We start from the raw sequence: 57,671 nt of genomic DNA, 5'->3' as shown, positions 1-57,671 counted from the left end.
CTATTTTAAGGGTGGGTCAGTTGGCATCCGATGAGGTTCACCGTGTACGGTTGGAAAAGGGTATTCCAACGGTGGATTTAGAAGACTACTCGGCCATAATAGCAGGGGGTAGTCCATTTGACATAAGCACGCCAGAGCCTCTCAAAAGCCCAATCCAAAAAAATATTGAAGCCTTCTTCAATAGCCTATTCGATAAAGTCGTTGCCTGCGATTTTCCATTTTTGGGAGCTTGTTCGGGCAATGGGGCATTAGGCAGCTATTGCGGGGCATCGATTTCAACTACCTATGCAGAACCTATTGGGAGTGTTATGCTTCAAATCACGGGAGAAGGGGCAAAAGACCCCCTTTTAATGGATTTACCCCGAACTTTTTCTGCTCTGGTCGGTCACAAGGAAGCCTGTGACGATTTGCCTCCTGGTGCCGTTCTTTTAGCCACCTCAACATCCTGTCCGGTTCAAATGTTTCGCGTTAAACAACATATCTATGCAACACAGTTCCATCCTGAGGCCGATGCGGATGAGTTTATAGTGCGGGTACATACTTATAAGGATTATGGTTATTTTCCTCCGGAAGAAGCCGAATCCTTAATTGCCTCTATACGTAATTTGAAAGCCCCAATTCCCAAGGAAATCCTGAAGCGTTTTGTGGCGCAATATAAAAACCATGACTAAAACCAAGGAAATTCAATCAATTATTATAGCCAGAAAAAAACAATGTACATGATTAATAAATAGAAGTATATGGGTTACTTCAATAGTACCCATCAAAATCGATATTAGTCAAAAAAGTATGTTTTCCCTTTGAAGTGACATTCCGTAAGGCATAGCGTCCTTTTAATTTGTATTTTCAATCCATCTAAAAACGAAAAATCATGAGTTGGAAAAATCTGTTTAATGCCAAAGAGTGCCAGGAAACTATTGATAGAATCAATGCATTGACCCCTGAGACCCACAACCTTTGGGGAAAAATGAATGTCGCCCAAATGTTGGCCCATTGCAATGTAACCTATGAACTGGTCTATACGGATAAACATCCGAAACCAAAGGGTTTTCAAAAGTTTATGATCAAACTATTCGCCAAAAATGTGGTGGTAGGTCCAAAACCCTATAAAAGGAACACGCGAACAGCCCCCATGTTCCTGATTACTGATGAGCGCGAATTTGAAAAGGAAAAACAACGTTTGATCGGGTATTTACAAAAGACCCAGAAATTGGGCGAAGAACATTTTAACGGTAAAGAATCCCATGCCTTTGGCGCATTATCGACGAAGGAATGGAATACCCTATTTTCTAAACATCTCAATCATCATTTGCAGCAGTTCGGCGTTTGAACTGAGGATTAAAATATCCAACTAGATAATTTTAAAGGTGCAATTCCCGCAAAAATCAAAAATCCAAAATATACCAATAATGAAACGGATATTCCTGATGGTATACCTGATGTTGATCACTTCGACAATGACAGCACAAAAATTAGTGGTCAGTGAAAACCAACGGTTCTTAATGACCGAAGATGGTCGTCCATTTTTTTGGATGGCAGATACCGCTTGGGAACTTTTTCATAGATGCGACCGTGAACAGGCCGACTTTTATTTGGAGAAAAGGGCGGCTCAAGGGTTTAATGTCATTCAAGCTGTTGCCCTGGCCGAAATTGATGGACTTTTTACACCAAACCCCTATGGGGATTTGCCTTTAATAAACGCGGATCCCGATCGTCCGAACCCATCCTATTTTGAACATGTAGACTATATTATAAAAAAAGCGGATAGCCTTGATTTATATATCGCCCTATTACCGACTTGGGGTGACAAGGTGTTTAAAAACAGCTGGGGTATAGGTCCGGAAATTTTTACCACCGAAAACGCTCGAAGATTTGGGAATTGGATAGGCCATCGCTATAAAGACTACGACAATATCATTTGGGTCATCGGTGGGGATCGGAACCCGAGGCCCAATTCTGATGATGTTGAAATTTGGAATGAAATGGCCGAAGGCATAGCTGAGAAAGCGGGTGGATATGAGGGAACATTAATGGGCTATCATCCACAACCAAAGGAAAAAGGTGGGTCTTCTACCTGGTTCCATAACGAACCATGGTTAGATTTTAACATGCACCAGACCGGACATTGTGCCGATCGCGGAACGTACAAGCACATTACCCATGATTATGGTCTGAAACCAACAAAACCAGTCATCGATGCGGAACCGCTCTATGAAGACCATCCCAATTGTTTCAATGCCAAGGAATTGGGTTATAGTCTCCCAGAAGATATTCGAAGAATAATGTATTGGAATGTATTCGCAGGGGCTTTTGGCCAGACCTATGGGTGCCATGATGTATGGCAAATGTATTCCTTGGACAAGGAAGGAATCAATGGCCCGCTTAGGCCATGGACTTTAGCCCTTGACCTGCCCATGGCCAACCAGGTCAAACATCTTAAAAACCTATTCTTATCAAGGCCTTATATTACAAGGATTCCCGATCAATCAATGGTACTCGGGAAACAGGAAGAAAATAATGACTATGTTTCCGTAACTAGGGACGCCCTCGGCACCTATGCCCTATTTTATTTTCCAACCGGTAAAACCACAACCGTGGATATGTCCGCGCTAAAAGGCAGTGAATTTTTAAGCTGGTGGTACGACCCCAGGACTGGAAATGCCTATAAGGCAAGTCCTATTAAAAGTTCATCTACTCTGGTCATTGAACCGCCAACTTCAGGAAAAGGTCAGGATTGGATTTTGGTCATTGATGGCATGAACCAAAATTTTGGTGTCCCAGGAAAATCATTGTCGATCGATTGATTGAAAATTTTGAAAGTCCCTATCTTCGAAATAAGGGTATATAGCATTAAGTAACCATATTCGTCAAAGGAGCTGCATATCATTGACAAAATCTCAACGTAGAAATAATAATTTATAGAATCTAAAAAAGTAAGGAAATAAATTTTTATTTAAAATATTAATCGTAATATTGCAATGAACTAATATAATTGAAACATGGGACTTACCAAAACCGAAATGTTCACCGACCTACAAAACGAAATCGCGCTGTTCTCCAAAGCCTTTGGGCACCCTGCAAGAGTGGCCATTTTACAACATCTTTTTAAAATAGACGGATGTATTTGTGGAGATCTGGTAGATGAAATCGGACTAGCGCAACCCACTATATCCCAACATCTTAAAGAATTAAAACACATAGGATTGATTAAAGGCAATGTCGAGGGCACCAGCGTTTGTTATTGTATCAATGATGAAAATTGGACCTCTATGAAAAAGGTGATGCTCAAGTTTCTGGACCAGGATATTACAAAGGAAAACTGCTGCTGATTTTATACGCAAACTACGTATTATCCTCATATACATATTATAATCATGAAAAATGAACAAGAATTAAAAAACATCGTTAAAGAACGTTATACCAAAATCGCCGAGCAAGGTAAAGTTGAAAACGCCTCCTCATGCTGTGGTGCAACTACGCCCTCGACTAAAGTATATAATATTATGATGGACGACTACTCTGAAACCAATGGGTATGCCGAAGATGCCGATTTGGGATTGGGCTGTGGCCTTCCTACCCAATATGCGAAAATAAAAGAAGGGAATACCGTAATCGATTTAGGTTCAGGTGCCGGAAATGATTGCTTCGTTGCCCGACATGAAACTGGTGCCCAAGGCAAGGTTATAGGTATCGACTTTACACCCATCATGATTGAAAAAGCCCGTGCCAACGCCGACAAGTTGGGGTATAACAATGTAGAATTTAGAGAAGGGGATATAGATAAGATGCCGGTAGGTGATTCGAGCGCCGATGTTATCGTCAGTAATTGTGTACTGAACCTAGTCCCCAATAAGAAAAAAGTGTTCGGTGAAATGTTCAGGGTATTGAAATCTGGCGGACATTTTAGTGTTTCTGATATTGTTTTGGTAGGTGAACTTCCGGAAGCGTTAAAAACTGATGCCGAAATGTATGCAGGATGTGTTGCCGGAGCCATTCAAAAAGAGGAGTACCTGCAATTGATGTTGGATCAAGGTTTTGAGAATATAAAAATCCAAAAAGAAAAACCAATTGTTCTTCCTGATGATATCCTTGGTAAATACCTTTCTAGAGCGGAGATCAAGAATTTTAATATGGGAAGAACAGGAATATTCAGTATCACAGTTTATGCCGAAAAACCTGGTAAATTAGAAAAAAAAGCGAATAAAAAAGGTTCTGAAATTCAATCGAAAGCCCCTTGTACCTCAAATAATGGCTGTTGTTAACGTAAATAATGATAAAAATGACCAAAACTCCTGCACTCTTTGAAGAAATCGATAAACTCATTTCTACTTTTAACGTTGAAACTATTCCAAACGAGCGTAAGCAAACTTTACAACCCTTTATAGATTTTGTGCAATCAAAGGTAAATGATGATGAAAAAATCCGTATCAACTTTATCTGTACCCACAATTCAAGAAGGAGTCACCTATCACAGGTTTGGGCTCAGACCCTTGCCTACCATTTTAATATGAGAAATGTTTCTTGTTATTCGGGAGGCACAGAAGCTACTGCCCTTTTTCCGATGGTAGCCAAGACATTAGTAAACTCGGGTTTCAAAGTTCGAAAACTTTCAGAAGGCAATAACCCGATTTATAGCATAAAATATGCGGCCAATGAACATCCGATCATCGGGTTCTCAAAAAAGTTGGATAATGAATTTAACCCGCAATCGAAATTTGCGGCTATTATGACCTGTTCGCAAGCCGATGGCGGTTGTCCTTTTATCGCAGGAGCGGAAAAACGCATTCCAATAACCTTCGAAGACCCAAAAGCTTTTGATGGCACACCCCAACAAGCCGTAAAGTACAACGAAAGAAGCCTGCAAATCGCTACCGAACTGTTTTATGTATTCTCTCAAATTAAATCCTAGGTATGCCCTCAACTAAAAAATTAAGTTTTCTTGACAGTTATTTGACCCTGTGGATATTTTTGGCCATGGTTTTGGGCGTAGGTATTGGTTATTTTATTCCATCGTTCCCAACACTAATCAATTCATTCAGTAGCGGAACTACCAACATCCCCATAGCAATCGGGTTGATTTTAATGATGTATCCCCCTTTGGCAAAAGTCAATTATGCCTTGTTACCAAAAGTTTTTCGAAACACAAAGATATTATCGATCTCACTAATTCTAAATTGGATAATCGGCCCTGTTTTAATGTTTGTCCTGGCCATCACCTTTTTAAGGGATTACCCCGAATATATGGTCGGACTCATATTGATCGGTTTGGCTCGTTGTATAGCCATGGTACTTGTATGGAATGATCTTGCCGAAGGCAGCAGTGAATATGGAGCGGGATTAGTAGCCTTAAATAGCATTTTCCAAGTATTCGCATACAGTTTTTATGCGTGGATCTTTATAACCATACTACCTCCCTATTTCGGTTTTGAAGGGGCAATCGTCGACATTTCTATTGGGACCATTGCCGAAAGTGTGGCTATCTATTTAGGAATTCCGTTTGTTTTGGGAATCTTAAGTCGATTGATCTTAGTGAAATTAAAAGGCGAAACATGGTATGCGAACGTTTTTATTCCAGCTATTTCGCCATTGACCTTAATCGCACTGTTATTTACAATTGTGGTCATGTTCTCATTAAAAGGGGAATTGATCGTTCAAATTCCCATGGACGTTTTGATCATCGCCGTACCCCTACTGATTTATTTTACTTTGATGTTTATTATCGGTTTTTTCTTTACAAAGGCGACGGGTGCGGAATATGACAAAACAGCCTCGGTGGCCTTCACGGCTGCTGGTAATAATTTTGAATTGGCCATCGCAGTTGCCATTGCCGTTTTTGGTTTAAATTCAGGTCAGGCTTTCGCAGGTGTCATTGGGCCTTTGGTTGAAGTTCCGGCTTTAATTTTGTTAGTTCGGGTTTCGTTTTGGCTACGGAAAAGGTATTTCCAAAAAATCAGCGCATAATATCATACTTGCCTACAATTGAAGCGGCAAAATTATTTACTGGAAATAAATAAGGACTATTAAGACTAAGGACAGATAACGGAATAAAACTGTCCAAACACAATAGATATAATCCAATACAAAAGGGCAGCATAAAGTGCTGCCCTTTGCTTTTAAAATGAACATCGTCTTAACTTAATTCTTGTTGAACCAAATAGTAAAAAGCCGGCCTACTCTTCATTCGTATTCCTGACATCTTTTCAGCTACCTTGTGAATAGCTGCCATCGCCTTATCCCTATCGGTTATTCCAAGTTTCTTTTCCACAAAATTCCGGCGTACAGTCTCTAATTCAGAAGCATCCTGCCCAGAAACAAGGGCAGCATCCTTGTTGTCCACCATAGTACGTAAACGATTCACCAAGGTATCTAAAAGCTCTTGGTCGATTTTTGAAACACCACACTCCTTCAATTGATTCTCGGCAGTTTCCTTAAGTTTAGCCAGTTTTTCCGTTAAATCACTCATGATAATAGATTTTTAAGGTTAAAATTAGATTTGTTTTGATAACAGCAGTAAGTTATAGATTTCTTGAATAAAAAGATAAAAAGATCAAGGGAAATAAACCATATTATTTTTGCACGTACATTCGGTATTCCTGAAAAACACTATATTTAAGAGATTTATTAACGATTGTTCATAACCGTGAAACCTTCTGAAAAAACTTACTAGTTTTATTCTAAAAAATGCAACTAAAATGAGACACACCAAGATAATGATGCTACAGTTTATCCTTTTGTTTTTCATCCTATATGGCAATACCGCCCATTCACAATCGACCCATGAATTTTTTGATAACGAAGGGATGTCTAAGGAAAGACTTGCACGCTATGATGTCTTTTTACAAAATGAGGTAGATGAAGGACGTATTTCCGGGGCCGTGACGCTGATTTCCCGTAATAACAAGATTGTACATCAGGCGACCTATGGTTATAGCGATCTCTCATCAAGAAAAACCATGCAACACGATGGCATTTTCCATCTGATGTCAATGACCAAGCCAATTATTACCGCCGCCTTTATGATGCTCTATGAGGAAGGCCATTTTTTCTTGACCGATCCCGTTTCAACCTATTTGCCCCAATTCAAGAATATGAAGGTGGCCTTAGACGTAGAGGCAGGAAAAGAGGGGGCCACTATGGATACAAATAAGGAAATTACCATAGCCCATCTATTATCCCATACGGCCGGATTCTCACACGGACTTGGGGGAACCGCTTTGGACAATGATATTTCGAAAGCCCTCTATCAAGAAACCCATGCTAATTTGGAAAGCAGGGTAAATGCCCTTGCGAGACTACCCCTGATCGGTCAGCCAGGCGAACAATGGTATTATAGCGCCTCACCTGATGTATTGGCCATGCTTATTGAGAAATTCTCAGGAAAAACAGTGGCCGACTTTCTTCAAGAACGGATATTCGACCCTTTGGAGATGAAGGATACCGGGTACAATATCCCGATAGAAAAGCAGATGCGATGGGTACCCGTCCATAATTTCGACAGGGAAGGAAATTTGATAACCTCCGAACGACAACTGCCCATTATGGGTAATACCATTTTCGGGGGCACACATGGTTTGTTCTCCACAGCCACTGATTACATGAAATTTTGCCAAATGATGATTCATAAAGGAAAGTTCAAGGGTCGCAATTTATTGAGTCCAAAAACAGTAGAATTAATGACGATGAACCAAATAGGAAACCTACGACAAGGTCCTGGACAAGGATTTGGTTTTGGCTTTGGGGTGACCACAGATGTGGCTGATTCCAAAATTATAGGTTCTGAGGGGCAATATTACTGGGGTGGGGCCTATTGTACCTATTTCTTCATTGACCCCAAGGAACAACTGATTTCAATACTTATGCTTCAATTACAACCTTATAGCAACTATTATAGTCAACAAATGAGACAATTTGTCTATCAATCCATTACCGATTGATTAATTGATCTGCCTGTAAGAAAACCACTGGATTTCACCAACTAAACCATAAACTAGATGAACCCTTACATATTTGAATTTATAGGAACCGCTATGTTGATTTTACTAGGAAACGGCGTGGTTGCCAATGTTGTCCTGAAAAACACCAAAGGATCTAACGCCGGATGGACTGGGATTTCCTTGGCCTGGGGCATTGCGGTTTTTTGTGGTGTCTTTATCAGTGCGGATGTTTCAGGGGCACATCTGAACCCGGCAGTCACAATTGGCTTCGCACTTGCCGGAAAATTTAGTTGGACATTGGTACCTGGATATTTCATTTCCCAAGTACTCGGTGCCATGATGGGTAACCTCTTGGTTTGGTTGACCTATAAAAAACAGTACGATAACACGACCGACCCTTCCGCCATTTTGGCTACCTTCTCCACTTCACCTGCCGTGCGTAACCCTTTATGGAATTTTGTAACCGAAGTAATAGGTACGTTTACCCTTGTTTTTGGGGTGTTCTTCATTGCAGGTGGAAACTTTGCCAATGAACCTATATCCTTGGGATCCTTGGATGCCCTTCCGGTTGCCCTCTTGGTGATGGGAATTGGCTTTTCGCTTGGGGGACCAACGGGCTATGCTATAAACCCTGCCCGTGATTTGGGGCCAAGGATAATGCACATGTTGCTTCCTCTAAAAAATAAGGGAAAAAGTGATTGGGAATATGCCTGGATTCCAATCTTAGGACCCTTGTTGGGAGGTAGTATCGCTGCATTCGTATTCATGGGTATTGGGTTTTGATTTTTTAAAATAATGTTGATTTGTAAGTAAAGATGTATTGAACTTTTAAAAGAATAGAAGTATCTTTCAGCTTCAAATTTTAAGAATGAGGTTTTTGGTCCTACTCCCATTCATTTTTGTTGTACTTAAAGGAAATTCCCAAAGCCCTGAACGTTTCGCAAATGAAGTGGCCGAGATTCAAAAGAAGTACGATACCCTAAGGGAAGCTGTAAATGAAACCATAGTTTTCGTTGGGAGCTCAAGTATTAGAACATGGGAAGGGTTGGAAGAAAATTTCCCTGACCATGAAATCATAAATTCTGGATTTGGCGGGTCCCACGCTTCGGATCTCTTGGCATATTGCGATGAACTGATCCTAAAATATAACCCTAGCAAGGTATTTATCTATGAAGGGGACAATGACCTTGCAGAAGGAAAAAAACCTAAAGAAATCATTAACACGATTATGGAAATCAACCATAGGATACATGCCAAAAACAAGGATACACAAATCATCCTGATTTCTGTAAAACCTAGTATAGCCCGGTGGCCGTTAAAAAGAAAATACAAGCGCCTGAATCGCAAATTTCATAGATTGTCCCAACAGGATGACCGCTTATATTTTGCGAATATATGGAACCCTATGCTCCTTGGGCGAAAACTTAATCCAGATTTATATCTTGAAGACGGATTGCATATAAACATCAAAGGTTACGAAATTTGGCATACCGTTTTAAAACCTTTTGTCGATCATTAAATAAACCACAATTATACTGACATTATGATTAAATCTATTGTAACCAGAGCTACTACCTTACTTTTTATTGGGGCACTGATAGTGGCCTGCCAAGAAGTAAAGAAGAAACGCATTGATTTCCCGCCAACGGATTTGGCCAAGGAAAATCTGATTCCCAAACCCTTGAAGGTTATCCCCACGAATAAAGCATTCGGACTTGATAGATATACCGCCATTTACACCACCCTTAATTCGGAAGGGTATTCTGAGGTAGGACAATTTTTGGCAGACAAGATCAAAGCTAAACTGGATCTGGTTATTCCGGTAAATGAAAATAGCACTGAACTGGTAGAACGCATAATCTATATCAATAAATCGGACAGTCTGGAACTGGATTCGCCCGAGGCCTATCAGCTCTATATTACCCAGGATTCTGTTATTCTGAACTCCAATACTGCCGAGGGTGCTTTCCGTGGTATACAGACGTTACGTCAACTAATACCTGAGGAAAGTAATGATACCTTGGCCGAGCAACGCATATGGCCCATCGCATCCGGTAAGATCATTGATAATCCGAATTTTGGATTTCGTGGCGCTATGCTCGATGTGGCGCGCCATTTCTTCAGCGTAGAGGATGTAAAGAAATACATCGACCTCTTAGCGTACTATAAAATCAATGTGTTGCATTTACATTTGACCGATGACCAAGGTTGGAGGATCGAAATAAAGTCCTGGCCCAAGTTAACCGAAGTGGGCGGTAGTACCGAGGTCGGTGGTGAAGCCGGGGGATTCTATACGCAAGAAGATTACAAAGAAATAATAGCTTATGCCGCTAAACACTATATGACGGTGATACCCGAAGTAGATATGCCCGGACACACCAATGCCGCATCGGTATCCTATCCTTTTCTAAATGGAAATGGCAAGACGCCAAAACTATACGAAGGTACCCAAGTAGGGTTCAGCACTTTTGATACACGGAAAGATACGGTCTATGCCTTTATTGACGATGTAGTACGGGAAATTTCGGAAATTACACCAGGCCCTTATTTCCATATTGGGGGTGATGAAAGCCATGTTACTAAAAAGAACGATTATATCTATTTCGTTGAAAAAGTAGAGAAAATTGTACAGAAACATGGTAAGAAGATGATCGGGTGGGATGAAATTGCCACAGCCAAAGTAGACTCTAGCTCAATCTCACAATATTGGTCAAGCGGAGACAATGCCCAAAAAGCTGTAGCGAGAGGCATGAAGGTCATACTTTCTCCTGCTAAAAGAACCTATTTAGACATGAAATATGACACCCTTACAAAACTAGGTCTGACTTGGGCAGCCTATATCCCAGTTGATTCGGCATATGTCTGGACACCAGAAGAATACGAAGGCATTCCTATGGAAAATATTCTAGGTATAGAGGCACCTTTATGGTCAGAAACCATTAGCAATATCGATGAATTGGAACATCTGGCTTTTCCACGTGTTATAGGTTATTCCGAACTGAGCTGGACCATCAAGGAAAATCGGGATTGGGAAAACTACAAGGTACGGTTGGCCAATCAGGCACCTTTTTTAGATCGGATGAATGTCAAATACTACCCATCGCCATTGATCGATTGGAAAAAGAGCAAATATTCCTATAAGGAGATTAAAAAAGACTAAAGAACACCAGTCAGTCATTGAATCAAAATAACCACTCTAAGATGAAAAAAATCGTATTTCTGGTCTTCACATTAATAGGATGCACAACTTTTGCCCAAAATGCAAATGACACCATTCCTAAAGCGGAGATTTCAAAAACAATGCAAAGTGTCAACATTAATGGTAGAACGATCTATTTGACCGCGGAAGCAGGTACTTTCGAAGTTCGCGATGAAAACAATGACCCTATTGCTTTAATGGGACATACCTATTACACCAAGGGAGAGGATAAACGCTCAGCGGGATCTCGTAACAGGCCTATTGTTTTTGCTTATAATGGCGGTCCTGGTTCTTCCTCTTTTTGGTTGCATATGGGCGTCCTTGGACCAAAACGAATCGTTGTCAATGATCCTGTGGCAACCCCTGCGGCACCCTATAGAATAATGAACAATAACTATTCTATTTTGGATGTTGCCGATTTGGTTATGATAGATCCTGTAGGTACCGGACTTAGTATTCCCGTCGGCAAAGCTAAATTCAATGATTTTTGGGGAGTCGACCAAGATATAAGAAGTCTATCCTTGTTCATTACCCAATTTCTAATTGCTCATGACCGCATGAACAGTCCTAAATATCTGTTAGGGGAAAGTTATGGCACTTTTAGGAATGCAGGTGTTATGAATAAGCTATTGAACCAGGGTATAGCCATGAACGGTGTAATTATGGTCTCGGCGGTTTTCGATCTGAGAACGTTGTTGTTCCCTCCAAATGATGACCTACCTTATATCGTACATTTCCCTACCTATGCCGCAACTGCCTGGTATCATGATATGGTTGAGGACAAGCCTGAGGATGTCTATGCATATTTGGATGAAATTCGCAGTTTCACCGAGAATGAATATACCCCAGCCTTGTTCAAAGGAGATCGATTGGGTGATAGTGAAAAACAAGAAGTAGCTAACAAACTGGGAGCGTATACCGGAACTTCACCAGCTTACTGGGTAAAGGCTGATCTAAGAGTTACCGCAAGTGAGTTTTTTGCCGAATTTTTAAGGGATAAGGGTGAAATCGTCGGTCGTTTGGATTCTAGGTTCACCGGAATAAACCAAGATTTATTGGCTCAAGAAGGTAGTCATGACCCACAAAGTTCAGCAATTTCACCGGCCTATATTACAGGTTTTCTGGATTATCTCCACAGGACACTTAGAGTAAATAAAAAGCTTACGTATACTATTACAGCGGGTCGCCGTGAAGGCTTTAAATGGGATTGGTCACATGAAGGCAATAATCGATGGGGTACACAAGCGGCGATTAATACGGGGATAGACATGGCCGAAGCACTTTCAAGAGATCCCAATATGAAAGTCTTGGTGTTAAATGGCATTTATGATCTCGCCACGGTTTTCTACGGCGTTGAACATAGTATAAACCACCTTGGACTAACGAAGGATATCAAGAATAATATCATTATGAAATATTACGAAGCAGGACACATGATGTACACCCATGAACCATCCTTGGTAAAATTCAAGAACGATGTATCCGAATTCATAAGGACCACTTCGCAATAAAAATGCTTTTTTAATTTCTGGGTTGGGCATAAAAAAGTAATGGAAATTAGGGATAATTCATGACCAGTGGACAAAAAATTGAACCGTTTAAAATCATTGGAATAGCGGTCCAAAACACGAACTAAGGTAAATCCGTAAAAGATCTAGGTGATTTGTGGGGTCGGTTTTATTCAGAGGCTATTGCGTCCAAAATTCCAAATAAAATCGATGAAACCATTTATGCCATTTATACGGATTATGAATCGGACTATACCGGCAGGTATACAGCCATAATCGGAGTACGGGTAAATGAACTTAACGAAATTCCTATCGGTATGGTAGGGTGTGCTTTTGGAGGGGGTACCTATTAAAGATTCATCGCTGAAGGTGAAATGCCACATGCTATGGTGAAACAATGGCGATATATATAGAAAAATGACAAAAAACTCAATAGAAAGTATACAGCTGATTTTGAGGTATATAATCAGGATTCGGAAGTCGTTGAAATCCTAATTGCCATTTATTAAAATAGGATTATTCCTCTTCCAATGCATCCTCGGAATCCTTGACAAATTCAGTAATACCGTTATCTTGAAGAATATTGTACCATTGAATGACTTTCTTGATATCACTGGCATATACACGGTCTTCATCATAATTCGGCAAAACCTCAAAAAAATATTCCTCCAATTTTAGTTTGTCCTCTTTATGGCCTACGGAGGTCTTACCACCTTTCTCCTTGACCTGAATCTTTTGGAATACTTCCCCTAAAGGCATTTCCTCTTCTAAGGTGTAAATCGCGATTTCGGATAAAACACTTACATTGCTCTGTGCGCTAACAGTGGTGCGTTTTTTATCTAGTAGTGATTCCGCCACAAAACCTGAACGGGTTTGTGTCAATAATCTATAAAGACCAGGTTTACCTCCAATCGACAATATTTTCTCTAAACTCATTCCTTAAAATTTTTCAGTTGCAAAGATGCTATATTTCCCCTAATAACAGCGTTAAATTATCGGGCTTTTTTCATGTTTGGAAATCGCATGCGATAGTCCACACTTATCTTACCTTTCGAAATATTCGACAGTCTACCTTTTAATAATCGCCTTTTTAATGATGATAGCTTATCGGTAAACAAAATGCCTTCAATATGATCATATTCGTGCTGAATGATTCGGGCTAAGATACCATCATAGGTTTCGGTATGTTCTTTAAAGCACTCGTCCATAAAAGTGATGGTTACCGTATCTTTTCTGAAAACATCCTCACGAATATCCGGAATGCTTAGGCAACCTTCATTAAAAGCCCAATCCTTACCGGTCTCCTCTACTATTTTAGCATTTATAAATACTTGCTTGAATTCCTTCAGGGTATTTTGTTCCGCTTCAGTAAGTTCGTCATCTTCGGCAAATGGAGTGGCATCGACTATAAAAAGCCGCAGTGGCAATCCAATTTGGGGTGCTGCCAAACCAACCCCACTAGCATTATACATGCTTTCCCACATATTTTCGATCAATTCATCAAGCTTGGGAAAATCCTTTTCGATCTCTTTTCCAACTTTACGTAACACTGGGTCGCCATAAGCAACTATAGGTAATACCATCTATCTTCTATTTAAATAAGCCTGTAAAATCAGGGTTGCACTTATTTCATCCAACAACGCCTTATTTTTACGCTGCTTTTTCTTGATTCCCCCATCGATCATGGATTGAAATGCCATTTTAGAGGTGAACCGCTCATCCTGTCTTTCAATGGGAACTTCAGGGAAGGTCCTAGCCAAATGTTTCATGAATGGAATAATCAATTCCTCAGCCTGAGAAGGTGTATAATCCATTTGCTTGGGTTCCCCAATAACAAACCGTTCAACATTTTCCTCTGATACGTACTTCCTTAAAAATGAAATAAGGTCAACGGTCTTTACCGTTGTCAACCCGGAAGCAATGAGCTGCAATTCGTCTGTAACCGCAATCCCAGTTCGTACTTTTCCATAATCCAATGCGACAATTCTACCCAATTCCAATTTTTTGGCAAAAATAAAGCATAAATTGTTATAAGTATAAAAACACGGGATCAATTCAGGTTTCAGCCCTTATATTTGTCAAAATCTTAAGAAGAAAAATGACTGAACTTAGACAGATTATAGAAAAGGCATGGGACAATAGGGAACTATTGAAAGAGCAAAAAACGCAAAATGCCATCCGTGAAGTAATTGATTTACTGGATGCCGGAAAACTTCGTTGTGCCGAACCTACTGAAAAGGGATGGCAAATCAATGAATGGGTAAAAAAAGGGGTTGTACTTTATTTTCCCATTCAAAAAATGGAATCCATTGAAGTAGGCATCTTTGAGTATCACGATAAAATTCCTTTAAAAAGGGGATATAAAGAGAAAGGGATACGTGTGGTTCCCCATGCCGTGGCACGACATGGGTCCTATATCTCCCCAGGGACTATCCTTATGCCAAGCTATGTGAATATAGGGGCCTATGTAGACGAAGGTACCATGGTCGATACCTGGGCCACTGTTGGCAGTTGTGCCCAAATCGGCAAGAATGTCCATTTGAGTGGTGGTGTTGGTATAGGAGGCGTACTTGAACCACTACAGGCAGCACCGGTCATTATTGAGGACGGAGCCTTTATTGGTTCCCGATGTATTGTTGTCGAAGGAGTTCGGGTCGAAAAGGAAGCGGTTTTAGGTGCAAATGTTGTATTGACCATGAGTACCAAGATCATAGATGTAACCGGTGATGAACCTGTAGAAACAAAAGGTTTTGTTCCTGCCCGATCTGTAGTTATCCCAGGGAGTTATACCAAAAAATTCGCCGCAGGGGATTTTCAGGTACCTTGCGCATTGATTATTGGTAAAAGAAAGGAAAGTACCAACAAAAAGACATCATTGAACGATGCGTTGCGTGAATATGATGTAGCCGTTTAAAAATATTCAAATAGTCAATAGATTATTAAACCCTGCTTTTGAGTAGGGTTTTTGCATTTCAACTTGTTTATAATTTAAATTGGGGAATGGATAATGGATATATGATTGATTATCCTCTGTTATTTTAGAAGTAATCTTATATTCGATTCGAAATTTGTAGGAATTTTAAGTACAATACATACTTTTTTCGTTTTTTTTCTGTTACATAAAAACACCAATTGGTCTAACCATCCAATGAATTATAACCTATGCCACAAGCCAAAGAAAAAATAACCGCCCTAATTATTACCTTCAATGAAAAAGGATATATCGAAAAATGTATCGAGTCCGTTTCCTTTGCAGATGAGATTATTGTGGTTGATTCTTACAGCACGGATGGTACCTATGAATATCTTGTAAACCATCCTAAGGTAAAGGTCATTCAAAATCCGTTCAAAAACTTTACGGCCCAAAAATCATTTACCTTAAAACAAGCCACACATGATTGGGTATTGTTTTTGGATGCCGATGAGGTAGTCCCAGAAAATCTTCGGAAAGAAATAATAGACACGATAAATAATAATCCAAAACATGTAGCTTATTGGTTCTACAGAAAATTCATGTTCCAAAAAGAGCGCCTTCGTTTTAGTGGGTGGCAAACCGACAAAAATTACAGGTTATTTCGAAAAAGTAAAGTGAGCTTTTCTGATAAGCGTATTGTACACGAAACTTTGGATATAAACGGTACGACCGGAAAGTTCAAGAACAAGCTTACCCATTTTTGTTACAAGGATTATAGTATGTACAAGAACAAGATGGTGTTATACGGTAGGTTAAAAGCCAAAGAGGCCTTCAACAATAACAAAAGGTTCAGTTATGCCCTGCTTCTCATAAAACCCATGTGGAAATTCTTTTGCGGCTATATCATTAGACTTGGTTTCCTTGATGGTAGAAAAGGTATGGTCATCTGTCATCTTGACGCCCTGTGCGATGTGGAACGCTATCGCGAACTCCAACGGCTGGAGCGGGAAGAACAGTGGTCCGCTGTTTTCAAAACCATGCCCTAAGACCCCATTTCTTAGTCCATTTATACCGCTATACCTTGAAGCGATTTTAATCCATATTTTTTATAAGCTATAAATTGGTAGGTTTGCAGTGTTGTATTTCCAAATACTACGTTCAACCTTATTTATTTTATAAATGGCTTACGATATAACACTTGAAGGTGAAAATTTAATTGAGGCGGAAAAACTACTATCCGATGTTATAACACTATTCGAATCATGTAATGTTACATACTGGTTAGAGGGCGGCACGCTTTTGGGATTGCGTCGTGAAGGAAGATTATTGCCTTGGGACAATGATTTGGATATCTCGATCCATGAAAATGAAAGAGGTAAATTGGATAATCTTTTGGTAACACTTAAAAAAAAGGGCTTTAGGGTACGTACAAGAACCTTTGACAAAGATTCGGACGGCTTTAAGAAAGGGGAGCTGAGAATGATCAAAATACGTACCAAGCGTTTTTTTGGTTTAATAAAAGGTAACGTTTGCCTTGATGTTTTTATAAAATACACCAAGAACAAAAAGACATATTGGGAAATTGCGAATAAAGTAAAGAATGTTCCCTCTGAATATTATAATAGTTTCAAGACTTTGGATTTTAAAGGAAAACCCTATGCCATTCCTAAATTGACCGATGAATATCTTACTTATCGTTATGGTGACTGGCAAACACCTGTCAAAGACTGGGATACGGCCAAGGATGACCGAGCCTTGACCTAAGTTTTCTTTGAATTTAGTTTTAATGCGTCTTTCAAGATAGTACTGCTTACATTCTCAGTATACGGAAAATATTCCATGGCACAGCTCACTTTAGGGTATCTGCCACGCCAATCATCACCCACCGAAATAGCATCGATTTTATAGGTATCGACTATTTTTTGTTTGTCCTTATCCTCCTGGGCTATAACCTCATCAACGAACCCTATGGACTGTACCACTTTTATTCTTTCGTGAAAAGGAATAACAGGTCTTGTGCCTTTCTCCTTTTCGATAAGCTCATCCGTGGAAACCCCAACAATAAGATAGTCACAAAGTTCCTTAGATTTTATAAGGATGTTCAGATGACCATAATGGAAAATATCGAAACAACCTGAAGTATACATTCTATTGTACTTTGCGCGATGGTTCGGCTTTGCTATGATTTTAAATCCATCTATGTCAATCGTCCATTTTTTTCCAGGAACATGGGTGTATAGATAATCTATGATTTTTGGGATTTCGTTCTCATTGTCCATGGTTGTCGAAACTAAAACTATCCCTTTGGCCGAATGTTCTGAAACTCTCCAGTTCTTAAACTCGGTCTGTAGTTTATTCAAATCTAAATCAACCATATACTTTAAAATAAATTGACTGCAAAACTACAAAATCAAAATTCAAATGCGGGAATTGAATATTAAGGATCTTTTGTCCTACGCCAGTACTATGTCATTTATAAATAAAACAAGTAACTTTGCATATACGAAGGCGGTTCAAATAAAAATGGCCTATTACAACACCAACTTATGAAAATTGTTATCCTTGCAGCAGGTATAGGTTCCCGATTGGGCAACCCCTTTCCCAAACCTTTGACCCCTTTGAACAATGGCAAGAGTATCATGGGTATGCAAATAGATAATTTGTCCCAACATTTTAATATTGATGACATAAGCATTGTTGTAGGTTTTAAAAAAGATTTGATTATGGAACGTTTTCCTGAGGTCACGTACATCTACAATCCATTCTTTGATCGAACCAATACTTCAAAAAGTCTTTTACAGGCCCTTAAAAAGAATAAGGACAAATCGGTGCTTTGGTTAAATGGGGATGTTGTTTTTGATGTTGGATTATTGCAAGAATTAAATCCTTATATCAAAAATCAACAATCATTTGTAGCGGTAAACACGAGTAAGGTCGACGAAGAAGAAGTGAAATATACGTTGAAAAACAATTATATCGACCAACTTTCCAAATCGGTGATAAACGGTTTAGGTGAGGCCGTCGGAATAAATTTTATCGCTAAAAAAGACATTAAAAACTTCATTACAAGATTGGAGGAATGTGATGATAATGATTATTTTGAACGTGGTTTGGAGTTGGCGATTGCAAAAGACAATTTACAGATCAGTGCTGTGGACATTTCCGCCTTTGATTGTATGGAGGTAGATTTCAAAGAGGATTTGGAGAATGCAAATAACCTCTTCCGTTAATGAAAGTCATTCTTTTTTGTCAAAATGCCTATGCGTTTGGGATCATGGCGCCTATTCAGGACGTTTTGAAAGCGGCTTCCCATGATTATCTCTGGTATATTCCCAAAAAACTATTTTTTGATTTTCCGTTCAAAACGGAAAAATTCACTACCAGTATCCTGGATTTACAATTGTTTAGCAGTGACGCTATTTTCGTTCCGGGCAATGAGGTGCCCTATTACCTTAGAGGCCTCAAAGTCCAAATTTTTCATGGCTTGGCCGGGGAAAAAAAAGGGCATTTCCATATTCGAAACTACTTTGACCTTTATTTGACCCAAGGACCTTATTTCACGAGAAAGTTCGATACTCTGAGAGCGAAATACAAGAATTTCGATGTCATCGAGACGGGCTGGCCTAAATTGGACGTATATGGAAAAAACCGTAACGCATACGAAGCGGACAAGGAAAAAATACTGCAGCACTATGGCACGGACAAAATCGTGCTCTTCGCGCCTACATTTTCCCCGAGCCTTACATCAGCACCCTATTTGCTCAAGGAAATTGAAGAACTTGCCCTTAAAACGGGTTTCGTGGTCTTTATAAAATTCCATGATCTTATGGATCAGGAATGGATCGACGCCTATAAAGACCTGGATAAAAGAGTTCCAAATGTCATCTTCCAAGAAGAAAAGAACATTATCAAGTTTTTACTCCAGGCAGATGTCCTGATCAGCGATACCTCATCTGTGATTTATGAGTTTCTCCTTTTGGACAAACCTGCAATCTCTTATAAGAACATCGCCGATAACATTCAGTGGGACGATTCAAGATCCTATACCAACCTCACGGATAAAGTACTCGATAATCTAGAAAATGATCCTTTTAAATCACAGCGGGATATAATCAACCAGGAGTTCCATCCGTATAAGGACGGTAATTCCGCTCTTCGTATGGTAAAGGCCGTGGAAGCATACATTCAAAAAAATGGAGTACCGGAAAGCAGGGATTTGTCCTTGGCCCGAAAGTTGAAAATAAACAACATGTTCGGTAAACCCATTACTGACCTTTGGGACGGCAACAAAAAGCAAAAGATCACCGCATTACTGATTACTTTCAACGAATTGAATAATATTGAAGCGGTATTGGAGAATATCAGCTTTGCAGATGAAATAGTGGTGGTTGACTCCAATAGTACGGATGGTACCATTAAAAAAATCAAGGAACACCCTCATGTTAAACTTATTCAACGTCCATTTGTAAATTACACCGACCAGAAATCCTTTGCCATGGCACAAGCGACGAACGACTGGATATTGTTTATGGATGCCGATGAGCGATTGACCGATTCCTTAAAAAATGAAATCTTGAAAACGGTGAATTCCGACAACATAGAGCCAGTGGCATATCTATTTCTGAGAACCTTTATGTTCAAGGATAAGGTGTTACGGTTCAGCGGATGGCAAAGCGACAAGAATTACCGCCTCTTCAGAAAGAGTAAGGTTAAATTCGATAAAGAGCGCATCGTTCATGAAACATTATTGATAGATGGTAAATCAAGTGTTTTAGAGAACAAATTGATTCATTACTCTTATAGTAATTACGACGACTATAAAGGTAAGATGGTTAAATATGGTCAAATGAAGGCCTTGGAGGAATACAAAAAAGATAAGAAGGCCCATTTTTATCATTTTATTTTCAGACCCCTCTATAAGTTTTTAAACCATTATATTTTACGTTTGGGGTTCTTGGATGGGCAAAAAGGGATTATCATTTGTTATTTGAATGCCCTAGGGGTTTATTCCAGATACAAGGAGTTGAAGCGTCTAAGAAGTTTGGACAAGCATTCGAAAATATGAAAGATTTCTCAGCTGAAATAAATAAATGCATTGAAGTAATGGCTAAAGGTGGGTTGATCCTCTACCCTACCGATACGGTTTGGGGCATTGGCTGCGATGCCACGAACGAAGCCGCCGTCAAAAAAGTGTATGAATTAAAACAGCGTGAAGATTCAAAAGCACTGATCTGCCTGGTGGCTAATGATGCCATGTTGGAAAGACACGTAGCACAGGTACCTGAGCTTGCCTATGATATTTTAGATCTGGCAACCAAACCGACGACCATCATTTACGATAACCCCATCGGGTTGGCCAAAAATGCCATTGCCCATGATAATACCATGGCGATAAGGGTCGCCTCTGATAAGTTTTGTAGCTATTTGATAAACAAATATAAAAAGCCCATTATCTCAACTTCTGCAAATTTAGCGGGTAAGCCGACACCCACTCATTTTGGGAAAATAGAAGATCCTATTTTAAAAGGTGTGGACTATATCGTAAATTTGCACCACGATAAACAGAACGGACCACCCTCATCAATAATTAAATTAGGAAATGATGGTACAGTAAAAATTATCCGGGAGTAAGTTATAAACAGTATTCGCTATCCTATCGAGCGGAGTCGAGATGCCTTCATAAAATGCCACAGCAAAACCACAAGCAAGCACTCCAAGATCCGATTTTCAAAGTCCTTTCCGAAGCAGCTGAGCAGCTTGGGGTCGAAAGCTATGTAATCGGAGGTTTTGTACGCGACTATTTATTGAAAAGAGGCATCCCAAAGGATATCGATATAGTTGCAGTAGGTAGCGGTATTGAATTGGCCAAGGTAGTAGCCTCTAAGTTTCCCGGAGATCCTAAAATATCAATTTTCAAAAACTTTGGTACAGCCATGATAAAACATGGGGATATAGAGTTGGAGTTTGTAGGAGCCCGTAAGGAAAGCTATGATCGCAATAGTCGTAAGCCCTTTGTTGAGGATGGTACCTTACAAGAAGACCAAGAGCGCCGGGATTTCACAATAAATGCCTTGGCATTATCATTGAACAAATCAAATTTTGGGGATTTGTTGGACCCTTTTAATGGGATTTCGGATTTGAAAAATAAGATTATCAAAACGCCCTTAGCGCCCGATATCACTTATTCTGATGACCCTTTACGTATGATGCGTGCCATTCGTTTCGCCTCTCAATTGGAATTCACTATTGAGTTGAAATCACTACTGGCCATCACTGAAAATAAGGAACGAATTAATATCGTTTCCAAAGAACGTATTGTGGAAGAGCTCCACAAGATATTGGCAAGCAAAGAACCATCCATAGGTTTTTCCCTACTGCATAAAACAGGACTCCTGCAATATATACTTCCTGAACTTACCGCCTTGGAAGGCATTGAAGAAATAGAAGGCCAACGCCATAAGGACAACTTTTGGCACACACTTGAAGTCGTCGATAATATTGCTAAAACAACGGATGATCTATGGTTGCGCTGGGCTGCCTTATTACATGATATTGGCAAGGCACCAACAAAAAGATTCCATAAAAAAATCGGATGGACCTTTCATGGCCATGAATTTGTCGGTTCAAAAATGGTTTATAAACTCTTTAGAAGATTACGAATGCCTTTGAACGACAAAATGAAATTTGTCCAGAAAATGGTATTGATGAGTTCCAGACCTATTGTACTTTCGGAAGATTTTGTTACAGATTCGGCGGTTAGAAGGTTGGTTTTCGATGCCGGTGACCAAGTTGATGACCTCATGACCTTGTGTGAGGCTGATATTACTACGAAGAATCCCAAAAAACAAAAGCAGTACAAAAACAACTTTAAATTGGTACGTCAAAAAATCATTGAAGTCGAGGAACGTGACCATATCCGAAATTTTCAACCCCCGATTTCCGGTGAGGAAATTATGAAGACTTTCAATCTTCAGCCATCAAAGGAAATTGGAATCATAAAGGCAGCCATCAAAGAAGCCATTCTGGAAGGTGAAATCCCCAATGAATATGGTGCAGCCAAATCGTACATGTTAAAAAAAGGTGCTGAATTGGGCCTAGTATCTCAATAATAGGTATGCAGCGTTTAATTTGTTGTTTAGGCAAATAAATTAACAATGTTATCGATAAACAACATTTCTTGGGACTTTCACTTATACTTCAAAATAGTATTACCTATGAAAGAAAGGGTGAAAATAAACTGCCCAATGATTGTAGCAATGGCATGCCTTGTTTTAAAACAAACCACCAGAGCAATAGAAAATCGGGATTTATACACATTAAATGAAATACACAAACCTTAAATAAGGGCTTTATTAGCTCCTTTTTTTATGGTTTTATTCTTCTACATCCATTTGAATATTGGAAAAGAGTAGTAATTTTGCACGCATAATAAGACTACCATAGATGTTCAAAAATTTCCATACGATTGCCAAAACTTCCTTGGTTTTGGTTTACTTGGTGATTATTGCAGGAGCTGTTGTACGAATGACCGGAAGTGGCATGGGGTGCCCCGATTGGCCCAAGTGTTTTGGCCACCTTATTCCCCCTACCGACGAATCCGAGCTACAATGGAAACCTGATCACGTATATCAAAAAGGACAGGTCATCATCCTGAATGAATCACTTCAAGTGGCCAAAGATGATTTTGTAAGTGGGAATCAACTTGAACTCGAACATTGGGCACCCTATACAAAACACGATTATGCCGAATTTAACCCTTGGCATACCTGGATCGAGTTCATAAACCGACTCTTTGGTGCCTTGGCTGGTCTCGGCACATTGGTGCTAGCTATTGTTTCTATTGGGTATTGGAAAAAAAAGAAAAGTATCACACTATTGTCCTGGTTGGTAGTATTCGGCATGGGCTTTCAAGCCTGGCTCGGTGCTACTGTAGTCTATTCCGTATTGGATCCCTTTAGGATTACCTTGCACATGGTTATGGCATTATTGATCGTCGCCTTACTGCTTTACTTGGTTTTCATTTCCAAGAAAAAAAGAAAAAACTACAGATATAATGCTAAAACCGTTGTTTTTCTGTCCATTGTTTTTGGCCTGACTCTGGTCCAAATTGTTTTAGGTACACAGGTAAGACAGTTTGTCGATGAACAGATCACCGAGGTGGGCGAAATTGCTAAAAATCTTTGGTTACACCAACCCTCAATGTCCTTTTACATCCATCGGTCATTTTCTATAATCGTCGTCCTTTTCAATCTTTATTTAGCATATAGGATTTATAAATTGAATTTGGGACTCACTAAAATAAATTGGGTTCTACTCATTCTCCTAATTGAAATCATAACAGGCATGGCGATGTTCTACTGGGATTTCCCATTTATGAGCCAAACTATGCATTTGGTGTTGGCTTCACTACTCTTTGGTGTACAGTTCTATTTGGTGTTGGAATCTTACAATGCAGGTAGAAGTCATAAATCTTTGTAACTTTGCTTTCTCGCAAAAATAGAGTTAATGATATATAAGATCCGGATCATCTTGGATGCCGATGAGGATATCTTTCGGGATGTGGAAATTGAGGCGCATAATTCAATGGAGGAATTTCATAATACCATAGCCCAGTCCTTTGGTTTTTTGGGTAATGAAATGGCCTCATTTTACACCTGTGATGATGATTGGAAACAAGATGAGGAAATCGCCTTATTTGATATGGGCGAAAATGATTCTGATGTTCGAATGATGAATGAGACCAGCCTAGAGGATGTGCTTTCCAAGAAAACACCTAAACTTATTTATGTTTATGATTTTTTGAATATGTGGACGTTCTTTGTCGAATTGGCCGATATTGTATCGGAAGAACCCGGACGATCATACCCTAATGTACTTTTTAGTTTTGGGGAATTGCCAGAATTCCCCCCAGAACGTAAATTCGAAGCTGAAAATTCATCTTTGGATATTGATGACACTTTTGAAAACTACGACGATTTGGATTTTGATGAAAACTGGAACTGAAAATTAATTGGCAGGGGGCAGAAAAAATACGATGAAGAAAGCCCAATGTTTTTCGACCTGTTGAATTCATTGAATTTTTACTTTTACTCTTTTACTCTTTAGCTTTTTTACTTTTACAATTAACCCATGATTCCCACCTTTGCAGGAATGAAAAAAAAAGAACAAAATTAATGATCAATCTGTACCCCACCCATATCGAAAGTATATCGTTGCACCGTGTTGGCAATAAGAACAAAAACGAAGGCATATTCCTATCGACAGAACCATTTGGTCTTAATGACGAAACTACTGGACTGCTAAAAGAATATTTTCTTAAACCCTTTAGGGAAAAAGAAGAGAATTATTTCAAACTCACCCATGAGGTAGATGTAGAATTCAATGAAATCCATAAAATAGCTACCGATATATTCAAGGATCCCGATTGTATTCATGACCGATCAAAAAAAATAGCGACCCACCTTTTTGAACAATCCAACCATCCGCATATTAAAAGTGGGGAGGTTTATGTCGCCTATTTAACCGGCATTTTATTGAACAATGAAAAAGTAGACGCCATCGGTATTTTCAAGAGTGAAGTAAAACATGATTTTCTTCAGTTCGAGGAAAAAGGCAACAATTTGGACTTAGTGATCCAACAAGGTATCAACATCAACAAACTCGACAAAGGCTGTCTTATCTTCAATAGCAACCAAGAAGAAGGGTATAAAGTACTTTCTGTTGATAGCAATCGCTATGATGCTAAATATTGGCTAGAGAATTTCCTAGGTGTAGATGCTTTGGCCGATGAGAATTTCTACACCAAGAATTACCTGAAATTCTGTCAAAATTTTGCGAAAGATGTAGTTTTACCAGCGGAAGACAAACAACAGGAGGTTTTATTCATGAACAAGGCGGTAAACCATTTTGCCAAAAATGACGCTTTTGAAGAAAGTAATTTCTTGAACGAGGTCATGGAAAATCCTGAGTTAATCCCTGAATTTAAACACTACAAGGTTGAAAAAGGACCCAAATACAGCATTGAGGATGTCTCTTCTTTTGAAATTGCCAACAAAGCGGTCTCCGATGCCCGGAAAAAGATAAAAAATGTCATCAACCTAGATACCAACATCCAAATTAAATTAAACTTTATCAATTCGGATTCTGCTGAAAAATTCGTTGAAAAAGGATGGGACGAGGAAAAACAGATGTACTATTATCTGGTATATTTCAATAAAGAACAAAAAAGTTAGGTTGCCGATGATAGATTGAGAGTCTCGGGCACAAAATAACTATTCCCATATATTTATCTATATAGTTGGGAGTATCGCATATTGATCAACGCTTAAAACAGGGGATCTATCAACTGCAACTGCCGACTTAAAAACTAAATCTTGATCTTGTGCTCGATGATCTGTTTCATACTTACCCCTTGATAATTACGCTTAACAAAATCTAAGGCAAGGTCTAAGATTTCTCCCATCGTCTTGCATTTTTTGAATTGTACATCCTTGGTCAGCTCAAATATTTCGGATTTTAGTCGTTTCACATTTTCAGGTAATGATATATTATCTTTTTTACAGATTTTATCCAATAATTTTATGCGATCCCCAGAACTTAAGATCCGTTTTGCAATAATCGATCTTTCCTCTAATTTGTATTGGTCTATGGAATCTTTCATCAATTTCTTACGCACCAACTCCACCATTAAAAAATTCTCCTTGAAGAATTGTGGACGGTATACCTTCAATTTTCCTTCGAAACACTGTTGGTCAAAATCTATAGCCCTGATTTTATAAACCACATGGTCAAAATCGTGGGTAGCTACAATAACATAGTTGTAAGAGCGCATATCGCCCAATAAACGGATCATGCAGCGTTCATTGAATTTAACAAACTCCTTTGCCAATTGGGCTTTCTCGGTTTCAGAACACTTTGGCAACATCTCCTTGATGAAAAAGTCCCCTGGAATTCCTGCAATATGCTCTTCGATCAACGTATCCTTATACACCAAAAAATTCAGATTGTAGGGTGAAAGAATATGCTCTAACTCCAATCCGTAGATCCGGGAGGCGTCGGTTTTCTTTACATAGAAATACGTAAAATTATCATTTAGGATATTCCTGACCTTTATCCGAAAGGGTTTGGAATTCCCGAAAGTGCAATAATCAACGGCATCTACATTTAAATATTGATCTATATGGGCACTCCCATCGGAATGCAAGAGAGAGTAGACCCGTTTAAGACTGGTATCTATCTCTTTCCGGTCAAATTCATTATAATAAACCCTTACCCAAAGGGTATCCTCTTCATTGGAATCATAGACCACCACAGAACCAATAAAGCGCAATAAATCTTCATAAAAAATAGGAAGTTCTATTTTTCTGCTATACTGATCCAAATAAGCATCTAACGCATCACAAACCGGATAGGCCGGTTTTTTCTTTGACATAAGTTTCTCTTCCAACATGCCTCTGTTTTTTATTAAGTGGTTACCCCTGTAACAAATTTAAGGTTTATGCGTCAAGTTAGTATAAACCTCCTAAAAATATCGCCTATTTTGGAAAAGATACTCACGGTAAACAACCTCACTAAAAAATTCGGTTACCTCACCGCTGTCAAAGACCTTTCCTTCTCTATCGAAAAGGGTAATGTTTATGGTATTTTAGGACCTAACGGCAGTGGAAAATCGACTACTTTGGGTATTGTCCTCAATGTCGTGAACCGCTCAAGTGGGGAATTTTCATGGTTTAATGGTAATACCTCAACCCATGAGGCATTGAAGAAAGTTGGTGCAATCATCGAGCGTCCTAATTTTTATCCGTATATGACCGCCATTCAGAACTTGAAATTGGTCTGCAAAATCAAGGAGGTGTCTGATGATAAAATCGAGGAAAAACTGGCATTGGTTGGATTGCTAGATCGCAAAAACAGTAAATTCAGGACCTATTCCTTAGGAATGAAACAACGGTTGGCCATTGCATCTGCCTTATTGAACGACCCGGAAATATTGATTCTCGATGAACCTACCAACGGCCTGGATCCCCAAGGCATTCATCAAATTAGGGAAATCATAAAAAAAGTAGCCTCCCAGGGCACCACGATCTTATTGGCTTCCCACCTTTTGGACGAGGTGGAAAAAGTCTGTAGCCATGTAGTTATTCTAAGAAAAGGACAAAAATTATATTCGGGACGTGTCGACGGCTTGATGGCAAGTCATGGTTTTTTTGAATTAAAATCGGGAAACACCGATTCGTTGTTGGCTTTTTTAAAGAGCAACCCAAGTTTCAGTAAGGTAACTACCAATGGAAATGGACTCATCACCGCTTTCCTTAGTGAAGAAATGAACTCGGAAGTTTTAAATAGAACTCTGATGGAAAAGGGAATAGTTCTTTCACATTTAGTGAAGCGTAAGGAAAGTCTCGAGGAGCAATTCTTGGCATTGACTAAAAATGAAGCCAAATAAATTAAAATAGGTATGTTACGATTATTACATATAGAATTCATAAAACTTTGGAATAACAGGGTGAGCAGAATATTGATTATTTCATATTTTGTGCTGCTTACTTCCATTGCCTTAGTTGCTGCTATTAAGTTCGATATTGGTCCGATAAAATTTCATTTGGCAGAACAGGGTATTTTCAATTTTCCCTATATATGGCATTTTAACACGTTCGTTACGGCTTTCTTTAAATTGTTCTTGGCAATTGTCATTGTTTCCATGATGGCCAATGAATACAGTAATAAAACCATAAAACAGAACCTGATCGACGGGCTTTCAAAGAAAGAGTTCGTTCTTTCCAAATTTTTGACCGTGATATCGTTTTCGCTTATATCTACACTCTTTGTTTTTGTGGTCTCCATGGTCTTAGGACTAATTTATTCAGATTATAATGAGTTGAGTATCATCTTTTCAGACTTGGAATTTCTACTGGCGTTTTTTGTAAAACTGATGGGGTTTTTCTCCTTCTGCCTTTTTCTTGGCATTTTGGTGAAACGTTCGGCTTTCGCCTTGGGTTTTCTGATCTTATGGCAAGTCTTCGAAGGCTTTGTACGCGGTATGTTACGGTGGAAGGTTTTTGATGGGGACACCACCGATCTGGTCATGGGATTTTTCCCCCTCAATGCCATGTGGAAATTGATCGACGAACCATTTAGCCGCTTAGGTGCCGTTCAATCTGTTGCAGATCAAATCGGTGAGAAATTTGAAATGGACTATGGGGTACACTGGTACGAGATTTTGATCGTATTGGGCTGGACGTTCCTATTTGTATATTTCTCATACGTCTTGTTGAAAAGGAGAGATCTTTAGACTTGCCCTATAAATACAGCATAACCATAGGAATAATTCTTTCAGCCTATTAAGGTCCGTTGGGTTTCTTAATCGTGGTTGAATGTCTTTGATCTTTGAATAGTGGATGCTGATTGCCCATAGGGATAACAATAGGATTATTTTAAGATAACCTTACTCGATTTAATCGCCGTCCTTTTGTATTTTTAAAAAATGAAATTTAAGGTCGTATCCGAATTTAAGCCAACAGGCGATCAACCAGAAGCAATAAGGCAGTTGGTCAAGGGGATCAATACCCAGGAACCCTATCAAACGCTTTTGGGGGTAACGGGTTCTGGTAAAACGTTTACCGTTGCCAATGTAATTGAGGAAGTGCAACGCCCCACATTGGTCCTTGCCCATAACAAGACATTGGCCGCCCAATTATATTCCGAATTCAAGCAGTTTTTTCCTGAAAATGCTATAGAATATTTTGTTTCCTATTATGACTACTACCAACCTGAGGCTTATATTCCCACCTCAGGACTTTATATTGAAAAGGATTTGTCTATTAACGAGGACATTGAGAAACTTAGATTGAGTGCCACATCTTCCCTGCTTTCAGGCAGAAGGGATGTTCTTGTTGTGGCATCGGTATCTTGTTTATATGGGATTGGGAATCCGGTTGAATTCCAAAAGAATGTAATCAGTATTCAAAAAGATCAAGTTATCGCACGTACCAAGTTGTTGCACCTGTTGGTACAAAGCCTTTATTCAAGGACCTCGGCCGATTTTAGAAATGGGAATTTCAGGGTCAAAGGCGACGTTGTCGATATTTTTCCCAGTTATGCAGACCACGCCTTCAGGATCCATTTCTTTGGCGATGAGATTGAAGAGATAGAGGCTTTTGATCCATTCAACAACAACGTTATAGAAGCCTATGAAAATTTGAATATCTATCCGGCAAATATGTTCGTTACCTCGCCCGATATTCTTCAAAACGCTATTCATCAGATTCAAGATGATTTGGTACATCAAATCGAATACTTCAAGGAAATAGGAAAACCACTGGAAGCAAAAAGGTTGGAAGAACGTACCAATTTTGATCTGGAAATGATTCGGGAATTGGGGTATTGCTCCGGCATTGAAAACTACTCACGTTATTTGGATGGCCGTGAACCCGGAACCCGACCCTTTTGTCTCTTGGATTATTTTCCACAAGACTATCTCATGGTCATCGATGAAAGCCATGTCACCATTCCGCAAGTACATGCCATGTACGGTGGAGATAGGTCACGAAAAGAAAATTTGGTAGATTACGGTTTTCGTTTGCCAGCAGCCATGGACAATAGACCCTTAAAATTTGAGGAGTTCGAAGCACTTCAAAATCAGGTGATCTACGTCAGCGCTACCCCTGCCGATTACGAACTACAGCTTTGTCAAGGTGTTTATGTGGAACAGGTAATAAGACCCACTGGATTGTTAGACCCTGTTATAGAAGTAAAACCTAGTTTAAACCAAATCGACGACTTGATCGAGGAAATTCAACTAAGGGTTGAAAGGGACGAAAGAACCCTGGTCACGACCCTCACCAAACGAATGGCAGAGGAATTGACCAAATATTTATCGCGAATCAGTGTTCGCTGCAGGTATATTCATAGCGATGTGGATACCTTGGAACGTGTTGAGATCATGCAAGACCTTCGTAAGGGCATTTTCGATGTGCTCATTGGGGTTAATTTGCTGCGAGAGGGCCTCGACTTACCCGAAGTTTCATTAGTGGCCATTTTGGATGCCGATAAGGAAGGTTTTCTACGTAGCAACCGATCGTTGACCCAGACCGTTGGGAGAGCGGCAAGGCATTTACAAGGCAAGGCCATTATGTATGCCGATAAGATAACTGCCAGTATGCAGAGGACCATAGATGAAACCAATTACCGCCGGGAAAAACAAATTGCTTATAATACGGCCAACAACATTACCCCAAAGGCCTTGAACAAAAGTCTGGATAGCGCTTTGGCGAAGAATTCCGTCTCTACCTACCATTTTGAAAAAGAAGAATTAAGGGCTGCCGAACCGGATCTGGATTACTTGACCAAAGAACAAATTGAAAAATTGATTCGTGACAAGAGAAAGGCCATGGAAAAGGCCGCCAAGGAGTTGGACTTTATGCATGCCGCCAAATTGCGTGATGAGATTAAAATGTTACAAAAGCAAGACTAATTCCCCCTATCAATGGAATCCCAAAAATCTATGAATCTTATAAGTAGGTTAAAACACAATACAAACCCAAGAACGCACTTTTCTTTTTATATAGTGCTGCCGCTGCTGATGTGTTTACTTACAAGTCCAACAATATGGTCCCAACAGCTTACCAAAGATCAAATATCCGGATTGGCACGTAAAAAATTACCTGCCGCGGTTTTTGGTTTAAAAGAGTTTCTAGGACTAGCGAATGATGGCCATTTTCCGAAACAGGCCAAAAATAATGCCCATTGGTGCGATAGTGTTTTCAGGAACTTGGATTTTCGGACAGAAGTTTTGCACACAGAAGGAATACCCCTTTTATTCGCGGAAAGAAGGTATCACAAAAAGGCTAAAACCATACTCTTTTACCTCCAGATCGATGGCCAGCCGGTGGATAGTTCGCAATGGGACCAGATCAACCCATATAATGCAGTCCTAAAAGAAAAAAAGGGTGGGAGTTGGCTACCGATTGATTTTAAAAGGTTACAAAATGAATATAATCCGGAATGGCGGATTTTTGCCCGTTCCGCTTCCGATTCCAAAGGGCCGGCAATGGCTTTCATTACGGCTCTTGAAATTCTAAATGAACTTAAAACCAAGCCTCGGTTTAACGTTAAAGTCATCATGGACTTTCAAGAAGAAATGGGCTCTCCTTTTCTTGCGAAAACGGTAGCTAACAACAAGGAATTGTTGGAAGCCGATATGCTTCTTATTATGGACGGTACCCGCCACGTGTCGAACCTTCCAACCCTTACATACGGGGCTAGGGGAATAGCAACGGCCCAACTTCGGATTTTTGGGGCAAAACAAGACCTTCATAGTGGTCAATATGGAAATTTTGCACCAAATCCTGTTTTTAACGCCGCAAAACTTTTGGGAAGCCTAAAAGATAAAAATGGAAAGGTCATGATTCCTGGTTTTTATGATGGCATTGAGATAAGTGACTCCAAAAAATCATTGATCAATACGGTACCGGAAAATATTGACAGTATAAAACAACGATTGGGAATCGCGAACATTGATGCTATTGGGAATACGTATCAGGAAGCACTACAATTTCCCTCATTGAATATCAGGGGATTACGAGCAGGTTGGGTAGAAAAAGAGGTGCGTACCATCATTCCATCGGAAGTCATTGCTGAAATTGATATGCGACTGGTCCCCGAATCGGATGGCAAACGTTTAATGGAACTTCTAAAAACATATATTCAGGACCAAGGATATCATTTGGTCGATGCCATACCTACCGAACAAGAACGAAGCACTTTTCCCAAATTAGCTTCCTTTGCCTATAGGTTGGGGTCTTTGCCCTTCCAAACCCCTATGGAATCGGATATTGGGCAATTTTTGAATAGGGCCTTAAAAAAGGTCTTTGATGATCAGGTTGTTAATATGCAAACCACCGGGGGCTCACAACCGATTGCCCCATTCATCAATACGTTAGGTATTCCTGCTGTATCCATAAGAATCCCAAATCCGGATAACAATATACATGGACCGAATGAAAATTTGCGGATCGGTAATTATCTGGAAGGTATAATTACATGTTTGGCAGTTTTAGATGAAAAGCTATAAATGTGAAAAGCGTCCCAAGGGACGCTTTTCAATGCTGAAGACCCTACCACTGGTAGGTGTACAGCATCCTGACATCTGCTCGGCAGACACTCAGGACTAACCAACTAAACCAACCATTATGAAATTTCCCAGAACGGGAACTACATAAATTTTTTAGCCAATTACGACAATTCGATCATTCTTTTGGGCTTGGGCAATGCCTCTTCCTTTTTCGGTAATTTGAAAGTTAAAATCCCATCTACGTAAGTTGCCTTGATTTTGTCCTCATCAATCGTTTCCGGTAGGGTAAATGCCCGGTTAAAGGAAGCAAAGGAAAATTCCCTACGTGTAAAATTTTCATTTTCAACGTTTTCCTCTGATTTGGTTTCTGAAGAAATTGTCAAAACATTTTCATTGACCTCTATCTGAAAATCTTCTTTCTTTCGTCCAGGTACGGCCAATTGTAGTTCGAAATCTTTTTCGTTCTCCTTAATGTTTACGGCAGGTACATGCGCTTTAAAATTATCCATACCTCCGAACCAATCCGGTTTGAATATTTCGTTCATTAAAGTTGGGAACAAAACATCATTTCTCTTTATTAAACTCATAACTTCTATTTTTAACGGTTAAAACTTAAACTCGCTTATGAATAGACAAAAGATATACCAATGGATTAAATATGTCATTATGACGCTTATACTTGGCGGATATGCGTCAATATGTCATCTTTCTTGACCTCTTTCGAGTGATGAAGCGAAAAAGTTAGTGACTAGGAGATGTTTTAATTGTAATATGCCCTAAAAATATCCAATAATACTTGGGGAGGTACAATCTTGTTAGGATATTGATGCATGATGGATAGGACTTGTTCTATGGCAGATGGCGGTAATCCCATTCGTAAACCGATATTGTGTATTTGGTTTATTTCTGAAAGATCCTGCTCTTTATCGACATTCATAAGTAACACCAACCTGTGGAATTGCAAGATTCTATCGGCTTCGGATTTTGGAATAACATGTTCGGCCTCTTCTTGAAAAAGGGCCTCGAAAGCCTCTTGCCCGATCCCTAATTGTTCTGCAACACTTTGGAGAAAACCGTATTCTTCAGGCTTCACCTTATTATCCACCTTCGCAAAGGCGATCATTTCTGAAAGTATACTCAATTTTTCTTTATGTGTTCCCATAATCAATTCCTCATTTCGGTTACCTTATTATTATTCAATGGTTTCCTGGACTATACCGTCCTTTTCAATCTTTTTTATTTATAAATGGGTAAAGGTATAACTGAAAATACGTGCCTTTCGTATAATTAATCCTGGTTTTCCGCCAAAATACCAATAGCTATACTTAATTTGCATACGATTTAAAAAGTTGGGAATATGACAAATAACGATATCTTTAAAAAGCTCAGGGTAGCCCTGATGTTAAGGGATGACGAAATTGTAGAAATTCTGAAATTGGCAGATTTCAAAATAACCAAAAGCGAATTGGGCGCATTATTCAGAAAAGAAGACCACCCTAATTATATGGAATGTGGTGATCAAATCCTCCGAAATTTTTTAAACGGTCTTGTGATCCATTTAAGGGGCACCAAGGAAAATCCGAAAACCCCGGGTGAAGTGTTATCCCTGAAAAATGTCGAAACAAAGATTCCACCCAAGAAAAAACCAGGTTTTGAAACAAAACAGCGAAAAAAATTCTCACCAGATATTTCATCTGTAAAATATAAGAACAAAAAAAAATCCTGATTTCAACATGAATGTCAAAATCAGGATTCCATTAAGTCTTTAATGATTATGCGCCTGCAACCCTAATAGGTATGGTAAACTTCTCACCTTCCTTAAAATTCGCAATATTGACCTTTTTGTAGTTCAATCTATACTTTACAAAAGATTCTAATCTTTCATTATCCGTATCAACGGATAAAACCACAATCTCTCCCTGATTGTTCAATGTAAATCTTACTTGTGCCGTTAAATTAACATCGTCATTGGTAAAGGAAGTGTTCTCTAAAAGCTCTCCAATTTGAGAGGAAAGGTCTTTTAATGGATTGTCTTTTTCCACATTGTTGGCGAAAATGTTACCTGTCACTAGCAGCATTGCAGCCACGAATACTAAACTCAATTTTCTCATGATTTGATTGTTTAATGATTGATAAATAATTGATGATTACTTAAAAGACGGGCCACACGGATTATTGTTACAGGATTTTTATCAATTAACAAAATTTTAATCCTTGCTATGCTTGTATCGGAAGCCATAGAAAGATGAATTTGCAAATGATATTTGATTTGAAAGGATTGCAAAGGACCATATCAATGGGCCATTCATAAGACATAAAAAAAGAGCACAACGTATTGGCAGTGCCCTTTTTATATATTGCTTAATGGATTTTAATCAACTTAAGACTTCCTTTACCTTGTCAGCCGCCTCCTGAAATTGCACAGCAGAATGTACTGCCAATCCGGAATTATCGATAATCTCCTTGGCCAACTCCGCGTTGGTCCCCTGTAAACGGACGATTATTGGGACTTTAATGGTATCGCCCATATTTTTATAGGCATCAACGATGCCTTGGGCAACCCTATCACAACGAACAATGCCTCCGAAAATATTGACCAATATTGCTTTAACGGCAGGGTCTTTTAAAATAATTCGGAAAGCCTCCTCTACCCTTTTGGCATCGGCTGTACCGCCAACATCCAAAAAATTCGCAGGTTCGCCCCCGGCCATTTTAATTAGGTCCATGGTGGCCATTGCCAATCCGGCACCATTTACCATACAACCTACATTGCCATCCAAATCGACATAACTCAACCCTACGGCCCTTGCCTCAACTTCGATGGGATTCTCTTCACGCAGATCGCGCATCTCAGCATATTGTTTTCTTCGATACAAAGCATTGTCATCGATAGAAACCTTTGCATCGACCGCCAAAATCTTGTTATCCGAAGTTTTTAAAACCGGATTGATTTCGAACATATTTGAATCGCTCTCCACATAGGCCTTATAAAGGGAGGTAACAAATTTGGTCATTTCTTTAAATGCGGTTCCGGACAGACCTAGGTTAAATGCAATCTTACGCGCTTGAAAGGGAAGAAGCCCTGTTGCAGGATCTACCTCCTCTGTAAAGATCAAATGGGGTGTCTTTTCAGCTACCTCCTCTATATCCATTCCTCCTTCTGTAGAATACATAACCATATTACGCCCCTTGCCGCGGTCGAGCAATACAGACATATAGAACTCACTGGTTTCACTTTCACCAGGATAATATACATCCTCGGCGATCAATACCTTATGAACCTTCTTTCCTTCCGCCGATGTTTGGGGAGTAATAAGGTTCATCCCAATAATATTACCCGCAATTTCTTCAACTTCCTTTAGGTTCTTCGCCAATTTTACCCCACCGCCTTTTCCACGACCGCCAGCATGTACCTGTGCTTTTATAACAAACCAAGTTGTTCCTGTCTCCGCAGTTAATTGTTTGGCCGCAGCAACAGCTTCCTTGGGGTTATGTGCCACAATACCACGTTGTATACGCACACCAAAACTCGCTAAAATCTCTTTTCCTTGATATTCGTGAAGGTTCATATGGGTTTCTTAAAGGTTAGGTAGCAAAAATAGGAAACACACCCGATTTACCCTAATGTATTTAAAGTGTTTTATCGAATTTTAAAATCCTCAAAATCAAGGGGGTCGAAATTCTTGAAATCACCATTCATTTTAATGACTCCTTTGGCTTTGTCCACTGCCTTCAATACTCCTATGGTTGTGGACAAATGGGAATTTATATATGATAATCGCTCACTTTCCTTGGACATTTGTAATAACTGATACTCCTGCTCGAAAGAAAGCCCTATTTTATGGATTATACCATACATATTGAATTTGTCGATCGGCATGAACGTAAAAGGAACGTCCATGAGCTCATAAAGCACCTTGATTTTATTCAGAACGCCCATTTTCAACTCCTGAGTGGCATCACGAATGTTTTCGAGTAGTTCAACTTCGCCACCGGCATATAATTTACCCGGCAACTTGTTTTGAAAAGACATTACCTTGAATACCTGTCGCCCAACACAGACTACATCCATCTCCCCTCCTTCGTAGGTATTGACAACCTCTACAAGTTGTACCTCGGTACCATAGGCTATTTGATTATAGATATAGACAGGTATACCAAATGTGACTGCCTCGTTCCGGCAGTCTTGGATGAGTTGTTTGTACCTTTCCTCGAATATATGCAGTGGTACGGTCTCGCCCGGAAAAAAAATGGATTTAAGTGGGAATAATGGCAATAGCATGTTTGGATTTTTGTTAAAAATACAACGTGTTCGTGATTGCCGCAAATAAACCAAGAGCCTTAAAAGTTATATTTACAACATTTTGTTTCATTTATAAATCAAACCCTAATTTTCTTGTTCAAACCAATTTAGAATCCTAGTTTTGCCCAAACTCAAAAGGATTACAATGAAGAATGCTGATTTATTGAAGATCGCCAAAACATATGGCAACCCGGTCTATGTTTATGATTCGGACAAAATCATTTCCCAGTTCAATAGGTTGACCCACGCATTTAAAGGGGTTAAACATTTGCAATTGAACTACGCCGCCAAAGCCTTATCCAATATCGCTATTTTACGTTTGATGAATAGTTTGGGCAGTGGTCTGGATACGGTTTCTATACAGGAAGTACAACTCGGCCTATTGGCCGGTTTTAAACCCGAATCCATTATATTCACTCCCAATGGTGTTTCTTTAGAAGAGATTGAGGATGCGGCCAAATTAGGGGTTAAAATCAATATTGATAATTTATCTATACTTGAACAGTTTGGTAGCAAACATCCAGATATACCGGTATGCATTCGAATAAACCCCCATGTAATGGCGGGTGGCAATTCTAATATCTCAGTTGGCCATATAGATTCCAAGTTTGGAATCAGTATACATCAAATCCCCCATTTATTAAGAATCGTTGAATTGACCAAAATGAACATCAATGGCATTCACATGCATACGGGAAGTGATATTTTAGATATTGATGTTTTTCTTTACGCGTCCGAAATATTATTTGAAACCGCCAAAAATTTTAAAAATTTAAAATTCATCGATTTCGGCAGTGGTTTTAAAGTTCCTTATAAGGCTGGGGATATTGAGACCAATATAGAGGAGTTGGGCAAAAAGCTGACCGATAGGTTCAATGATTTTTGCAAGGAATACGGTCGAGAACTTACATTGGCGTTTGAGCCCGGTAAATTCCTCGTAAGCGAGGCAGGTTACTTTTTGGCCAAGGTAAACGTGGTCAAACAAACAACCTCAACGGTTTTTGCGAGTGTGGATTCCGGGTTTAACCACCTGATAAGGCCCATGTTGTATGGGGCCAACCATAGTATTGAGAATATTTCAAATCCCGAGGGTCGTGAGCGCTACTACTCAGTGGTAGGCTATATTTGTGAAACCGATACTTTTGCGAACAACCGAAGAATCAATGAAATTTCTGAAGGCGACATCCTATGCTTTAAGAATGCCGGCGCCTATTGCTTTACGATGGCGAGCAACTACAACTCAAGATTTCGACCTCCAGAGGTACTATGGCATAACGGAAAAGCAGTTTTAATACGAGAAAGGGAAACGTTCGATGACCTTATTAAGAATCAGGTAGATGTTAAAGACCTTTTTTTAGAGAAAAAGCAAAAAATAGTAGCGAAATAAAGCTTAAAAAAAATCGTTAGTTTTGGTACAGTTGTTGGACTAAACAGCAAAATCTATTTCTAATGAAACAAAATATGTCTTTTTTATATAAAACAATCCTATTTGTATTTGTTGGATTGATTTCTTTTATGGGTAATGCCCAGAAAGTGGAATGGTTGAGCTGGGATGAAGCTGTAAAACAATCCCAGACCGATGAGGTTCCCAAGAAAATCTTCATTGATGTGTATACCGATTGGTGCGGTTGGTGCAAGAAAATGGATAAAGACACTTTTCAAAACCCCGAGGTAGCGGCATATATGGCAATAAATTTTTATATGGTGAAGTTAGACGGGGAAGGTAAGGACCCCATTGAGTTTCGAGGTCAGACCTATAAATTTGTCCCTTCCGGAAGAAAAGGATACCATGAGTTCGCCGCTGCTTTGATGCAGGGCCGTATGAGTTATCCGACGACCATCTTCCTAGATGAAAAAATGAACATGTTATCCCCTGTCCCAGGTTACCAAAAACCAAAACCCTTTTTGAATATTGCCCGCTATTTTGGGGATAATATTTATTTAGAAAAAGATTGGCAGACCTATAGTGGAGAGGGTAAATAATCTAAAAAAGAGCCAATAAAAATGGCTCTTTTTTTATTCAATAAATATTTAACACTTTTTACCTACTGTAATTCGGGGACTCTTTTGTAATGGTGACATTATGGGGGTGGCTTTCATTTATGCCACTGGCAGTTATCTTAATGAATCTTCCGTTTTCCTTTAAAGCATCGATATCCTTTGCACCACAGTATCCCATTCCAGCGCGAAGTCCTCCGACAAATTGATGGATACTCTCGTAGAGTTCCCCCTTATAAGGAACCCTACCTACGATTCCCTCTGGAACCAATTTTTTGATATCATCCTCCACATCTTGGAAATAACGGTCTTTGGACCCCTTATTCATGGCCTCCACAGAACCCATTCCCCGATACGACTTAAACTTTCTTCCTTCGTAGATAATGGTTTCCCCAGGAGATTCTTTGGTACCTGCCAAAAGTGAACCTAACATTACTGTATCGGCCCCTGCAGCTATGGCCTTAGGAATATCACCCGTATAACGGATTCCACCATCTGCAATCACAGGAACACCGCTGCCTTTTATGGCCGCCGCAACTTCCAAAACAGCCGAAAACTGCGGGAAACCTACCCCTGCGACCACTCGGGTCGTACAAATAGATCCCGGTCCTATACCTACTTTTACGGCATCGGCCCCTGCTTCTACCAAATACTTGGCGGCCTCCCCAGTGGCGATATTGCCCACAATAACATCGAGTCGTGGGAATTTCTTTTTTATTTTTTTAAGCACATTAACCACTCCTTTGGTATGGCCATGTGCTGTATCAATAACTACAGCATCAACACCTGCGCCGACTAAAGCCTCGGCCCTCTCGACAGCATCTCCCGTAACCCCTAACGCGGCCGCAACCCGAAGACGACCATATTGATCCTTGTTCGCAACGGGTTTCTGTGTAAGTTTCGTAATATCCCGAAATGTAATTAACCCTATCAATTTATTGTCTGCATCTACAACGGGAAGTTTTTCTATTTTGTTTTCCTGTAAGATATCTTCAGCTTGTTCTAGGGAAGTACCTTCGCCAACGGTCACCAAGTTTTCTGTGGTCATTACCTCGGAAATAGGCCTTTCATTGTTTTTTTCAAATCGAAGGTCCCTATTAGTAACAATACCAATTAATTTACCGGCATCATCAACAATGGGTATACCACCAATACTGAATTCTTTCATATTGGCCTTCGCATCCTTGACCAAGGCGGTTGAAGGTAGTGTTACCGGGTCTAAGATCATACCACTTTCCGCACGTTTCACCTTTCGTACCTTCAATGCCTGTTGCTCAATGGTCATATTTTTATGCAATACCCCTATGCCTCCCTCTTGTGCCATGGCAATGGCCATTCGGGATTCTGTAACCGTATCCATAGCCGCTGAGACAATAGGTACATTTATCGTAATATTCCTTGTGAATTTGGTCTTGATACTAACCTCCCGAGGTAGTACTTCCGAAAAGGCGGGCACCAGTAGAACATCATCATATGTTAAACCTTCCCCGAGAATTTTATTTTGGTGAGCTTCCATGCAATTAAGGATTAATTGCGTGCAAATATACTACTTTTAAACCTATTTCTTAGTTAAGCTAACATTTATTGATTAGCAGGCGATTTTTGAGTCAATTGGTAAAGTACCGTAAAAGATGACACCATGAACGTCAAGGTCATCAATATACCCGAAAAAAGTACAATATACTTCATCCAAAGAACACCGCTCCACAAGAAATAGATTCCTCCAAACGTAAGTATAACCGAGAAAAACGGTTCAATAGTAAGAAACAGCTTTACACTTTTATTTAGCTTGGTCATCCATACCAGACAACCCAAAAGAAAAAAAATCATCGACATTGAAAGAATATGGGTATGGACAATGGTCAGCATTTCATGGTTACTTTTTTTAAATTTCATAATCCCTGCATCTTCAACTTCCTCATTTCCCAAATAGTTTTGTTCGATACCTTCAGGGGATGTCGAACTAGTTTCATTGACGAAGAGTAGACCCGTATAAAATCCTAAGGAAAGAATAACAACAAACGATGCAATAAATACTTTTATCTCCCTAGGAAAAGCAGAAAGGAGTCCGTTATAATGCATCATAAGACTTGATTTTTTTGCAATATCCCAATCGATTGTAAGAGTTCGTCTATTGCCATGGTCATTGACCGTACCGAAATCGTTGCCCCCGAAATACCGTCGATATTCGTTTTATAATTTACGCGATCACTTCCAGTTTTTCCTATGAATTGCCTCAACCAACGCTTGCTCCCGATTTCCCCTCCATATTCTTCACGGTATATCAACACCTTGGAATGAACAATGGCCAAATCTGTATTAAAAACAACCAAATAATCGAAATCAGCAGTTTTACTCATGGCTTTATCTACAAATAAATAACCCAAATGTTCAACACCATCTGTTATTTTCATAAAATTTTGGGTTGTTAATTGCATAGGTAGTTTAGCATTGATAGAAGGGGATAATTCCACGGGTATCAAGGAGAATCCATCGATTTGAAAGGTCTTCTGTAGTTCTTTCTCGACCTTTTTCTCAATATTCTTAGGAAGTCCAAAACCGAACAACAGAAAGCATATAATAAGAGATAATCCGATAATTGGATATGGCTTTTGCATAACGTAAAAATATCAATTTAGAATGAATCTCAATAGTATTGATAAATTATTTTTTTACATGCCTCAACTTCTATTTTAGATAGGGCTCACTTTTGACTTAAAACCAAACGCCTATACCGAAGTTCAATCGGTCTTGAACATCGCTATTATCCGCTGCATTGCTCCTAAATTGATAGTCGCCTTTCAAAACCACACCTGGAGCGATATGATAGGTCAACCCTGTGGTGAAATCCGTTCTATTGTAGGCATCATTCTTAACCAATGAACCCGAAGTTGATGCATGGGTATCGTACATTTCATAACGCGCAAAAGCATATAATCGCTGGTCATTATGTGTTGGAAGTATATTGAAAGCTCCCTCGATATACCATCCCTGTAAAGCACTGCCCAAGTCCGCCCCGGTTAACGTATTGTATTCGTCGGTATCAGATAAGGATGCATGAATAAATTGGGCACGGGCAGTAAAACGCTCATACGCATAACGTGCATCTAGCCCAACCATTGAAATTCCGATATTCGCTCCTTCTATAGCTTCGATATCGTCTGCAGCCTGTGTCTTGCCGAAATAGCCGGACAGCCCTAAACGTAATCCCGGTATACCGTAATAATCGAATTTCGTGGAGAAAGTCGGACTATCGATGGTTGATTTAATTCCTTTCTGACGACCGCCACGCAAACCATCAGATCCTCTTAAAACCCCGGAAACACCACCTTCACCATCACCTAAAGTAGATTTAAATCCGTTAAACAAATAGGCTTGGTAGCCTAAGGAAATTTCATTGAATCGACCATTGACGCCTATTCCCAATTCGCGCCAAGTAGTCGGTACGATAACATTGTCAAGCTCAGGCCTTTCTGTACCATTGAATGTTGTGGGTTCATGAAACTCATTTATGATGCCCATGGGTACCAACATTAGACCACCCCTAAGGCTAACATTATTCGCAATATTGTAATTGACAAATGCTTGCTCCACGAAAACCTCCTCAACGTGTTCCAGTTCTATTTCAGTGACAAACTGTGTTTTATCATTAAAGCGATATCCCATTAATAAGACCAATCGTTGAACATCCAATTCACCATTGTCTCCATTGGGTTGGTTATATAACATCTCACCATAGGCACCCATGGTTACCGCCGAAGCATAATTCCCGGATAATAAGCGTTGCGCAGCATTTAACTGTTTTTGTGGGTCTAAGGTGATGGAATCGGTTTTTGTTTGGGCTGATAATAAATTTGCGATCAGTATCGAAAATATCAATAGTGGCTTTTTCATTCTTGGTTGTTTTTATTTAGACTTATTATAAATTAAACAATAACTCGAATGCAAAATTACAACCAATTTTGACTTGTCCAAACTTTATTTAAAATAATTCTAAATAATTTTAAGTGCAGTCATCTTACTATAGCGTGAAATAAAAAAGGGGGCTAATCTCTTACTAATGGTATATCGAAAATAGTTCCGTTGCCTTATTATAAGCTGCTTCGAACGCCATCCAATGGACGTTTGAATCTACTTTTTGTGCAGTAAAATAGGAAAGCATTTTTTCTGTAGGCATATTACCGGTCAATTCATCCTTGGCCATGGGGCATCCGCCAAATCCCTGTATGGCCCCGTCAAACCTTCTACAACCCGACCGAAACGCCGCTTCGACTTTTTCATGCCATTTGGAAGGGGTAGTATGCAAATGTGCCCCAAATTCGATTTCAGGGTATTTAGGAATTAAATTAGAGAATAAGTATTCTATATTTTCGGGGGTTGACGTACCTACCGTATCAGACAGCGATAAAATACGTACGCCCATTTCGGCCAATTTTTCCGTCCACTCCCCTACGATATCCACATTCCAAGGGTCACCATAGGGATTTCCAAACCCCATGGAAATGTACGTCACTACTTCCTTATTATTGGCCTTAGCAATGTGCAATATCTCCCTCACTATTTCAACCGATTGCTCAATGGTCTTATGTGTATTACGCATTTGGAAATTTTCGGAGATCGAAAACGGGTAACCCAAATAATGGATCTCCTTATGCGCCACGGCAGTTTGGGCCCCTCTAACATTCGCTACAATGGCCAATAATTTGCTAGTGGTCCGGGAAAGATCGAGCATAGAAAGTACTTCTGCCGTATCTACCATTTGGGGTATTGCTTTTGGGGAAACAAAACTTCCAAAATCGACGGTATCAAACCCACATCCAAGCAAGGATTGAATGTACTTCGCTTTTAGCTCTGTAGGAATAAAGCTTTTAATGCCCTGCATGGCATCCCTGGGGCATTCGATTATTTTTACCTTATCGGACATTTTCATGGCTTTGAAAGCATCTCAAAATTACCATTATTTATTTGATAATAGTATATAGAGTCCGATACCAATAAAAACCAAAATCTGAAGCCATTTCAAATAAAAACCAAGATTGGCGTGGCCTTTTATGAAATTTGAAATTGAACCGGAAAGTAAAGCGATCAAAGCGAATATGATGAACGCCACACACATGAAAATAAGGCCTAGCACATAAAACTGGATGATCGGATTTAGCGTAGCGCTAAAAAGAAAACCTGGAAAAAAGGCCAAATAAAAAATGGTTACCTTAGGGTTAAGGACATTCATGATAAAGCCTTGTTTGAACAATTGTTTTAATCCTTTTTTCGGGACATTCCCGTTGCCTAGTTGTAATTCTCCGTCACTCTTGTACACTTTAATGGCCAAATAAAATAGATATATGGCACCCAATAGTTTGATCAAAAAGAAAATCCGGTCGCTTTCCTTTATAATCGCAGATACCCCAAAGGCCAATAAAGTAGTGTGTACTAAACAACCCGAAACCAAACCACCCACCGTTGCCAGACCATATTTTTTACCGTTTACCACACTTTGCATCAATACATAAATATTATCGGGACCTGGCGCTATGGCCAGGGCCGCTGATGCAATGATAAATGCTGAAAGAATCTCGTAATTCAATGGAGTAAGTAATTAAAATAGAAAAATACAAATTACCATGCAGTAACAGGTAATTAAAATATTTTATCGTTAATTAAAATATGCTCTGAACATAAGTAAAACTAGCTTTCTACTTATTGAATAATGGACATTTTGAATTCTAGGGTTGCCTTCCTTTTTTTGGACATATCAACGATATCGACTATGGATTTACCAGCACTAGGCTTTTCTACTTAAGGGCTAGAAGTGCCTTATTTATTCTCTTGATCAATGCGGGACCTTCGTACACAAAGCCCGTGTAAAGTTGTATTAAATCGGCACCGGCATCAAGTTTTTCCAAGGCATCTTCGGCAGAATGGATACCTCCGACCCCGATGATAGGAAATGCCTTGTTTCTCTTTTCCGCTAAAAACCTAATAACCTCCGTACTTCGATTCGTTAAGGGTTTTCCACTTAATCCACCTTTTTCTTCAACTAAATAGCATGAAGATTTCAACCCCTCCCTCGCAATGGTAGTATTCGTTGCAATCACCCCATCTATCTTGGTATGTTCTACGATTTTGATAATATCGAGTAATTGGTTATCCGTCAAATCGGGAGCGATTTTTAACAAAATTGGCTTCTCAGGAACACCCGGATGCTTTGCCGCAATTTTTGCGTTTTCATTCTTTAACTCCTTCAATAATGCTGTCAATGGCTCTTTATCTTGTAACGCCCTTAATCCTGGTGTATTCGGTGAACTAACATTCACCACGAAATAATCAACATAGGGAAAAAGCGCATCAAAACAAATAAGATAATCCTTAATGGCTTCCTCATTGGGGGTCACCTTGTTTTTGCCAATATTCCCACCGATAATCACCTTGTGTTTCTTTTTCAACCTTTCCACGGCATCAAAAACCCCCTTATTATTGAAGCCCATACGGTTAATGAGCGCTTGGTCAGCTTTCAACCTAAAAATTCGCTTCTTTGGGTTGCCACTTTGGGGTTTTGGCGTTAGGGTACCGATTTCAATAAAACCAAAACCAAAATCCGAAAGTTCATTGTATAAACAACCTTCCTTGTCCATGCCAGCTGCTAGACCAACTGGATTTTTGAATTTGAGTCCAAAAACTTCCCTTTCAAGAGCTTGGTTTTCAACAACGCAAGTTGATTTATATAAGCTGGTCAACCCTAATTTACCTAAAACACGAATGAGGGAAAATGTAAGATGGTGCACCTTTTCAGGGTCCATTAAAAAAAGAATTGGGCGAACTAATAGTTTGTACATGAATTACATAAAAATTTAGGCAAAAGTACAAACTCAAGGCCAGTAAACCGTACAAAGAACCTAAATTTGTCAACACATTTAAGTTAACGTCATTTCGGTGGAATACTGTCCCTATAAATTTTCGGAATTACGAAATATGGCCTCCGTAATGCCGCCTTACAAAGTGCCAAATAAAGTTCATATTGGTTCTCATTGAATAATTTCAACGTCTTTATATCCAACATGCGTTGTACCGTGCCCATACTGTCACGGATTACCTTGTATTTTTCAGCCAAAACCATTAATTCAGCTGCAGAGCTCTGGGGATGTCTTTTCAAAAGGTTTTCCGCTTGGTTGTTCAACAATTCATTCCTGTATTTCAATTCGGCACTCCAATTCATCAGCTTTTCCTTTTGTTCTTCATTAAGCTGAAAAACTTCGATCAAGGTAGAATCGGCCGTAATTCCCACGCCAAGGATACAATCTTCCTGGCCCATTACTTTGAAGGACAGCAATAATATAATCGATAATACTCTAAATCCGTTCTTTAACATACTTCCTAATATAGGAAAATCAGCTCTTTTTACATTAAATGTCGTAACCGATATTCTTGTTAAAAATAATAAACTGTATTCGTTTTTTGGGCTAATGACAAATAATAAAGGCTACTAATATAGTAGCCTTTACCAAACGTGTTATTTTCTTCGAATTATTTCAATGTAAAACTTAATCTTGCAAATAAAAATCTTCCTGCAATTCCGAATTGTTGTGCCCTACGGGACCAATCAAATCGGCCAGAACTTCTGTTTCCGAAGGCCTCTTCAGCCCTATCGGGATAAATATCGAACAAATTGTTTGCGCCCACAGTGAGCGTGAGTGCCTCCGAAGCTTTATACCCTATTGATAAATCAGTAACCACCTTGGTGCCAAAAACTTGTTGGTTCGCAACAGTGGTAGTAGCCTCGGTAACTTCACCAAAATATACATTTCTTAAAAAGAAATTAAACTTATCGACATTCATTATATGGGATAAATTAAGTTTGGTTCTCGGAACAGCTTCTTCAAGATAAACTCTACTATCTTCAGGAAAATAGGTACCCACCAAGCCAGCATCTTCCAATACTTGTGAAGCCTTAATGTCCCCAACCTGCTTTGTTTTGGAAAAGGTGGCAGACAGGGTATTTTTTAATCTTGCCTTATTGGCCACGGCAAGATCCCAAGTTACAACCGCATCAATTCCTTTTGATTCGGTATCAATGGCATTGGCAAAGAAAGATGCAGCAGTGGCATTGGCCTGTCGCAAAAGATTATCAAGTTCAGTTCCTGTTCCAGGCCCGCTGAACTGACCCGTATAAACAACCCTATCATCTATACCCACAAAGTACCCATCCAAGGAAACTGTTACATTAGCTTCTGGAAATTTAGCAGTTAATCCAACACTTATACTTCTTGAAGTTTCTTCTTTTAATTGAGGAATCCCTAACAATTTTGCGGCTCGACTATCGTTGGCAAACGTACCAACTTCCTGTGGGTTTCCGGCTTGATCAAAAATTGTTGAAGTAGAGTTAAAGTTCAACTGATGTAAGGAAGGTGCTCTAAATCCTGTATTTAAAGCTGCCCTAAAATTTAAATTTTCCGTTGCCTTAATCAACGTTGCTAATTTAAAATTAAGGGTTGATCCAAAATCCGAATAATCTTCAAAACGAGTGGCAAAACTTGCTAAAAATGTATCGGTTATATCCGCTTCCACATCAAAATATCCAGCTACACTACTTCTTCCTCTAGATAATTCATTACTTGGACTAAAACCTGGAAATACCTGGGAACCTCCTGGTCTTGAAGCTCCAAAAAAGTCCTGTGATGGTTGCTGTGAGGCAAGTGTTATTGCCTGTCCATTGGCTGTATATTGTGCATATGATGCCTGTTCACCTGCCTCGATTTCATAATTTTCCAATCGATATTCCGCTCCAAAAGCAATATTCAATCCAGACATTATATCGTCATGGAATTTAGAAATATCCAGATTAACCGTGTTTTGCATAAAGTTAAAACCACCAGCATCGAATGTTGTTGGTGAGGCATTTTGAAGGGAGGCGTTAAACGTATTCCCAATAATATACAAAAACGCATTCTTTCCGTAAGTGTTACTGAAATCGACATTCCAATCAGAAATCATTCCCTTTATTCCCATAGAAATTGACTTATCCGTGATCTGGGAGTTTATCTCAGGTAAAAATCCATTGATATAAGCTGGGGTATACGTTCTACTTTGATTAGGTAGTCTATAAAAACCGGCCGAATTACCTGTTCTTGAACTAATACCGGCAAAAGAATACAGTTCGGTACCATTATTATCCAAGGGCAATGCAAAATTCGCAAAGAAACGCCCTCCGCGTAAGGCAGATTGCCCAACCCGCATATTGAAATCACTTCTTTCAAGACCTCTCGCCGATAATTCTCCTTCCGTGTTATCCGCTGATAGAATGTCTTGTAATTCGGCTTTGGTCGCTGTAGGGCTTAAACCAAAACCTGCCTGATTTCCATAATTAATTACGTCGGCAACGTCGTCATCCAAGAGGTCTGCCAAATTATAATCATCAGCTGCTGCGAATCTCTCAATTGTATTATATTGATTGAACACATCACCTTCCCATTCTTTCATCCTACTATAGTCTTCCCTATAATCGAAGTCTCCTGTAAAATTTATAAAACCCCCTTTATCGCCTAATGCAAGACCATAATTAGCACTTACGTTCACTGTACCTCCATCAACCCCTCCGGTTTGATCGTTTGCATTTTTTGCAAAATTAGCCCCGGTAGTCACATTGAAACTTAATTCATTTACATTATCATTTAAAACAATATTAATAACACCTGCAATAGCATCAGACCCATATTGTGCCGCTGCACCATCCCGAAGTACTTCCAATCGTTTTATTGACGCAGCGGGTATGGCGTTCAAATCGGTGCCTACACTACCTCTACCAAAGGTACCATTGACATTGACCAATGATGAATTATGCCTCCGTTTCCCATTGATCAAAACCAGGACTTGATCCGGACCTAATCCTCTTAAAGAGGCAGGATCGATATGGTCCGTACCATCGGATATGGTCTGGGTATTCGAAGTAAAGGAAGGGGCAACATAATTAAGGATTTGGTTAAGATTGACTTGCGGTGCCACATCATTCAATTCTTTTACATCTATAACATCGACAGGGACAGCACTTTCCAAGGCAGTCCTATTTGGATTACGTGAACCAATAACAATTGCCTCGGCTAACTGAATACCCGAAGTCAAGGTAATGTTCATAATCGATGAATTGATTACGACTTCTTTTGCCGTATATCCGATATAGGAAACCACTAAGGTTTCCCCAATACTGGCATCAATGCTATAGTTACCATCAAAATCGGTTGTAGTACCCGTTGTGGTACCCTTTTTAACCAGTGAAGCTCCTGGAAGTGGTGCTCCGTCTTCATCTACTACCGTACCCGAGATCTGCGCACTGGCAAGACCAAAGGCACCTAATAATAGGACCATAAAAATTAAGTAATTTTTCTTCATAATAGTGTTGTTTGAGTTAAATTCTGTTCTATAAGGTAAGAAATATATTATAAGCTTGCATTTGAGGGTAATAATTTTGTACTTATATGGACATGAATAATAGTAATATCAATTCAACAAAATTGTATTTTTGAAAAAACTACATTGATGGAAACTCTCATTAATCGATTTCTCAGTTACGTTAAAATCGATACACAAAGCGACCCAAATTCAAAAACAACCCCGAGTACCGAAAAGCAGTGGAACTTGGCCACGGAATTGGCTTACGAACTGGAGCGCATAGGATTAAGGGATGTGACGATTGATGATCATGCCTATATTATGGCAACATTACCTAGCAATATCGAAAAAGAAGTTCCGGTCATAGGTTTTATTTCCCATTTCGATACCAGCCCTGATTTTAATGGCACAGATATAAATCCACGCATTATTAATAATTATGATGGTAAAGATATCATCTTGAACGAAGCTCAAAATATTATCCTCTCTCCAGATTATTTTGAAGACCTTTTACAGTACAAAGGTCAAACATTGATTACTACAGATGGTACGACCCTGCTTGGTGCGGACGATAAGGCTGGTATTACCGAAATTGTGACCGCCATGGAGTATTTGGTGCAGCATCCGGAAATTAAACATGGAAAAATAAGAGTGGCCTTTACCCCCGATGAGGAAATCGGTAGGGGGGCGCATAAATTTGATGTGGAGAAATTCGGTGCAGACTGGGCCTATACTATGGATGGTAGCCAAATCGGGGAATTGGAGTATGAGAATTTCAACGCGGCTAGTGCCAAAGTGGTCATCACCGGCAAAAGTGTTCATCCTGGATATGCAAAGGGAAAAATGGTCAATTCCATAACCATAGCCAATGAGTTCATAGGAATTCTGCCTCCTGAGGAAACACCCCAAAATACAACCGGAAGGGAAGGTTTTTTTCATGTACACCATATAAAAGGTGAAATTGAGCATACAGAATTTGAAATGATCATTCGAGACCATAACAAAGAGCGGTTCGAAGAACGAAAAAAACTACTGTTAAAAATAACCGAGAAATTAAATTCAATGTATGGGCCTTGTATTCACCTTGAACTTAAAGACCAATATTTTAATATGCGTGAAAAGGTAGAACCGGTCATGCATATCGTCGAAATTGCAAAGGAAGCTATGGTGGAAATAGGGATTACCCCAATCGTAAAACCCATACGGGGCGGCACCGATGGGTCGCAACTTAGTTTTATGGGGCTACCCTGTCCCAATATTTTCGCTGGAGGGCATAATTTTCATGGAAAGTATGAATATGTGCCTGTGGAGAGTATGCAGAAAGCCGTTGAAGTAATCATTAAAATCTGCGAATTAACAGCAACCAAAAAGTATGAAACATGAATGTTTCAACTAAAGTAGAAGCTTATTACGAAAAAGAACATCCCTTTAAAGAAGGTATTTCGGTGTTGCGGGCCTTGGCTGCAAAAACCAAAGCGGAAGAGGCCTATAAATGGTCAGCACCGGTATATACCTTGAATGGTAAAAACGTCTTTTGGATTGCTCGGTTCAAAAACCATTTTGGGGTTGGTTTTTTCAATGGCGTCTTCTTAAAAGACCCTAAAGGAATTCTCATTAATGTTCAAAAGGGAAAGACCCAGGCCATGCGGCACCTGAAATTCAAATCACTTGTCGAAATAGATTCCAAGGTCGTATTATCATTTATGAATGAGGCCCTTGAAAATCAAAAGAAGGGTATGCAGTTAATCCCTTCGATAAAGAAAAAACCTAAATTTATACTGCCTGAACTATTAGAACAGGTCTTTGAAAAACAACCCAACACAAAAAAAGCCTTTTCACAGTTGTCCCCTTACAAACAAAGGGAATATGCCGAGTATATTTTAAACGCCAAGCAAGAAAAAACCAAACTATCCCGATTGGAAAGAATAATACCTATGATCAATTCGGGTATTGGACTCAACGACACCTACCGCAATTGTTGAGTGCGAATGCCAAAACCCATTAAAATACTAAACCCGATTTATTATAAATTCGGCAGTTTCCAACCGTTGTGATAGGTGGACTTAGTGAATTCATTTGCGGCTTCCTCTTTAAAAGCACCTTTTTCGCCATCCCAATAAATACGGTTTCCGGTTTTAAAGGCCACATTGCCCATATGGGATACCAGAGCTGCATCATAACCCACTTCGATAGGCGCATGTAAAGCGGAAGCATCCCTACTTTTCACGGCTTCTATAAAATTAATAGTATGAAGATCCAAGCCGTTACCCTTATTGCTTTGTAAAGGAATCGCCTCCATGCGCTTACCAGGTTTTTTACCCCATCCTTTGAATATATTCTCGGGAATGACCTCCCAACCCCCTCTATCCAGAACCAAAGTACCTTTATTGCCAATAAAGGCAATACCATGGTTACGACCATAGTTACCACCATCGATACCCGTAGCATGCTCCCAAAGAATAGAGAAACCATCATACTCATAAACTGTTTGAAGGGTATCAGGGGTTTCGGAAGCATCATCGGGATAGGCGAATTTTCCTCCCAAGGCCATAACGGACTTTGGGGTACCTGCCTTCATTCCATACAGGGCATAATCTATTAAATGAACACCCCAATCGGTCATCAATCCCCCTGCATAATCCCAAAACCATCGAAAATTAAAATGGAACCTATTGGCATTGAAAGGGCGCATAGGTGCAGGCCCGAGCCACATATTATAATCAACCCCAGAAGGAACGGCCGTATCGGCTAAAATCGGAACAGGTTGCATCCATCCTTGATAGGCCCATGCCTTAGCCAAACGTATTTCGCCCAATTTACCTGAATGTACAAAATTGATCGCATCCACAAAATGGGGTTGGCTTCTTTGCCATTGACCGATCTGGACCATTCTATCACTGGTTTCTACGAATCGCTTCATAATATTGGCCTCCTCTATGGAATTCGCAATAGGTTTTTCACAATAAACGTCCTTACCTGCCTGAAGGGCATCTGTCAGTTGTAGGCAATGCCAATGATCAGGCGTACCTATGATGACCACATCAATATCCTTGTTCGCCAATAACTCCCTATAATCAGTATACCATTTGGGCTTTTTTATCCCAGCTTTCCCCAGTTCCGCTGTCTTCGCCCTTAATACATTTTCATCAACATCGCACAGCGCTATGATATAGGTTTCACTAATCTTGAGCATAGATGTAAGATCCGAAAAGCCCATACCATTGCAACCTACTAGCCCCACATTGATCCTGTCGTTGGGGGCCACTTTTTTTCGGACTGTGGCCAACAACTCCATTGGGAATAAAAATGCGGCTCCGGTACCGGCCAAAGCCAATGCGCCACCCTGTATAAAACTTCTTCTTGTGCGATTCATTATAGCTGGATTAATTGGTATGGAAGATAACAAATAACCCATAAAAAGACACAAAAAAGCCGATGGAATCCATCGGCTTTTTACTATATAATTTTAGGGTATAAATTTTAATTGGTAGCGGGAGTATTCAATTTTTTACTCATTTCCATGGAAATTGCCGATCGGTCGAATTTCAATTTACCAGCCATTGTTTCGATAATACAGGATGTATCCTTATCGCTCAATTCAACAATTTTACCATGTAATCCACTTTTAGTAATAATTCGATCCCCTCTTTTTAATTCCGAGGCGAATCTTTTTTCATCTTTTTGTCTTTTCATCTGTGGTCTGATCATAAAAAAATATGCCACCACAAAAATTAGGATCATCGGAAGAAAATCCATTATACTGCCACTTCCCATTTTATATCGTTCTAAATTAAATTTATTTTACAGGACCTAATGGCGCTGCGCCTTTTGGGTTCACAAATGCTTTTATCTTCAATTGTACTGAACCTTTGACCGTGTTCGCCACTACGGTAATAGTCTTTGTTACTTGGTTCTGACCAGTTCCATTGAATTTAACCAAAAGTTCTCCCTGTTCTCCTGGAGGAATTGGATCCTTTGGAGGATTTGGGACAGTACATCCGCAACTACTAGTAGCCTTGGTTATCACTAAAGGGGCGTCTCCGGTATTGGTAAACTTAAAAACGGTTTCTTGAGGTGTTCCTTGGGTAATTGTGCCAAAATCATGCTCGACCTTTTCAAATTCCATAACGGGTAGAAGTTTCGCCGCTTCATCACGCTCAGCGGCAACGGCCACATTATCGGTCTTAACTTTACTGGATGCGTTCTCCTTGCAGGCAACGAACGCCAACATGGTAAATAGGCTTAACCCTAAAATAGCTCTTTTCATTGTTAGTAATTTAAAATTCCACGCAAAATTAAAGAATTAATTTATAAAAGTCCCCTACCAGCCTTTTTAAGTTTTCCTTCGGATTTGTATTCTTTGACAAGTTTATCCAATATCCCATTAATGAAAATACTGCTTTTAGGGGTGGAGTATTCCTTTGCAATCTCTAAAAACTCATTGATAGTCACTTTTTCAGGAATTGAAGGGAAGTTAAGCAATTCACATATAGCCATTTTTAATAATATGGAGTCGATATCTGCAATGCGATCTTTATCCCAGTTCGGGGTCTTTCCTTCTATTTCGATTTCCCATTGGGTATTGTTCAATAAAGTCTTGGTCAATAATTCTTGTGCGAACAACATATCTTCGTCATCCTTCAATAATCTTGGCAAAAAGTAAGATTCACCTTGGTCCTCTTTTACCTTTTTCAATTGCTTAAACACAAAGGTGTTGACAATGGGAATATCATCTACCCAGGTTAACTTATCATCTTCAAGATATTCATAGATCTTTTCATTCGGAGCTATGATTTCCTTAAACAAAACGGCAATCAGTTCTTTGTCATCTTTGTAACTACTTGAAGGTGTCTTCATATACTCCAAGTATGCCTTACTCCCAACAATTTCTTTTAAGATCAGTTTAACATATTCTTCGTTTAGATACCAATCTTTTAATTTTCTTTTTTCCAGCGTGGCCTTTAGTCGCCCATTATTGGCCAGTTGCAATAGTAACCTATTATTTGCGAACTTTTTATTGTCCGGGAACTCATCTGTTCTATCGGACATATACTTTTTGGTGGAAAGCTTTACCCTATCTGCCGCCAATTGCCGGATTTCAATCAACAAACTGAGCATTAAGAGATAGAGGGTATACATGTTCTCAATACTTACTTTCAGAAATTTTTCCTGTTTTTCAAGGGAATCATCCTTTGATTGGGTGAGCGCATAGATGCACTGCATAACCTTTACCCTTATGTGCCTTCTTGTAAGCATGTCGAAGAACTTTTGTAAGATTGATTTTCTTTCTAAGGCTGCAAAAATAGGAATCATTTTCCAATCTATGTATGTCATGGCAACTATTCTCTTATTTATCGGTTTTATAACATACTGTTTTAAGTCAAACTTCTATCTTTGGCGAATGGTTTGATTTCAAATAAAACCACGAAGCTGACCGGCTATATGAAGGAACTTAGGCATCTTAATAAATACTTTAAAAAATACTGGTTGAAACTATTGGCGGGAATGGTCATTACGGTCATTGCTAAAATATTCCAATTGGTGATGCCATCCTACGTTCAAAAATCAATTTCAACCGTTGAAAATTTCTTAAATGGGGAAATCACCCAGGAGCTGGCTAAAGAAAGGCTTTTGGAATTTATTCTAATTATAGTCGGGGCGGCATTACTTTCCGGATTTTTTACATTCTTAATGCGACAAACCATCATATATGTCTCTCGATATATTGAATACGACTTAAAAAATGAGGTTTTTGATCATTACCAGTTATTAAGCCTGAATTTTTATAAAAAAAATAGGACAGGGGACCTAATGAACCGTATTAGCGAAGACGTCAGTGAAGTTCGCATGTATGCTGGCCCTGCACTAATGTATGGCATCAATACCATAACCCTGTTTATTTGCATAATCCCTATTATGTTTATTACAGCGCCTACTTTGGCAGCTTATACATTGATTCCCTTACCCATTCTTTCGATACTCATCTATCAAATAAGCAAGATAATACACAAGAGGAGCACGGTCGTGCAAGAATACCTTTCTACCCTTTCCACTTTTACACAAGAGGTATTTTCGGGGGTCTCGGTAATAAAAGCTTATGCCATTGAACCACAAATAAATACGGAATTACAAGTGTTGGCATTAGAAGGGAAACAGAAAAGTATGGCCCTAGCGAAGGTAAACGCATGGTTCTTTCCACTAATGATCCTTCTTATAGGCATCAGTAATATTTTTGTCATATATATCGGAGGCCAACAATATATAAAAGGCGAAATCGCCTCTGTGGGCGTTATTGCCGAATTCGTGCTTTATGTAAACATGTTGACTTGGCCGGTCGCCATAGTAGGATGGCTAACATCGATCGTACAACGGGCAGAAGCTTCACAGAAGAGAATCAATGAGTTCTTAAACCAACAACCTGATATCAAGAACGAAGTTACGGAAGATACTCCTATTAAGGGTAAAATAGAATTCAAAAACGTGGGTTATACCTACGAAGACACGAATATAGAGGCCTTGAAAAACTTGTCTTTTACTGTTGAAGAGGGACAAACTGTGGCTATCCTGGGAAAAACAGGTTCAGGTAAATCAACCATCTTGGATTTGATTGCCAGGCTTTATGATGTTAGCTCAGGGGAAATTCTAATCGATGATATCCCCATTAAAAAACTGAACTTATACAATTTACGAAAGTCTATGGGAGCGGTTCCCCAAGATGCATTTCTATTTTCCGATTCCATAAAGAACAATATTAAATTTGGTAACCATAATGCATCGGATGAAGAAGTGGTTGAAGTAGCCAAAAGTGCGGTGGTACACGAAAACATTATAGAATTTAAAAAGCAATATGATACGGTTTTGGGTGAACGTGGTATTACCCTAAGTGGCGGGCAAAAGCAACGCATTTCAATTGCCAGGGCCCTTCTAAAAAACCCCGAAGTTTATTTATTCGATGATTGTTTGTCAGCTGTCGATACGGAGACCGAAGAAACCATTTTAAACAATCTTCAGAGAGCGTCAAGTTCCAGAACGACGATTATTGTAAGCCATAGGGTATCTTCTGCCAAAAATGCGGATAAAATCTTGGTTTTGAGCGAAGGAAGGTTATTACAAGAGGGCACGCATGAAGAATTGAACAATGTAGATGGTTATTATAAAGAACTCTATTTACATCAACTCTCTGAGAAAGAAAACTAGGGATAATGTTGCTCGATACGCTTTTTTTTTACACTTTTGATGTATAGACACTATAATATATTAACTAGAAACTTGAAAAATGAGCGACAAAGACTTTATAGATCAGGAAGAGATACATTCGAAGGTATTAAGAGCCGGAAGACGTACGTATTTTTTTGATGTAAGGAGCACCAAGGCCGGCGATTACTATCTTACTATAACCGAGAGCAAGAAATTCACACATGACGACGGTTCGTTTCATTATAAAAAGCACAAAATCTATCTATATAAAGAAGATTTTGCCCCATTCAGGGAAAACGTCGAGGAAATGATGGATTTCATAATTGGGGAAAAAGGGACCGAAGTTATCTCGGAAAGGCATCAAAAGGATTTCAAGAAAGAGGAATTCCATGAAAACGGGGAAATGAAAGAAACCGAGAGTTTCACCGATGTTGATTTCGATGACATTTAATGAAAAAATTAATAATCTATGTAAAACGGCCCTGATAATACAGGGTCGTTTTTTATTTTTATCAAAGCTAATCCAATCGCGATGAAAAAACCACTTACCTTCCTTATCCTTCTAACTACTTGCAGCATTTTAGCTCAGTCCACCCTTGACCTAAACTATTATCTTCCCCAGAATGTCACCTACAACAAAGACATTCCTACACCCAAGCAGGTGATAGGGCACGAAGTCGGTGAATGGCACGTAACCCATGACAAGCTCATATTCTATATGCAAATCTTGGCCGAAAAAAGCGATAGGATAACTTTGGAGGACAGGGGTGAAACCTTCGAGGGGCGACCTATATTGCTCCTGACAATTACATCGCCAAATAATCATCAAAATATTGAAAAGATAAGGCAAGAACATATTGCCTTGACCGAAAGCAATGGTATTTCAATGAATACCGATTCCATGCCGGTAGTGGTCTATCAAGGATTCTCCATTCATGGTAATGAACCTAGTGGTTCCAATGCTGGTTTGGCCTATGCTTATTATTTGGCAGCTGCAGAAGGTCCGGAGATCAATGCCCTTTTAGACAACCTGGTTATTCTTATGGATCCTTCTTTCAATCCTGACGGATTGCAACGCTTTGCCTATTGGGCCAACACAAATAAGAGTATCAATTCGGTGCCTGACAAGAATGAAAGGGAATTTCACGAGGTTTGGCCTAACGGACG

58 protein-coding genes and 1 pseudogene (2 of these 59 running past the window's edge) are annotated in these 57,671 nt (G+C 39.4%); 35 read left to right on the top strand and 24 right to left on the bottom strand.

Translation table 11 applies throughout. From position 1 onward, the window contains the following. The 7 genes from HPE63_RS10125 to arsB all read left to right on the top strand — a co-directional run. Positions 1 to 671 carry the 3' portion of a glutamine amidotransferase gene (locus HPE63_RS10125; RefSeq protein WP_188314147.1) on the top strand. The gene continues 64 nt to the left of window position 1, outside the view, so only the last 671 of its 735 coding nucleotides appear in the window; its start codon lies beyond the left edge, outside the window; its stop codon occupies positions 669 to 671. A 200-nt stretch (positions 672 to 871) separates the two neighbouring features. Then, positions 872 to 1,330, top strand: a complete 459-nt coding sequence (locus HPE63_RS10120) for a DUF1569 domain-containing protein (protein WP_188314146.1) — start codon at positions 872 to 874, stop codon at positions 1,328 to 1,330. Between the two features lie 79 nt (positions 1,331 to 1,409). Then, positions 1,410 to 2,804 (top strand): glycoside hydrolase family 140 protein, encoded by a 1,395-nt coding sequence (locus tag HPE63_RS10115; protein ID WP_188314145.1) that lies wholly within the window; start codon positions 1,410 to 1,412, stop codon positions 2,802 to 2,804. A gap of 195 nt (positions 2,805 to 2,999) precedes the next feature. Continuing rightward, positions 3,000 to 3,329 carry an ArsR/SmtB family transcription factor gene (locus HPE63_RS10110; protein WP_188314144.1) on the top strand — a complete coding sequence of 110 codons (330 nt, stop codon included), beginning with the start codon at positions 3,000 to 3,002 and terminating at the stop codon, positions 3,327 to 3,329. 45 nt (positions 3,330 to 3,374) lie between these two features. After that, on the top strand, positions 3,375 to 4,262 hold the full coding sequence (locus HPE63_RS10105; RefSeq protein WP_188314143.1) for an arsenite methyltransferase: 888 nt from the start codon (positions 3,375 to 3,377) through the stop codon (positions 4,260 to 4,262). A 17-nt stretch (positions 4,263 to 4,279) separates the two neighbouring features. Beyond that, positions 4,280 to 4,909, top strand: coding sequence for an arsenate-mycothiol transferase ArsC (locus HPE63_RS10100; RefSeq protein ID WP_188314142.1), 630 nt, complete (start codon positions 4,280 to 4,282; stop codon positions 4,907 to 4,909). A gap of 2 nt (positions 4,910 to 4,911) precedes the next feature. Continuing rightward, positions 4,912 to 5,961 carry an ACR3 family arsenite efflux transporter gene (gene arsB / locus HPE63_RS10095; RefSeq protein WP_188314141.1) on the top strand — a complete coding sequence of 350 codons (1,050 nt, stop codon included), beginning with the start codon at positions 4,912 to 4,914 and terminating at the stop codon, positions 5,959 to 5,961. 169 nt (positions 5,962 to 6,130) lie between these two features. Here the strand turns inward: arsB and HPE63_RS10090 are convergent, their stop codons facing one another. Continuing rightward, positions 6,131 to 6,463 carry a DUF2853 family protein gene (locus HPE63_RS10090; RefSeq protein WP_188314140.1) on the bottom strand — a complete coding sequence of 111 codons (333 nt, stop codon included), beginning with the start codon at positions 6,461 to 6,463 and terminating at the stop codon, positions 6,131 to 6,133. Between the two features lie 229 nt (positions 6,464 to 6,692). On the opposite strand from HPE63_RS10090, the gene HPE63_RS10085 reads away from it, so the two are divergent. The 6 genes and pseudogenes from HPE63_RS10085 to HPE63_RS18610 form a co-directional block, all read left to right on the top strand. Beyond that, positions 6,693 to 7,934 (top strand): serine hydrolase domain-containing protein, encoded by a 1,242-nt coding sequence (locus tag HPE63_RS10085; protein ID WP_223198113.1) that lies wholly within the window; start codon positions 6,693 to 6,695, stop codon positions 7,932 to 7,934. Between the two features lie 57 nt (positions 7,935 to 7,991). Continuing rightward, positions 7,992 to 8,717 (top strand): MIP/aquaporin family protein, encoded by a 726-nt coding sequence (locus tag HPE63_RS10080; protein WP_188314139.1) that lies wholly within the window; start codon positions 7,992 to 7,994, stop codon positions 8,715 to 8,717. 85 nt (positions 8,718 to 8,802) lie between these two features. Further along, entirely contained in the window at positions 8,803 to 9,453 is a 651-nt protein-coding gene (locus HPE63_RS10075; RefSeq protein WP_188314138.1) for a GDSL-type esterase/lipase family protein, read from the top strand. Positions 9,454 to 9,477: 24 nt separating this feature from the next. After that, complete coding sequence (locus HPE63_RS10070) at positions 9,478 to 11,094, top strand: family 20 glycosylhydrolase (RefSeq protein ID WP_188314137.1); 1,617 nt, start codon at positions 9,478 to 9,480, stop codon at positions 11,092 to 11,094. Positions 11,095 to 11,135: 41 nt separating this feature from the next. Continuing rightward, positions 11,136 to 12,644, top strand: coding sequence for a S10 family peptidase (locus HPE63_RS10065; RefSeq protein ID WP_188314136.1), 1,509 nt, complete (start codon positions 11,136 to 11,138; stop codon positions 12,642 to 12,644). A 149-nt stretch (positions 12,645 to 12,793) separates the two neighbouring features. Beyond that, positions 12,794 to 12,994, top strand: a pseudogene (locus tag HPE63_RS18610) (GyrI-like domain-containing protein); the annotation flags it as partial. Positions 12,995 to 13,157: 163 nt separating this feature from the next. On the opposite strand, the gene HPE63_RS10055 reads toward HPE63_RS18610, so the two are convergent. From HPE63_RS10055 to ruvX, 3 genes are read right to left on the bottom strand one after another with little or no spacing between them, the layout of a single operon-like run. Further along, a complete protein-coding gene (locus HPE63_RS10055; protein WP_188314135.1) occupies positions 13,158 to 13,577 on the bottom strand; it encodes a DUF5606 family protein in 420 nt (139 codons plus the stop codon). Positions 13,578 to 13,633: 56 nt separating this feature from the next. Further along, positions 13,634 to 14,224: a peptide deformylase gene (def, locus tag HPE63_RS10050; protein WP_188314134.1), complete on the bottom strand. Its 591-nt coding sequence runs from the start codon at positions 14,222 to 14,224 to the stop codon at positions 13,634 to 13,636. Further along, a complete protein-coding gene (gene ruvX / locus HPE63_RS10045) occupies positions 14,225 to 14,635 on the bottom strand; it encodes a Holliday junction resolvase RuvX (RefSeq protein WP_188314133.1) in 411 nt (136 codons plus the stop codon). A gap of 104 nt (positions 14,636 to 14,739) precedes the next feature. Here ruvX and HPE63_RS10040 point away from each other — a divergent pair, with 104 nt between their 5' ends. From HPE63_RS10040 to HPE63_RS10030, 3 genes are all read left to right on the top strand, one after another. Next, on the top strand, positions 14,740 to 15,555 hold the full coding sequence (locus tag HPE63_RS10040) for a 2,3,4,5-tetrahydropyridine-2,6-dicarboxylate N-succinyltransferase (RefSeq protein WP_188314132.1): 816 nt from the start codon (positions 14,740 to 14,742) through the stop codon (positions 15,553 to 15,555). A gap of 248 nt (positions 15,556 to 15,803) precedes the next feature. After that, positions 15,804 to 16,601, top strand: a complete 798-nt coding sequence (locus tag HPE63_RS10035) for a glycosyltransferase family 2 protein (RefSeq protein WP_188314131.1) — start codon at positions 15,804 to 15,806, stop codon at positions 16,599 to 16,601. 133 nt (positions 16,602 to 16,734) lie between these two features. Further along, positions 16,735 to 17,319, top strand: a complete 585-nt coding sequence (locus HPE63_RS10030; RefSeq protein ID WP_188314130.1) for a LicD family protein — start codon at positions 16,735 to 16,737, stop codon at positions 17,317 to 17,319. Here the strand turns inward: HPE63_RS10030 and HPE63_RS18510 are convergent. Further along, on the bottom strand, positions 17,316 to 17,930 hold the full coding sequence (locus tag HPE63_RS18510; protein WP_223198112.1) for an adenylyltransferase/cytidyltransferase family protein: 615 nt from the start codon (positions 17,928 to 17,930) through the stop codon (positions 17,316 to 17,318). The two genes, HPE63_RS10030 and HPE63_RS18510, sit on opposite strands and share 4 nt — an antisense overlap. Before the next feature lie 171 nt (positions 17,931 to 18,101). On the opposite strand from HPE63_RS18510, the gene HPE63_RS10020 reads away from it, so the two are divergent. From HPE63_RS10020 to HPE63_RS09990, 7 genes are all read left to right on the top strand, one after another. Continuing rightward, on the top strand, positions 18,102 to 18,785 hold the full coding sequence (locus tag HPE63_RS10020) for a phosphocholine cytidylyltransferase family protein (protein WP_188314129.1): 684 nt from the start codon (positions 18,102 to 18,104) through the stop codon (positions 18,783 to 18,785). Beyond that, positions 18,785 to 20,620: a CDP-glycerol glycerophosphotransferase family protein gene (locus HPE63_RS18605; protein ID WP_188314128.1), complete on the top strand. Its 1,836-nt coding sequence runs from the start codon at positions 18,785 to 18,787 to the stop codon at positions 20,618 to 20,620. The genes HPE63_RS10020 and HPE63_RS18605 overlap by 1 nt, the downstream gene beginning before the upstream one ends. Then, positions 20,617 to 21,186, top strand: a complete 570-nt coding sequence (locus HPE63_RS10010; protein ID WP_188314127.1) for an L-threonylcarbamoyladenylate synthase — start codon at positions 20,617 to 20,619, stop codon at positions 21,184 to 21,186. The genes HPE63_RS18605 and HPE63_RS10010 overlap by 4 nt, the downstream gene beginning before the upstream one ends. A gap of 53 nt (positions 21,187 to 21,239) precedes the next feature. After that, positions 21,240 to 22,664, top strand: a complete 1,425-nt coding sequence (locus HPE63_RS10005) for a CCA tRNA nucleotidyltransferase (RefSeq protein WP_188314126.1) — start codon at positions 21,240 to 21,242, stop codon at positions 22,662 to 22,664. Positions 22,665 to 22,998: 334 nt separating this feature from the next. Further along, on the top strand, positions 22,999 to 24,033 hold the full coding sequence (locus HPE63_RS10000; RefSeq protein ID WP_188314125.1) for a COX15/CtaA family protein: 1,035 nt from the start codon (positions 22,999 to 23,001) through the stop codon (positions 24,031 to 24,033). Between the two features lie 27 nt (positions 24,034 to 24,060). Next, the gene (locus tag HPE63_RS09995; RefSeq protein WP_188314124.1) at positions 24,061 to 24,558 is read left to right on the top strand and encodes an IS1096 element passenger TnpR family protein; all 498 of its coding nucleotides are present in this window, start codon (positions 24,061 to 24,063) and stop codon (positions 24,556 to 24,558) included. A gap of 170 nt (positions 24,559 to 24,728) precedes the next feature. Continuing rightward, on the top strand, positions 24,729 to 25,787 hold the full coding sequence (locus tag HPE63_RS09990) for a nucleoid-associated protein (RefSeq protein WP_188314123.1): 1,059 nt from the start codon (positions 24,729 to 24,731) through the stop codon (positions 25,785 to 25,787). 134 nt (positions 25,788 to 25,921) lie between these two features. Here the strand turns inward: HPE63_RS09990 and HPE63_RS09985 are convergent, their stop codons facing one another. Beyond that, positions 25,922 to 27,004: a hypothetical protein gene (locus tag HPE63_RS09985; RefSeq protein WP_188314122.1), complete on the bottom strand. Its 1,083-nt coding sequence runs from the start codon at positions 27,002 to 27,004 to the stop codon at positions 25,922 to 25,924. A gap of 90 nt (positions 27,005 to 27,094) precedes the next feature. Between HPE63_RS09985 and HPE63_RS09980 the strand changes: the two genes are divergently transcribed. The 4 genes from HPE63_RS09980 (at position 27,095) to HPE63_RS09965 (ending at position 32,626) form a co-directional block, all read left to right on the top strand. Then, a complete protein-coding gene (locus HPE63_RS09980; RefSeq protein WP_188314121.1) occupies positions 27,095 to 28,000 on the top strand; it encodes an ABC transporter ATP-binding protein in 906 nt (301 codons plus the stop codon). Between the two features lie 12 nt (positions 28,001 to 28,012). Then, positions 28,013 to 28,846 (top strand): ABC transporter permease, encoded by an 834-nt coding sequence (locus HPE63_RS09975; RefSeq protein WP_188314120.1) that lies wholly within the window; start codon positions 28,013 to 28,015, stop codon positions 28,844 to 28,846. 192 nt (positions 28,847 to 29,038) lie between these two features. Beyond that, complete coding sequence (gene uvrB, locus HPE63_RS09970; protein WP_188314119.1) at positions 29,039 to 31,027, top strand: excinuclease ABC subunit UvrB; 1,989 nt, start codon at positions 29,039 to 29,041, stop codon at positions 31,025 to 31,027. Between the two features lie 171 nt (positions 31,028 to 31,198). Continuing rightward, positions 31,199 to 32,626: a M20/M25/M40 family metallo-hydrolase gene (locus HPE63_RS09965; protein ID WP_188314118.1), complete on the top strand. Its 1,428-nt coding sequence runs from the start codon at positions 31,199 to 31,201 to the stop codon at positions 32,624 to 32,626. 161 nt (positions 32,627 to 32,787) lie between these two features. Here HPE63_RS09965 and HPE63_RS09960 read toward each other — a convergent pair whose 3' ends face one another. Continuing rightward, the gene (locus HPE63_RS09960) at positions 32,788 to 33,213 is read right to left on the bottom strand and encodes an Hsp20/alpha crystallin family protein (RefSeq protein WP_188314117.1); all 426 of its coding nucleotides are present in this window, start codon (positions 33,211 to 33,213) and stop codon (positions 32,788 to 32,790) included. A gap of 173 nt (positions 33,214 to 33,386) precedes the next feature. Beyond that, positions 33,387 to 33,788, bottom strand: a complete 402-nt coding sequence (locus HPE63_RS09955) for a TerB family tellurite resistance protein (protein WP_188314116.1) — start codon at positions 33,786 to 33,788, stop codon at positions 33,387 to 33,389. Positions 33,789 to 33,983: 195 nt separating this feature from the next. On the opposite strand from HPE63_RS09955, the gene HPE63_RS09950 reads away from it, so the two are divergent. Then, the gene (locus HPE63_RS09950; protein WP_188314115.1) at positions 33,984 to 34,352 is read left to right on the top strand and encodes a DUF1456 family protein; all 369 of its coding nucleotides are present in this window, start codon (positions 33,984 to 33,986) and stop codon (positions 34,350 to 34,352) included. A 46-nt stretch (positions 34,353 to 34,398) separates the two neighbouring features. Here HPE63_RS09950 and HPE63_RS09945 read toward each other — a convergent pair whose 3' ends face one another. From HPE63_RS09945 to HPE63_RS09935, 3 genes are all read right to left on the bottom strand, one after another. After that, complete coding sequence (locus HPE63_RS09945; protein WP_188314114.1) at positions 34,399 to 34,737, bottom strand: hypothetical protein; 339 nt, start codon at positions 34,735 to 34,737, stop codon at positions 34,399 to 34,401. Between the two features lie 264 nt (positions 34,738 to 35,001). Further along, positions 35,002 to 36,195, bottom strand: coding sequence for an ADP-forming succinate--CoA ligase subunit beta (sucC, locus tag HPE63_RS09940; protein WP_188314113.1), 1,194 nt, complete (start codon positions 36,193 to 36,195; stop codon positions 35,002 to 35,004). Between the two features lie 71 nt (positions 36,196 to 36,266). After that, positions 36,267 to 36,908, bottom strand: a complete 642-nt coding sequence (locus HPE63_RS09935; RefSeq protein WP_188314112.1) for an LON peptidase substrate-binding domain-containing protein — start codon at positions 36,906 to 36,908, stop codon at positions 36,267 to 36,269. Positions 36,909 to 37,074: 166 nt separating this feature from the next. Between HPE63_RS09935 and lysA the strand changes: the two genes are divergently transcribed. Together lysA and HPE63_RS09925 are read left to right on the top strand one after the other, a co-directional pair. Continuing rightward, positions 37,075 to 38,316, top strand: coding sequence for a diaminopimelate decarboxylase (gene lysA, locus HPE63_RS09930; RefSeq protein WP_188314111.1), 1,242 nt, complete (start codon positions 37,075 to 37,077; stop codon positions 38,314 to 38,316). A 62-nt stretch (positions 38,317 to 38,378) separates the two neighbouring features. Then, on the top strand, positions 38,379 to 38,912 hold the full coding sequence (locus HPE63_RS09925) for a thioredoxin family protein (protein WP_188314110.1): 534 nt from the start codon (positions 38,379 to 38,381) through the stop codon (positions 38,910 to 38,912). A gap of 58 nt (positions 38,913 to 38,970) precedes the next feature. Here HPE63_RS09925 and guaB read toward each other — a convergent pair whose 3' ends face one another. The 9 genes from guaB to HPE63_RS09880 form a co-directional block, all read right to left on the bottom strand. Beyond that, a complete protein-coding gene (guaB, locus tag HPE63_RS09920; protein ID WP_188314109.1) occupies positions 38,971 to 40,443 on the bottom strand; it encodes an IMP dehydrogenase in 1,473 nt (490 codons plus the stop codon). A gap of 65 nt (positions 40,444 to 40,508) precedes the next feature. Next, positions 40,509 to 41,009 carry a hypothetical protein gene (locus tag HPE63_RS09915; RefSeq protein WP_188314324.1) on the bottom strand — a complete coding sequence of 167 codons (501 nt, stop codon included), beginning with the start codon at positions 41,007 to 41,009 and terminating at the stop codon, positions 40,509 to 40,511. Next, positions 41,009 to 41,545 carry an FMN-binding protein gene (locus HPE63_RS09910; protein WP_188314108.1) on the bottom strand — a complete coding sequence of 179 codons (537 nt, stop codon included), beginning with the start codon at positions 41,543 to 41,545 and terminating at the stop codon, positions 41,009 to 41,011. Before HPE63_RS09910 ends, HPE63_RS09915 begins: the two co-directional genes overlap by 1 nt. 97 nt (positions 41,546 to 41,642) lie before the next feature. Beyond that, a complete protein-coding gene (locus HPE63_RS09905) occupies positions 41,643 to 42,821 on the bottom strand; it encodes a porin family protein (RefSeq protein ID WP_188314107.1) in 1,179 nt (392 codons plus the stop codon). A gap of 163 nt (positions 42,822 to 42,984) precedes the next feature. Continuing rightward, entirely contained in the window at positions 42,985 to 43,851 is an 867-nt protein-coding gene (locus tag HPE63_RS09900) for a hydroxymethylglutaryl-CoA lyase (protein WP_188314106.1), read from the bottom strand. A 33-nt stretch (positions 43,852 to 43,884) separates the two neighbouring features. Beyond that, positions 43,885 to 44,511 (bottom strand): LysE family translocator, encoded by a 627-nt coding sequence (locus tag HPE63_RS09895; RefSeq protein ID WP_188314105.1) that lies wholly within the window; start codon positions 44,509 to 44,511, stop codon positions 43,885 to 43,887. Positions 44,512 to 44,719: 208 nt separating this feature from the next. Beyond that, complete coding sequence (locus HPE63_RS09890) at positions 44,720 to 45,760, bottom strand: quinone-dependent dihydroorotate dehydrogenase (RefSeq protein ID WP_188314104.1); 1,041 nt, start codon at positions 45,758 to 45,760, stop codon at positions 44,720 to 44,722. An 89-nt stretch (positions 45,761 to 45,849) separates the two neighbouring features. After that, positions 45,850 to 46,293, bottom strand: coding sequence for a hypothetical protein (locus HPE63_RS09885; RefSeq protein WP_188314103.1), 444 nt, complete (start codon positions 46,291 to 46,293; stop codon positions 45,850 to 45,852). Positions 46,294 to 46,448: 155 nt separating this feature from the next. Then, positions 46,449 to 49,307, bottom strand: coding sequence for a TonB-dependent receptor (locus HPE63_RS09880; RefSeq protein WP_188314102.1), 2,859 nt, complete (start codon positions 49,305 to 49,307; stop codon positions 46,449 to 46,451). Between the two features lie 147 nt (positions 49,308 to 49,454). On the opposite strand from HPE63_RS09880, the gene pepT reads away from it, so the two are divergent. Both pepT and HPE63_RS09870 read left to right on the top strand, forming a co-directional pair. Further along, positions 49,455 to 50,690, top strand: a complete 1,236-nt coding sequence (pepT, locus tag HPE63_RS09875) for a peptidase T (RefSeq protein WP_188314101.1) — start codon at positions 49,455 to 49,457, stop codon at positions 50,688 to 50,690. Further along, positions 50,687 to 51,289 (top strand): YdeI/OmpD-associated family protein, encoded by a 603-nt coding sequence (locus tag HPE63_RS09870; protein WP_188314100.1) that lies wholly within the window; start codon positions 50,687 to 50,689, stop codon positions 51,287 to 51,289. The genes pepT and HPE63_RS09870 overlap by 4 nt, the downstream gene beginning before the upstream one ends. Positions 51,290 to 51,330: 41 nt before the next feature. Here the strand turns inward: HPE63_RS09870 and HPE63_RS09865 are convergent, their stop codons facing one another. The 4 genes from HPE63_RS09865 to nusB form a co-directional block, all read right to left on the bottom strand. Further along, complete coding sequence (locus tag HPE63_RS09865) at positions 51,331 to 52,680, bottom strand: Gfo/Idh/MocA family protein (RefSeq protein ID WP_188314099.1); 1,350 nt, start codon at positions 52,678 to 52,680, stop codon at positions 51,331 to 51,333. A 107-nt stretch (positions 52,681 to 52,787) separates the two neighbouring features. Continuing rightward, on the bottom strand, positions 52,788 to 53,081 hold the full coding sequence (gene yajC, locus HPE63_RS09860) for a preprotein translocase subunit YajC (protein ID WP_188314098.1): 294 nt from the start codon (positions 53,079 to 53,081) through the stop codon (positions 52,788 to 52,790). A gap of 22 nt (positions 53,082 to 53,103) precedes the next feature. Continuing rightward, positions 53,104 to 53,574, bottom strand: a complete 471-nt coding sequence (locus HPE63_RS09855) for a DUF1573 domain-containing protein (protein WP_188314097.1) — start codon at positions 53,572 to 53,574, stop codon at positions 53,104 to 53,106. A 41-nt stretch (positions 53,575 to 53,615) separates the two neighbouring features. Next, the gene (gene nusB / locus HPE63_RS09850; protein WP_188314323.1) at positions 53,616 to 54,563 is read right to left on the bottom strand and encodes a transcription antitermination factor NusB; all 948 of its coding nucleotides are present in this window, start codon (positions 54,561 to 54,563) and stop codon (positions 53,616 to 53,618) included. 186 nt (positions 54,564 to 54,749) lie between these two features. Between nusB and HPE63_RS09845 the strand changes: the two genes are divergently transcribed. The 3 genes from HPE63_RS09845 to HPE63_RS09835 form a co-directional block, all read left to right on the top strand. After that, positions 54,750 to 56,504, top strand: a complete 1,755-nt coding sequence (locus HPE63_RS09845; RefSeq protein ID WP_188314096.1) for an ABC transporter ATP-binding protein — start codon at positions 54,750 to 54,752, stop codon at positions 56,502 to 56,504. Between the two features lie 79 nt (positions 56,505 to 56,583). Further along, positions 56,584 to 56,955, top strand: coding sequence for a PUR family DNA/RNA-binding protein (locus HPE63_RS09840; RefSeq protein ID WP_188314095.1), 372 nt, complete (start codon positions 56,584 to 56,586; stop codon positions 56,953 to 56,955). Positions 56,956 to 57,036: 81 nt separating this feature from the next. Further along, positions 57,037 to 57,671 carry the 5' portion of a M14 family zinc carboxypeptidase gene (locus HPE63_RS09835; protein ID WP_188314094.1) on the top strand. The gene runs 1,897 nt beyond the window's last position, so 635 of the gene's 2,532 nt are visible here — the first part of the coding sequence; its start codon is at positions 57,037 to 57,039; its stop codon lies beyond the right edge, outside the window.

The sequence above is a fragment of the Maribacter arenosus genome (genome assembly GCF_014610845.1).
In the GTDB taxonomy this organism is placed as follows: Bacteria; Bacteroidota; Bacteroidia; order Flavobacteriales; family Flavobacteriaceae; genus Maribacter_A; species Maribacter_A arenosus.
This window is presented reverse-complemented; position numbering and strand designations above follow the sequence as displayed.

Bases quoted from the DNA above. Each gene is read 5' to 3' on its own strand.
- HPE63_RS10110 (WP_188314144.1), top strand. From the start codon at position 3,000: ATGGGACTTACCAAAACCGAAATGTTCACCGACCTACAAAACGAAATC.
- HPE63_RS10065 (WP_188314136.1), top strand. From the start codon at position 11,136: ATGAAAAAAATCGTATTTCTGGTCTTCACATTAATAGGATGCACAACT.
- nusB (WP_188314323.1), bottom strand. From the start codon at position 54,563: ATGCTTACAAGAAGGCACATAAGGGTAAAGGTTATGCAGTGCATCTAT.
- lysA (WP_188314111.1), top strand. From the start codon at position 37,075: ATGAAGAATGCTGATTTATTGAAGATCGCCAAAACATATGGCAACCCG.
- HPE63_RS09915 (WP_188314324.1), bottom strand. From the start codon at position 41,009: ATGCATTATAACGGACTCCTTTCTGCTTTTCCTAGGGAGATAAAAGTA.
- HPE63_RS09885 (WP_188314103.1), bottom strand. From the start codon at position 46,293: ATGTTAAAGAACGGATTTAGAGTATTATCGATTATATTATTGCTGTCC.
- HPE63_RS10100 (WP_188314142.1), top strand. From the start codon at position 4,280: ATGACCAAAACTCCTGCACTCTTTGAAGAAATCGATAAACTCATTTCT.
- HPE63_RS18510 (WP_223198112.1), bottom strand. From the start codon at position 17,930: ATGGTTGATTTAGATTTGAATAAACTACAGACCGAGTTTAAGAACTGG.
- HPE63_RS10020 (WP_188314129.1), top strand. From the start codon at position 18,102: ATGAAAATTGTTATCCTTGCAGCAGGTATAGGTTCCCGATTGGGCAAC.
- uvrB (WP_188314119.1), top strand. From the start codon at position 29,039: ATGAAATTTAAGGTCGTATCCGAATTTAAGCCAACAGGCGATCAACCA.
- HPE63_RS10105 (WP_188314143.1), top strand. From the start codon at position 3,375: ATGAAAAATGAACAAGAATTAAAAAACATCGTTAAAGAACGTTATACC.
- HPE63_RS10070 (WP_188314137.1), top strand. From the start codon at position 9,478: ATGATTAAATCTATTGTAACCAGAGCTACTACCTTACTTTTTATTGGG.
- HPE63_RS09975 (WP_188314120.1), top strand. From the start codon at position 28,013: ATGTTACGATTATTACATATAGAATTCATAAAACTTTGGAATAACAGG.
- HPE63_RS09990 (WP_188314123.1), top strand. From the start codon at position 24,729: ATGATCAATCTGTACCCCACCCATATCGAAAGTATATCGTTGCACCGT.
- HPE63_RS09905 (WP_188314107.1), bottom strand. From the start codon at position 42,821: ATGAAAAAGCCACTATTGATATTTTCGATACTGATCGCAAATTTATTA.
- HPE63_RS10075 (WP_188314138.1), top strand. From the start codon at position 8,803: ATGAGGTTTTTGGTCCTACTCCCATTCATTTTTGTTGTACTTAAAGGA.
- HPE63_RS09935 (WP_188314112.1), bottom strand. From the start codon at position 36,908: ATGCTATTGCCATTATTCCCACTTAAATCCATTTTTTTTCCGGGCGAG.
- HPE63_RS09985 (WP_188314122.1), bottom strand. From the start codon at position 27,004: ATGTTGGAAGAGAAACTTATGTCAAAGAAAAAACCGGCCTATCCGGTT.
- HPE63_RS09925 (WP_188314110.1), top strand. From the start codon at position 38,379: ATGAAACAAAATATGTCTTTTTTATATAAAACAATCCTATTTGTATTT.
- yajC (WP_188314098.1), bottom strand. From the start codon at position 53,081: ATGGGAAGTGGCAGTATAATGGATTTTCTTCCGATGATCCTAATTTTT.
- arsB (WP_188314141.1), top strand. From the start codon at position 4,912: ATGCCCTCAACTAAAAAATTAAGTTTTCTTGACAGTTATTTGACCCTG.
- HPE63_RS10085 (WP_223198113.1), top strand. From the start codon at position 6,693: ATGAGACACACCAAGATAATGATGCTACAGTTTATCCTTTTGTTTTTC.
- guaB (WP_188314109.1), bottom strand. From the start codon at position 40,443: ATGGAAGCTCACCAAAATAAAATTCTCGGGGAAGGTTTAACATATGAT.
- HPE63_RS10005 (WP_188314126.1), top strand. From the start codon at position 21,240: ATGCCACAGCAAAACCACAAGCAAGCACTCCAAGATCCGATTTTCAAA.
- HPE63_RS09995 (WP_188314124.1), top strand. From the start codon at position 24,061: ATGATATATAAGATCCGGATCATCTTGGATGCCGATGAGGATATCTTT.
- def (WP_188314134.1), bottom strand. From the start codon at position 14,224: ATGGTATTACCTATAGTTGCTTATGGCGACCCAGTGTTACGTAAAGTT.
- HPE63_RS10030 (WP_188314130.1), top strand. From the start codon at position 16,735: ATGGCTTACGATATAACACTTGAAGGTGAAAATTTAATTGAGGCGGAA.
- pepT (WP_188314101.1), top strand. From the start codon at position 49,455: ATGGAAACTCTCATTAATCGATTTCTCAGTTACGTTAAAATCGATACA.
- HPE63_RS09955 (WP_188314116.1), bottom strand. From the start codon at position 33,788: ATGGGAACACATAAAGAAAAATTGAGTATACTTTCAGAAATGATCGCC.
- sucC (WP_188314113.1), bottom strand. From the start codon at position 36,195: ATGAACCTTCACGAATATCAAGGAAAAGAGATTTTAGCGAGTTTTGGT.
- HPE63_RS09865 (WP_188314099.1), bottom strand. From the start codon at position 52,680: ATGAATCGCACAAGAAGAAGTTTTATACAGGGTGGCGCATTGGCTTTG.
- HPE63_RS09840 (WP_188314095.1), top strand. From the start codon at position 56,584: ATGAGCGACAAAGACTTTATAGATCAGGAAGAGATACATTCGAAGGTA.
- HPE63_RS09950 (WP_188314115.1), top strand. From the start codon at position 33,984: ATGACAAATAACGATATCTTTAAAAAGCTCAGGGTAGCCCTGATGTTA.
- HPE63_RS09880 (WP_188314102.1), bottom strand. From the start codon at position 49,307: ATGAAGAAAAATTACTTAATTTTTATGGTCCTATTATTAGGTGCCTTT.
- HPE63_RS09960 (WP_188314117.1), bottom strand. From the start codon at position 33,213: ATGAGTTTAATAAAGAGAAATGATGTTTTGTTCCCAACTTTAATGAAC.
- HPE63_RS09900 (WP_188314106.1), bottom strand. From the start codon at position 43,851: ATGTCCGATAAGGTAAAAATAATCGAATGCCCCAGGGATGCCATGCAG.
- HPE63_RS09845 (WP_188314096.1), top strand. From the start codon at position 54,750: ATGAAGGAACTTAGGCATCTTAATAAATACTTTAAAAAATACTGGTTG.
- HPE63_RS10115 (WP_188314145.1), top strand. From the start codon at position 1,410: ATGAAACGGATATTCCTGATGGTATACCTGATGTTGATCACTTCGACA.
- HPE63_RS10035 (WP_188314131.1), top strand. From the start codon at position 15,804: ATGCCACAAGCCAAAGAAAAAATAACCGCCCTAATTATTACCTTCAAT.
- HPE63_RS09870 (WP_188314100.1), top strand. From the start codon at position 50,687: ATGAATGTTTCAACTAAAGTAGAAGCTTATTACGAAAAAGAACATCCC.
- HPE63_RS18605 (WP_188314128.1), top strand. From the start codon at position 18,785: ATGAAAGTCATTCTTTTTTGTCAAAATGCCTATGCGTTTGGGATCATG.
- HPE63_RS10000 (WP_188314125.1), top strand. From the start codon at position 22,999: ATGTTCAAAAATTTCCATACGATTGCCAAAACTTCCTTGGTTTTGGTT.
- HPE63_RS10055 (WP_188314135.1), bottom strand. From the start codon at position 13,577: ATGAGTTTAGAGAAAATATTGTCGATTGGAGGTAAACCTGGTCTTTAT.
- HPE63_RS09855 (WP_188314097.1), bottom strand. From the start codon at position 53,574: ATGAAAAGAGCTATTTTAGGGTTAAGCCTATTTACCATGTTGGCGTTC.
- HPE63_RS09910 (WP_188314108.1), bottom strand. From the start codon at position 41,545: ATGCAAAAGCCATATCCAATTATCGGATTATCTCTTATTATATGCTTT.
- HPE63_RS09945 (WP_188314114.1), bottom strand. From the start codon at position 34,737: ATGAGAAAATTGAGTTTAGTATTCGTGGCTGCAATGCTGCTAGTGACA.
- HPE63_RS10120 (WP_188314146.1), top strand. From the start codon at position 872: ATGAGTTGGAAAAATCTGTTTAATGCCAAAGAGTGCCAGGAAACTATT.
- HPE63_RS09890 (WP_188314104.1), bottom strand. From the start codon at position 45,760: ATGTACAAACTATTAGTTCGCCCAATTCTTTTTTTAATGGACCCTGAA.
- HPE63_RS10040 (WP_188314132.1), top strand. From the start codon at position 14,740: ATGACTGAACTTAGACAGATTATAGAAAAGGCATGGGACAATAGGGAA.
- HPE63_RS10010 (WP_188314127.1), top strand. From the start codon at position 20,617: ATGAAAGATTTCTCAGCTGAAATAAATAAATGCATTGAAGTAATGGCT.
- HPE63_RS10090 (WP_188314140.1), bottom strand. From the start codon at position 6,463: ATGAGTGATTTAACGGAAAAACTGGCTAAACTTAAGGAAACTGCCGAG.
- HPE63_RS10080 (WP_188314139.1), top strand. From the start codon at position 7,992: ATGAACCCTTACATATTTGAATTTATAGGAACCGCTATGTTGATTTTA.